We start from the raw sequence: 57,671 nt of genomic DNA, 5'->3' as shown, positions 1-57,671 counted from the left end.
TGACAATAGCAGAGAATAAACTTCTTCTATTACTGTATGGAGCGATCGGCGCACCGCCTCTAATCCGCCTTTACCGTGGAGAGAACTACCAGCTCCACCATGAATAATTAATTTAGGTTGCACCTGTAACTCCATTAATCTCTTGCGCTATTTGCGTCTGTATCGCGGTTGGTTTCATTTTGAGCTTCAGAACGGCGACGACGACAACGTTCTGAGCAGTATTTCACATCGTCCCAACAATCTTGCCACTTTTTACGCCATGTGAAAGGACGTTGACATACCGGACAGATTTTTGTAGGTAGGTCAGATTTAGAACGAACACGTCCCATATAAATACTGTGTAAATGAGAATTTCATTTCTGAGGGAGATGGAAGATAATTATAACCAGTTTGCTATGAAGGCAGGATAAATTCGACGAACAAATATATTGTCAATCTATCCTTAGATTGATTTGCAATATCTATTTTAAAAAGAGAGAGGCTTTAAATCTTACTATCCTTCTCTTTTAGAGACTTGTAAAAAATAAATTATCCCCAACTATTTCTAGATTTGTAGAGGTGCAAGGACTTACATTGGTGTCAACTTAAGGTTAAAGCTTTTAGCGGTTTATCTCATTGCCTGTTGGAGCAGGGGAATGTTTAATGGGAGGCAGTATTTCTAGTTTCTGACTGGAAACGAGATATTAAAGGAGTTTTAGCTTAAGTTTACTGATACCAAAAAAGGACATGAAAGACCCCTGACGACGTTAGGGCAAGGAAGGCTGTTTCATGTCATAAAAGGTGCTGATTTACAAGCGTTTCAAGCAAAAAATCAGGTGAATAAAAAATCTGATTGCACAAGAAAATAGTGATGCCTTCTCCTGTCGGAGACGCTTTGCGTAGCTTGCTTCCCCGTAGGGGTACGGCAAGGCTTTTCTACGAGAGGCTACGCCAATGCTAACGCACTGAAATTAACTCTTTGAGATAGTAATTTTTCGATTACTAACTTCCCCGCGTTTACTGTCTATGTTGTTGACAATATCCTTAATAGATCGAATGAAATAGGCTTGGAGGTTAGAGGGATTAAAAGTGCTTAAACTCATATCGAAACACTTTTAAAACAACCTCTAAATACTAGACGTTGTAAATAACTTGATAGTACATAGCAAGGTACTTTTCAAACAATTTTTAAATACTATATAGTGTCAGTAACTTGATACTAGAATGTTTTTTCCTTTATAAAAGAAAATTTACGTAAAACTACTATTCATCGAATTCTAATAGTGCTATTCTTTGTATGCCACTAAAAAACAAGTTGTAGTGGTACGACCACAAACAAGTTGACCTTACTAATTCTTAGGAAAGTAAAATCATGATTATCAACGATCTTTCTCATGTAGAAACCGTTCTTGAAAATGAGAATGTTCAAGGTGGAATAGCTTTTGCAGATGCTAATTCCAAAGCATTCGCTTTTGGTAAAAACATCGCTATCACCAGCATTGCTACTAGCACCGTTGCTGTCTCCAAGAAATACAGCCTATCTGCTAGTGTCGGTTCATCTAGTTCTTCTGCCGGCTAAATATGCCTTAGTCCTACAGTGTACTACAGTGCATTTTAGATAGAAAAATTGCTGAAAGTTCTCAAAAACTTTCAGCAATACATTCGTTTTTCAAAGAGAGCTTTTTTATGGAACGATTAAGAATTTCCGATCTCAGTTTTTGCGAAGATGAAGCTTCCGATCTTAGTCAAGTACAAGGGGGAGTTGCATCTACTTACGCACGTGGTTATGCTATTGCTAAAAGTAGCAGTTATAAAGTAGACAAAAACAAGGGCACTATTACAGCTAATTTTGATGGTGCTCTTGCTGGCGCTCTTGCTGGCGCTATTACTGATGGTGATAAAGCTATTGCATCTGTCAATACATCTGCAACAGTTTCCTAAAGCTTGCATAACCACATTGTAGGTAACTTTTATGGGCAATGTCCATAAAAGCTTCTTATAAATATTTCTATACCTCTATCTTATACCACATAGTAGTATAAGACAGTAGGTAAAACTGACACTTCAACGTCGCTCACTGACCATGCTTGTTTTTGAGTTCAAAGCTTCTGAAAAGTCAGCCCAGATAACAGCAGTAGATAATGCAATTCTGACTGTAAAAATTCATTAAAAATAGCTGTATTTGGCTATAGATGAATGTTAACAATACAGTTAAAAAAGATTTGCATAAATTATTGAATTGATTGTGCTGTATTTGCAGGTAACTTTCCTTTTACTAATGAACTTAACTCAATGGTAAGACTTACCAGTTGAAAACAAGCATGGTCTTTCGTCTATCTCTTGCTTTAAAACTGTAAAAAGGGTACTCTGGGTTTAAAACCATTAATTTTTATAGCTATTTATTTGTATTTATTTAATGCTTATCTGTCAGGGTGCAAAATCACAAAATCATTTGCATACCTAATGACTTAGGGTTCCCATAAATCAATTTTGTACCGATTTGAGTGGAATACGTAGGTAGGCGAGAAACTCGAAGAAATAAAGTAAGAATTCAGTCCTTCTGAATTCAGGAGCCAGAATACTTAAAGAATTAAGAAAAAATTTGATAAGTAAATGTACTGTTTATGCTGAATTCCTTCTAAATTCTGACTTATGACTCCTGGGTGCTGAATTCTTACGAAATAAAACCTCGTTCTGCCAGAACTTGATCGATTCGATTTGTGATAGTAAGGGTAACTATTACTTGCCCCATTTGCTTACCCTGAAGACTTGGTAGTATCAGCTTACCCGTTTCAGCAAACTCCTGAAAACAAAATATTTTTGAGAGATGCCTTAAAACACAAAGACGCAAAAGCACTCCCTGCGCCTTTGCGTCTCTGGGTAATATATTCCCTACTACACCATCTCAGACGAAGCCTGCACTACCGGTTGCGGCTGTGGCTGGAACATGAACAACGAGTAAACAACGTCTCGGCGGATGTTAACCATCATATCCAAGAACAATTCATACCCCTCGCTCTTATACTCAATGAGCGGGTCTTTTTGCCCATAACCACGTAATCCCACTGATTCGCGCAAGGCATCCATTTGTTGCAGGTGTTCCCGCCACAGAGTATCAATGCGTTGCAAGATAAAGAAACGTTCCGCTTGGCGCATCAGTCCGGGTTGAACTTGGTCAATCTGCGCTTCTTTGAGGTCGTAAGCAATTCGTACCTGTTCGTGGAGGAAGGCTTTAATCTCGCTGACTGTAATATCTTCTAATTGACTAGCTTGTAAATCCGCTAGCAGATAGACGAATTCTTTGACTTTCTCAACCAACTTTTCTAACTCCCACTCTTCCGAGGGCAAGTCTATGTTGATATAAAAGTCAACGATGTCATCCATCGTTTTTTCAGCGTATTTAATCACCTGTTCTTTCAAATCTTGACCTTCTAGCACTCGGCGGCGTTCGGCATAAATAGCACGACGTTGATTATTCATCACCTCGTCATACTCAAATACCTGCTTCCGAATGTCGTAGTAGTAAGTTTCAACTTTTTTCTGTGCGCCTTCCAAACTCCGGGTAAGCATTCCAGATTCGATGGGCATATCTTCTTCCACTTGGAAGGCATTCATTAACCCAGCGACGCGATCGCCACCAAAAATCCGCAGTAGGTTATCCTCTAAACTAAGGAAGAATCTCGTGGTTCCAGGGTCGCCTTGTCTTCCTGCACGTCCGCGCAACTGATTGTCAATCCGGCGCGATTCGTGGCGTTCTGTACCAATGACGTGCAAACCGCCGATACCCACTACCTCTTCATGTTCGCGGGTAGTAAATTGTTCGTATTCCTGTTTGACGCGGTTATAAGCTTCCCGCAATTTCTGAATTACAGGGTCATCAATGGGGGCTTTTTCTGCGGCTACAGCTACCTTGTCTTCAGCTTCCAATTCTGGTAAACTGCGTTCCCCGTACTCACGCACCGCAATTTCTACTGCATCTTTGAGTAGTTTTTCTGTTTCTTTTGTCAATTGAGTCGGGAAAATTTCTGGCGAAGCCCGCCAAGTTTTGACTTTTTTACCAGGGACAAAGCCTTGACCACCACCATGTCCTGTAGGCAATCCAGCTGCTCTTTGCACGCCAAAGGCGTCTTCATCTTCTGGCATGACGATTCGGGGCATGAAGTATTCCCGCAGCTTCAGACGTGCCATGTATTCCGAGTTACCACCCAAAATGATGTCTGTACCTCTACCAGCCATGTTAGTAGCAATGGTAACAGCACCTTTTCGTCCAGCTTGGGCGACAATTTCCGCCTCACGCTCGACGTTTTCCGGTCGGGCGTTGAGTAATTCGTGAGGAATCTTCAAATCCTTCAATAGGCGGCTGAGAAGTTCGGATTTTTCTACACTAGTGGTTCCTACTAATACAGGTCTGCCGAGTTGGTGCATTTCGGCACATTCTCCGGCGATCGCTCCCCACTTACCTGCTTCTGTCTTAAACACCATATCAGACAAATCTTCGCGTCTGCGATCGCGGTTGGTGGGAATTACCGCAACTTCAAGTTTGTAAATTTTTTCAAATTCTGGTTCTTCGGTTTTTGCCGTTCCGGTCATTCCACCGAGTTTTGGATACAGCAAAAACATATTTTGGTAAGTAATTGTCGCTAGAGTTTGAGTTTCTGGCTGAATCTCTACGCGTTCTTTAGCTTCAATGGCCTGGTGTAATCCATCACTCCAACGCCGTCCGGCTAGCACTCGACCAGTAAATTCATCCACAATTACTACTTCACCATTGCGGACGATGTAATTTACATCTTTGAGGAAAAGTTCCTTGGCTTTAATTGCATTGAAAATGAAGTGCGCCCAAGGATCTTCTGGGTCAAATAAATCTGTGACTCCTAAAAGATTTTCCGATTCGGCAAACCCTTCATCTGTCAATAGCACGTTGCGAGCTTTTTCATCCACATCGTAATGCTCGTCTTTTTTGAGTGTGAATGCTATTTCAGCGGCTTGCAGATATTTTTCTGTAGGTCTTTCCACTTGCCCAGAAATAATCAGTGGTGTCCGCGCCTCATCAACTAAAATCGAGTCCACCTCGTCAATTACGCAATAATTAAACGGGCGTTGTACTACATCTGCCATTGATGTCGCCATGTTATCCCGCAGATAGTCGAAGCCGACCTCGCTGTTAGTAACATAAGTGATATCGCAGTCGTAGTTTTTCTGGCGTTCACTAGGAGTCATGCTTGACTGAATTAGCCCCACACTCAGCCCCAAGAAGCGATGCACCTGCCCCATCCATTCAGCGTCCCGACGAGCTAGGTAATCGTTTACGGTGATGACGTGTACACCTTTACCAGTAAGGGCGTTTAAGTAACTTGGCAAGGTGGCGACTAGTGTTTTACCTTCACCAGTTTTCATCTCGGCAATTTGCCCCACGTGCAAAATAATACCACCAAGGAGTTGGACATCAAAATGCCGCAAGCCTAATACTCGCCGTGCTGCTTCCCGAACAACGGCGTAAGCTTCTGGCAATATGTCATCTAGGGTTTCGCCTTTAGCGAGCCGTTGTTTAAATTCGACGGTTTTACCTTTTAACTGATCGTCGGAAAGAACCTTAATTTCTTCCTCTAAAAGGTTAATTTCAGTAACAGAAGGTTGGTATTTTTTAAGCTTACGAGCGTTGGGGTCGCCCAACAAAAGTTTTAGCATGGCAGGTTATAGAACTGAATCAAGGGGGATGGGAATTAAAGGGTCGGCATTGATTATAAACATTTAACCCAGCCCAAACGTCTTAGTCGTGGATGGGTGTGAAATGAGAATTACCTCAAAAGCAGGATAAAAACTAGCCAATCATTTAATAAACTGATTGGTTTGAACTCTTATCTTATATTTACTCTTTCTTCATAGTATCATTTTGCCCCCAGATGGGGCCAGAGAGGGTGTGAGGGAGAAGAGGACAAGGAGCAGGGAGCAGGGAGAAAAGGGGAGAATTTTTTCCCTCTGCCCCTTGCTCCCTTGCCTTCTTTTCACTTCCACTCTGCTGTCAGGCGGCGGAAATTGTAATCATTAGCACTGGGGTGACAGCTGACACAGCTGCCAATCTGGACGGGACGTGATAACTCAACTCCTGGATGCAAAGCTTTGAAATAACGCGAGTTGTTGAGGCGATATGGTGTTTCTTCGTCGTCTAGCTGCACGCGGGAGAAAGTCGAAAGATATTTCCACACCAAAATGCGTTGTGGATCGACTAAAGGCTGGAGTTGTGCACCGTAGTGCTGCGAGTCTTGCAGGATATTTTTCCAAGTTTGGGTAGGTAAAACGGCTGGCGGTATGGCAATGTGACATCTGGAGCAGTTTTCTAAATAAAGTTCTTGCCCCAATTGGTATTGTGCAGGTACTACATCAACAGTGCCAATTTCCGCGGGAGGAGTCGCACTTTGGGCGTTAGTTGCCAAAGCTAGAAGCCAGCCCATAGCTAAACTCCACGTTATAATTACCAGAAGTAAACCGAAAAATTGGCGTTTGAACTCACGTTCGGCGCTTGGTTGTAGCGCTTGGCGTTGGCGTAGCCCGCCGTAGGCATCGCGGATTTTGCGCTTAACAAAAATTGACATTCCTCACATTCCCAAATATTTAAAAGTGGCGCTTGTGCTAATCATAAGACTTACGCAGTATTGACAGTGTTTCAAATTTTGTGTAAGTAGTTTTGTCAGCAACACATCTTTTATATTGACAACAGTAATATAAATATCTATTCAGCACACCACTGACTATGCAAGGAAAAGTATTCTAGTAGTTTTAACCTGACTCACTATAAAAATCAGCCACAATATCTCGGATTTCATTTGCACCAATATCTTCTCGGACAGATTTGGAATAAATCGTTAGTAGCAAAATACTTGTAGGTGACTTAACTTGATAAATCAATCGGTATCCAGCACTCTTACCTTTTTGGATACTACTGTTACGAACTCTCACCTTATAAACAACATACTCCTCACCAATGCCCGCAATTCTATCTCATACAATATTTCCTTATTGTAATTGCTCAATAATTGGTTGAACATCAGAGCGAATATTGCGAAATTTTTTTGAAAGGTCACGCAAGTTTTGTTTATATTCAGGAGTTAAATCGATGAATACCGATAGCTGTTCATTCGGCATCAATTCCCTCCCACATTTGAGATAATGGCAAGCGTTGCCCTGTTTTGGCTTGCTGCAAGGCTCTCCTCAAACTAGCTTTAATCTCCTCAACGGGCGTATCATCAGGGTCAAGCTCTTCTGCTTCTGCTTGTTCTGGAACCAACACAATCACCCGAACCTGATGAGGATAAGTGTTTCCCTGAATCGGCTCATCTAAAATTAGGTTTCCTTGAGAATCAATTTTGCCAGTAACTTCGATCGCTTTCATCTGTTATCCACCTCTTTTGTAAGAGATTTTAACACGCTCAAATTCCGGCAGGTTCAAGAAACTTAAGTTCAGTCAAGTATGACTATTATGAGGTATTTACTACAATGAAAAATATTTTTCTCAGCAAGAAATGCAGTTACCGCTACCTTGGATAGCTGTTTTTTAGATCGTCGAAGTCACTTTGCATTAAGGAATAGAAACCGATCGCAATAATCGCTCAACAACAGTTTTTGAATTGCGCCCTCCTCTAGGAATAAGTCGATGGCACAGAACATAAGGGACAAGAAATTTCACATCATCGGGAATGGCATAATCACGCCCTAATAGAAAAGCTAAGGCTTGAGCAGCCCGTTGTAATGCTAATGTGCCACGGGGACTGACACCAAGGGCGATTTCCTCGTCTTGACGTGTTGCCCGTACCAATTCGAGAATGTATTGTTGCAAGGAAGTTGCTACTTTTACTTGAGAGCAGAGATAACGCAATTCCTGCACTTCTGCCAAGGTAATACAAGGCTGCAAATTAGCAACTTTGACACCATTTTGGAGATTTTGTAGCATCAGGAGTTCTTCTGCCTCAGAAGGATAGCCCAAACTCAGCGACAACATAAACCGATCCATTTGCGCTTCTGGCAGAGGAAAAGTACCTTGATACTCGATAGGGTTTTGAGTAGCAATTACAAAGAAGGGCTGAGGAACTGCACGAGAGACACCATCAACTGTTACCTGATGTTCCTCCATAACTTCCAGTAAAGCTGACTGAGTGCGGGGTGTGGCGCGGTTAATTTCATCAGCCAATAGCACATTAGTAAAGACTGGCCCAGGCAAAAAAGTAAATTCGCCGCTTTTTGGGTTCCAGATATTGGTGCCGGTAATATCAGTTGGCAATAAATCGGGAGTGCATTGTAGTCGTTGAAACTTGCCATCCAGCGAGCGAGCTAAGGATTTAGCAAGCAAGGTTTTACCAACACCAGGAACATCTTCTAAGAGAGCATGACCACCACCTAGCAATGCTACTAGCACTAAGCGTATTGCCTCAGCTTTGCCAACGATGGTAAGAGCCAGATTTTTTGTTAAAGCGTCAATTTTTTCTCTCATGCGTTGTGGTGAATGGGGAGTGGGGAGTGTGTAATGGGGAGTTGGGAGTTAGGAGTTAGGAGTTAGGAGTTATAAGAATTCTTCCCTAATGCCCAATGCCCAATTTTCCTAAATACATTGTTCCCACTCGGAACTCCTAACTCTGCCAATTTTAGATTTTGAATTTTGAATTTTGGATTGAAATAAAAATCTAAAATCTAAAATCCAAAATTGAATGACTCCAAACTCCTAACTCTTAACTCCTAACTTTTAACTTTCCGCTCCAGCACTCAAAACTTCTCTAGCAACAACGCAGTCAAGTTGAATTTGTGTTTTCAGGGCTTCGAGAGAAGGAAATTTTTGTTCGGGGCGCAAAAATTTAACTAGTTGCACAACCAGTTTTTTGCCATACAAATCACCAGACCAATCGAATAAATGTACTTCCGCAGATGAATAAGTACCGTTTACAGTTGGACGATTACCGATATTCATGACGCCCAAGTTTTCACTAGAAACAGTATCAGATGTTTCACCAAGAGTGAAAACACGGACAGCGTAGACTCCTTGGCGGGGCAAAAACTTTTCTTTTGGTAGTTGAAGGTTAGCGGTGGGAAAGCCAATTGTTCTGCCCAATTGTTGACCTTGAACAACATCACCAAGGAGGGTGTAAGGGCGTCCTAATAACAGATTTGCGTTTTTGATGTCTCCCTGCTCAAGGTTTTGGCGGATCAATGAAGTGCTAATACGGGCATCTTGAGTCGGAGTAGTACTGACGCAACTGGTTTGGGTGGACGAATCACCTGTATAAGTTTGTAAGGGAACGATGGTAACGGGAATATTGTGCTTGGCGGCGAGTAATTGCAAATCTTGAGCAGTACCACTGCGCTTTTCGCCAAAACAAAAATCCTGCCCGATGCTAATTCGTTGGCATCGCAGTTGTTGCACGAGAATTTTTTCGACAAATTCTTCGGGGGTCAACGCAGACAATTCTTTGTCAAAGGGTAGTAATACCAGTTGTTCTACCCCAAGCGATCGCAATTGTTGGACTTTTTCATCCAGTGGCGTTAACAATGTCCGGGGTTGCCCTGTAAAGAACTCTTGTGGATGGGGGTCAAAGGTGACAACAGTTGAATAGGTATATTCTTGATTTGTCAGTTGATTTCCCTTTGAGTGCGGACTACTAGCTCCTGACAAGTGACCACCAGTGTGCAAGACTGGTTGAATTACCCTTTGATGACCAAGATGAACGCCATCAAACTTGCCAAGGGCAACAGCAGTCGGCGTTAGTAGCCCAACGCTAGAAAAAGCAACCCGCACAGAACACCCATTTTTAGACAAATTTAGCACGTGGATTCTGAGATTTTAGGTTTATTTTAGCTCTCAGCAGGAAGCTACCCTATGGTAAACCGCCTTCAGGAGGACAGCTTTTGTAGTACCAATTTGTCATTTGTCATTTGTCCTTTGTCATTTGTCCTTTGTCTTTTGTCATTTGTAAATAACCTACGACCAATGACCAATGACCAATGACCAATGACCAGTGTCCTCCTGTTGTCGCCCTAATCCTGTGGTCGGCGTGACAATTCTGGGCAGCGCTGTCTCACCATACAGCCAACAGGGACGCTCTGGCGCTGAAAGCCTCTGATCACCAATCTAATCTAAAATCTCCAATTCCTCCGATCGCAATCTTTAGGTAGAAAACTTGCTAACAGGAAAAGATTCTGATAAGACAACTGAGGTCGGAACCTGAAGTACCAATCCTTCCCGTGCCATAATCGCACCAGGAAATTTTTCAGCGGCTTGTTTGCCTACATTATCCAAAAAGTCGTCATCGTGTGCCGGGTCGTGGTGGTAAATCACCAGAGTTTTGACGTTAGCGGCTTGTGCCACTTTTACAGCTTCTTGCCAAGTAGAATGCCCCCAGCCAATTTTCGGGGATTTTGGCGAGTGGTATTCCTCGTCTGTGTAGGTAGAATCGTAAACCAGAATGTCAGCATTACGAGCTAACCACAACACATTGTCATCGAGTCGATCGGGAAAATGTTCGGTATCAGTGATGTAAGTAGCTGCACCACCACGCCAGTTGACGCGGTATCCTACAGCTTCACCTGGATGATTTAAAGGTGCTGTTTCTACGGTAAGGTCATCAATGTGGATTGGTTGCCCCGGTCGAATGTCGTAGAAATTTAAATTGGCTTGCATAATCTGCAAGGGTACGGGAAAGTTCGGGTGCAACATTTGATCGTTGAGGCGCTGTTCTATGGTAGAACCATCAGGTGCGATCGCGCCGTAAATATGAAAGTCATTCCCCTTTACAAACCCTGGCGTAAAGAAGGGAAAACCTTGCATATGATCCCAGTGAGAGTGGGTAAAAAATATGTGAGCTTCTAGCGGCATTTGGCGCAACAGAGATTGCCCCAAAACATGTAGTCCCGTGCCAGCATCGAAAACTAAGCGTTTATCGCCCGTTTGCATTGATATGCAAGGGGTATTACCGCCGTAACGAACAGTGTGTGGCCCTGGGCTGGGGATGCTGCCGCGAACGCCCCAAAATTGTACGGTAAATTGATTCTCTATCCTCGACATGGGTGTTGCTTACTGGACTGAGCGGGCGATAAATGAAAGAATTGTTACTTATTTTGTCTAAGTTTATGCTGTGTCACTAATTTTGCTAGAGGGAAGATTTCTTGGTAAAACAGCATATCCTGTTTCTGGCTGATTGTGTAAATGTGAATGAAGTAGTCAGTTAAAATTTTCTAGGTTTTGGGTTGAATGTGTATCGGTTATTTCAAGATTGCCCCTACGTTATAGCCTACATTTTTCCGTGATGCATTTGAATAACCCCATTTTTGTCCCGATCGATCAAATGATTCCAGGAAAATTGAATTCCCAATCTGATAATTTATCTAATCCAGTTGCGTAAGTAAGATTGTATTGCAACGGAGTGATACTGATGTAATTTTTACGTACAACTTCCACATCTGTAGGTACATTTTGAGGCAGATTTAGTCCGCTTGGGGGTTCCAGATCCTCAATGACCTCTCCGGTTAACCAGTAGTAGGTTTTTCCACGAGGATCGACTCGTTTATTAAACACATCAATGTAATGCCGTAGGCCTTGACGGGTGAGAGCAACTCCGGCAATTTCTTCCCATTTGACCGCAGGAATGTTGACGTTGAGCAACATTAAATCTGGCAGTGGTTTTTGGGCTAATTGGTCTACGAGAACTGTGGCAAACTTAGCAGCAGCTTGAAAGTCTTTAGATGTGTGACTCATCAGACTCAGCGCTACGCTGGGAATGCCTTCAATTAGACCTTCCATTGCCGCAGAAACAGTGCCAGAATACAGAATTTCCGTTCCCAAATTCGCACCTTGATTAATACCAGAGAGAACCAAATCCGGCGGAGTTTCCAGCAAAGCCCACAGCGCCAATTTGACGCAATCTGAAGGCGTACCATCACAAGCCCAAGCTTTGACAGCAGGATGAAAAATCTCTTCAACAATTTCGGCGCGAATCGGTTGGTGTAAAGTTAACCCGTGTCCAGTTGCCGATCGCTCTCGATCTGGGCAAACTACACTCACATCATGACCAGCCTCTGCTAAATAGTTGGCTAGGGTACGAATCCCCAAAGCAGAAACGCCGTCGTCGTTGCTAATTAGTAATTTCATGGTCATTAGTCATTGGTCATTGGTCATTGGTCATTAGTCATCGATCATTAGTTATTAGTTATTTGTTATTAGCCATTTGTCAATGTCTGAGGTCACAATCAGCAAAAAAATATTTATACTCACGAGAGTGTGTGGCAAAATTTTGCTTGCCTTTAAGACAAGTTGCTCAATCTCTAAGTCTGGTTAAGTGAGATGTTAGCTGGATTTACACGACCGCTATACTAGCCCAATCGTCCATAACTGATAAACAGAGGTTTGGTTTCAACCCTCACCTTTAGCTGATGTTAATGCTATGACTGTAAGTTTATTTATCGACCAGTTCACAGCTTTTGACTATAGACTAATGACTAATGACTAATGACCAATGACTAATAACTAATGACTAGCAATTTAGAAGCTCAACTTTTAGCACTGCGGCAAGAAGGAGAAAAAGCGATCGCAGCCGCCGACACCTTAGAACGTCTGGAGGAACTCAGAGTTAACTATCTGGGTAAAAAAGGGGAACTAGGGGCGCTGTTGCGAAGTATGGGGCAGATGAGCGCAGAGGAACGACCAAAAATTGGAGCGATCGCCAATACAGTCAAAGAATCTCTGCAAACTAGTCTAGACCAGCAACGTGCTGCCTTAGAAGCCGCGCAAATTCAAGCTTTGCTAGAGGCGGAAACTCTGGATGTTACTATGCCGGGAATTTACAGCCCCCAAGGTCGGATTCATCCTCTCAATGGAATTATCGATCGGGCGCTGGATATCTTTGTTGGTATGGGCTATACCGTGGCTCAAGGGCCAGAGATGGAAACAGATTACTATAATTTCGAGGCTCTCAACACCCCGCCAGATCACCCCGCCCGTGATATGCAGGATACTTTCTACCTGCCGGATGGCAATCTTTTACGCACTCATACTTCGTCAGTGCAAATTCGTTACATGGAAAGAGAAGAACCACCGATTCGGGTTGTGGCTCCAGGGCGAGTTTATCGGCGAGATAATGTAGACGCGACTCATTCAGCTGTTTTCCATCAAATCGAACTTTTAGCTATTGACGAGGGACTAACTTTTACAGACCTCAAAGGCACAATTAAAGTATTTTTGCAAGCAATATTTGGCGATTTACCAATTCGTTTCCGCGCCAGTTATTTCCCGTTTACAGAACCATCAGCAGAGGTGGATTTGCAGTGGAATGGTCGCTGGTTAGAGGTGATGGGCTGCGGTATGGTCGATCCAAATGTACTTAAGTCTGTGGGTTACGACCCAGAAGTTTATACAGGGTTTGCAGCTGGTTTTGGTGTAGAACGCTTTGCAATGGTGTTACATCAAATCGATGATATTCGTCGATTGTATGCTAGTGATTTGCGGTTTTTGCAGCAATTTTAAGTAAGCGATCGCTTTAAAAAATCAGGCATTTACTAAATTTGCAGAAGTCAATTTGATGAAAATATAACCACAGATAAATACCCATGAATTATCTGTGGTTTTAAATAATAAATCGGGATTGATGAATTTGGTAAACTATTAATATGTAATTTCTGTTGACCTGATATGACTGCAATCATTGGCAAAGGTCTAACGCTTGAGGAATATTTTAAGTATGACGATGGCACGGATAGCCAATATGAACTGGTGGCAGGTGAGTTAGTTGCAATGCCACCTGAAAGCCCAAAAAATGTCCAGATATCTCTCTTTTTGCTGGTAAATTTCCTCAAGTTCGTCCCAGTTAATCGGTTAAGTAACAAAGTTGAAATTGTTGTTGCTGGTTCTCGTGCGACAACTCGCATTCCTGACTTAGTTGTGCTGACGGATGAACTTGCAACCGCCTTAGAAGGTGCAACGCGATCTACAATAACTTTGGATATGCCTCCTCCAGCACTAGTTGTCGAAGTTGTTTCTCCTGGCAAAGCTAATGAAGATCGAGACTATCGCTACAAACGTTCCGAGTATGCCGCAAGGGGAATTGCTGAATATTGGATTGTCGATCCACAAATGAACAGAGTCACCGTACTGATATTAGTTGACGGATTTTATGAAGAAACTAGATTTACAGGAAACAGTGCGATCGCTTCTACTATTTTCCCAGAATTACAGCTAACTGTAGAGCAAGTACTAAATGTTGGATAAAGCAATGCGGTTAAAAGGTACACAGACGAAGTGATTTGAGAGGTGCGATCACGCAAAGGTATTGAGTGGGATTAGCTTGCAGATAAGAAAAGCATTGAGTCAATTTTGAGTCATATCTCTAATATTGCTTTTACTAAAGATTAAGATTTCAATATCTCTGCAACACTTACTTAGTTGATTATTGAGGGCAATTAGCCTTTTCCCTTTCAGCAAACTGTAGCTCTTTCTGTTTAGAGTTGGATAAAACAGGAGTGACCAATATACGTTTCGTAATCTCTTGACGATCGCCATTAGGTAAAAAACTCACTTTTCTATCTTGTGTTGCAATCTTTCCATAATAATCAGCCTGATCTTGAACATTAAAGTCTTTAGAACTCAGTTTATTTTGTATTTCTGAGCGGCTTTTTGCATTCTGTTGCCAAGCTTCAACCAAGACTTGAATCGCATCATTCGCTAAAGCTGTTCGGAAATTCACTGGCCCTCCCCAATAGCTTTTAGCGTTTTCATCAAACTTAGGCTTGCTGTCTGACTCGACGAAAAACCAGTCAATACCAATGATCAATCTGCAAACGGCCTTTTGTTTTACATCTCCAAGATATGTATTGATAGTAGTCCAAAGAAATAGTGAATTTGCCCCTAAAATTTTCTTGTTGTCGTTTTGTTTTAAGTATTTTTTAATCAGCTCCCTTGCATTTTTTAAACCCGGAGAATCCTGATTTTGCCCATCAGGAAATACAGCTATAGCATCTGCATTTTTGATTTCATCTAATTCTAATTTATTTATAGAGTCTGAATTTAGGTCATAGGGGCCGATTACATTATATTTTCCAAAAGATTTGGTGAACTGTATGGTCAAAGAACCAGTGAATGTTTCATTGTTTGTACTAGATGTGAAAACTGCTATTTTTTTTGTTTTTATCAATTTTGCGTATCCCGCCAAACTTTCACCTTCTACTGCTGTAGAAGACGTAGTACGGAAAAAGATATGTTTAGTTCCATATTCTTGTGAAAGGTAGGTTGACGTACTAGTTGGAGAAACAACAACTAAACCATTTCCTTTTTCTTTATAAACCTTCATAGCTACAGAAGTAATTTCAGAGGTATAATGTCCTACAATAGCAAGAACTTTTTCATTTTTTGCAAGGGCAGTAGCTACATCGATTGCTCGTTGTTGATTATTATTATCGTCTGCTATGAGTACTTCTAAATATGGGCTATCCCTATTAACCTGATCTTGTGCCTGAGCTACTCCTTGTAAAATGTGAAGTCCTTCATCCAGATTAACCGGAACCGGAACTGCAATGGTAAATATATTATTAGAATTATCTCTGTTAGCATTTCTAACTTTAGAGTTATTGAGGTAAATCAAAACCTCTGCATCTTTCAAAGCTTGCAAACTTGCATTTTTTTCATCTTTATTTATTATATTTTTATTAGCTAGAACTTGTTGAGCTTTTTCACGGATTTCTTGAAATTTATGAATAGCAGCTGTGTAATCCTTTGTTTCTGCTGCTTTATTAAACTCTTTTATGCCCTCTGCCTTCAATTGTGCGTATTCGCCAGTTAGCTTAAACTTTTGATTAATCAACAGTTTCTCTCCAGAGCTAATAAAGTTATTGACAGGGTTAGGGCTTGGAGGGGCGCATTGTTTAAAAAAAGACCAACACGGAATCTGCGGTTCTATCAATATAAAAAAAGCTACAAGTAATAAGAATCCGCTCACTCCAACTCCAGCTAATGGAAACAGCCAAGCAGGTATTTTCCGTTTTGGTGGAGGCGACGGATCGACAGTTTCCTGTTTTGGCGAAATTTTTTGAATTCTGCGGAGGATTTCTTCTGCTGACTGGGGACGGTCAGCAGCTTGTTCTTTCATCAAGTCATTAATCAAATCCATAAGCTCAGATTGAGGAAATTCTGATCTCCATTTCCAAAGTCTTAGATCCGATTCAAACTCATCGGGATGCTTACCGGTTAAGAGATAAACAAACGTTCGTCCAAGAGCAAAAAAATCAGACTGACGAACTAGCTCACCTCCTTGCTTAACTTCTTCAGATGTGTAACCTATAGAGTTAATTTTTGTAGAGTGTTGAAAGTTAGCAGCAGTTTCATAAAGTTTAACCGTACCGAAATCGATCAGCACTAACTCATCTTTTGGTACTTTCGCCTTCAGCATAATGTTTGAGGGTTTGATATCCCGGTGGATAAGACCGTTATCATGAATAAGGCCTAAAATCTTTGTTAGCTGCTTTAGCCAATCCAACGCTTGAGATTCATCTGTCAGCTTTCCATTGTGCTTTATTCGTTCTTCTAGATTCATTCCCTCAATGAACTCCATCACCAAACAACGAAGTTCTCGACGTTGCGGTGTATGAATATCAATACTAAAGTAGTGTTTTCCCTTAGGAATACATGGTTCTTCCAACTTCGATAGAACTTGTATTTCCCGATTAAACAATTCTATGAGTTTTGGATTATCGTTTCTAACCAGCGTTTTTAGGACGTTTAGCTCACCGTTATTCTTGAGGTCTTGAATCTCAAATACCTCATAGTTAAGTCCAGGCTGCGAGGAGGGATCTCTAAGCGCTCGGAGCACACGATATTTACCACTTAAAATGAGTGGTGTTCCACATCCATTACAATGTTCAATATCATTTGGATTTTCCCGATTGTCACACAAGTGGTTAATGCAGAAGCTCATAAATGTGAAAGTCTATAAAAAAGGCTATTACCACGCTATATTTTAGTTTGTCACATAGACAACCAAAAAATCCGAAAGTGAGTAGTTTTATATCTCAAAACCCTCTGTATTTACCTATAATTTGACTAAAAAGTTATAACTAGGTTTAAGGGTCTGTAAAGGGAGTGGATAACTTTCTCAACATAAGTTTAAGTAATAGCCATACAGACTCTTAGTGTTTAATCAGGATGAGAGCGATCAAGGCGTTGGATTAATGCCTCTAAGCTTTCCTGAGATTCTTTACCCGTTTGTGCAAGGTAAGCACTTGCTCCTAGTCCAGCTACAGCCGTAAAAGTACCTTCCTTGGTCATACCCGAAAAAACAAACCAACATCCAACTAAGGCGATCGCAATAGATGTGACAACTGCAAAGGAATGAACATTGTAACTATACTTACTTCTCCTGAGCAACTCTTGTCGAATCTCCCTTTCTGTATCTATATCAAACTGACACTGAAGTTGCTCAGAATGAGGTGAACTATCTGGTCTAGAAAGGGAGTTTATATCTCCGTTAGGATTGTTATCCTTACCGTAATCTCGATTGTTTTTCATATAGGCTTTCCTAAGCTAAAAACTGAATTCCACCACAATGTCTCCAAAGGAGTTCTCAACTCGTTAATTAGTTGATAACTTGGAAACCTTTTGCTTAGATAACATCTTCATACATTTAGAGAACGATAAAATATCAGTTTTCGCTCAGTTTCCGCTCAGTTTCCGCTCAGTTTACACCGTTCAGAACTAGTATAAAAGTGACATAAAATTAAATTACCTTCTACCTGTAATTTATGTATGGCTCTAACCATGAGACTATCTGATAAAGGAAAACTTCTAATTGAGCAAGCACGCACACAAAAGGGATGGACAAAAATTGATGTTACCTGGAGGCAAGAAGCTGGAAAGTTGCTGAAACAACAAGGAGTAAAAATTCTTGACCCTTCCGAGTCTACCCTACGGCGATTTCAAGATGGAGCAGGGATCAGACCCGAAATGTTTAAAGCTTTTTGTGGAGCAGTTGGAGTAGATTGGAGCACAACAATCATAACTGACGATATTCCTGAATCCCCAAGTGCAATTCCAAAGTTAGAATCACAATTTATCAATGTCTTACGACCAAATCCTTTTGAAGGTGTTCCTTCAGTTGATGGCTTTTACGGTCGCGTTAACGAATTACGACAGTTGCAGCAATGGCTAGAAGATAAATATCGTTTGCTTATTATTTACGGTATTTGCGGAGTTGGGAAAACTAAATTAATAGCAAAAATTATTACAGAACAAAATGAACTGCATTTTACTCGACAGCTTTGGCAGAAATTTTCCTACACATTGTCCCTTGAGGAATTACTGGTTGATTTAGTTATTCGCCTATCACCTGAAACCAATAGTTTGCCCAAAAGTCAAGAAGAATTGATTTTAAAATTGCTGAAAGAATTGCAGAGAGAACAGACTTTAATTATTTTAGATGAAAAGAATTTGGATAATGAAAGCCGTCTTGCTGAGAGTTATTCTGTAGGATACAAAAGCTACTGCGCTTTGTTTCAGCAATTAAGTATAGAAAATCACCAAAGTTGTATTGTGATAACTACACAAGAAAAGCCTACAGATGTTACTGCTGTAGCACGCAATTCAGTAAAAGCTTTGAACCTTAAAGGACTAGATAGCGAGGCAGGTTGTCAGCTTTTGAAAGCCAATGATCTTATATTTGATAAGCAAAGTGGGAGAGAGTTGATACAGCAATATAGCGGTAATCCTTTGTGGCTCAAGTTAGTGGCCTCTGATATACGCAACGTATTTAAAGGTAATGTGAGAGACTTTCTCTCTGGAAATTCTTTAGTTGCACCAGACTCTATTAAACAAACAATTATCGAGAGACTAATTAAACGCTTGAGTAACGCCCAAAGAGATATTTTGTGCTGTCTAGCAAGCATCTCTACACCAGTCTCTATAGATGCATTGAGACAAGAACTGCCTCATATTTCTTTTTCTGAATTTGTAGAGGCAACAATCACTCTTGAACATAGGTCGCTTTTAGAGAAAGAGTCTGAGGAAGATCACTTTCTGTTTACTTTACAACCGATGGTGATGAAGTTAGTTAAACGAAATTTAATGTAGGAATTGAATTACGATCAATCAAGAAATAAGCGATCGCACCTGTCAAATTGCTTTATTGGTAAGGTTTTCAAAAAGGTGATCGGCGAATGACACTAACCACATTTTTAAGGCTTTATTTAACTATTCCTGAATGACCTTGAATATCTCCCAAAGGTTTAAATCTACCATCTAAGTATTTGGCGAGAAACTCTTCTGCGATCGCACCAGCCCATTAGTGACCATAACTATTGGTAAACTAAAGGCAACGCCAGTTCTGCTGAGTGATTTATTCTATGTTTGCTGAAACCTCCTCGCGCTACGTTACCCGTAACCCTGAAATTTTGAGTGGAGAGCCAATTATTATAGGTACTCGGACATCTGTTCGTGCCATTGTCGGTTTGTGGCGATTGGGGATTATGCCAGAAGAAATCCCGAACCATTTACCACATTTAACCCTGGCACAAGTATTTGATGCCTTGAGTTTTTATCTCGATCATCAAGCCGAGATTAATGAATACATTGAGCGAAATCAAGTACCCAATGAATTAATACATCCATCTGTAAAAGCGATATTGGGGAAATAGTGACGGTTTTTGCTGCGCTTTACAGTGATGAGGACATGTCAGCGTTGGTTGCTAGACTGTTGTGATCGCAAGCAAGGGCAGTTTAGCGGCAATTGTCGCAATGTCCGCAACGCAAGTTAGCTGCTTCTTTATCAAAACCAAAGGCATTTAACAAAAACTGCCAACGACACTGTTTAGTTGTTAGGTATTGCTGCATCTGTTTAGCGGCGTGTAATTGCGTCGGTGGCTGATTTCCGGCTTTTTGCCTAATACTGTAATGGAAAGGATCGAGCCAGTTTAGCTGACCGTTGCTATGGAGTAAAGCTAGCGCCGTTGCACCTTCGGGAAATTGTCGAGTTACTACATTCACTTCTCCCTGTTTTGGTAATTTTTTCACAAGTTGCTGCGCTATTTGTTGCTGCGATCGCATTTGTTGTTGAAAAAACTCCTGTCTTTGCTTATCCCCTGAATCTAACCATCCTGTAGGTTCACTCACCAATGTTAACGCCTCTGCTGGTTTCCCATCCCTTCCAGCGCGGCCAATTTCTTGCACATATTCAGATAGCAGATGCGGCGCGTGAAAATGTGCCACCCAGTGAGAATTATCTTTAGGAAAAATACTATAAAGCTTGTAAGACAGGTATTTTACTTTATTGATATATAAACAAAGTAAAGTATTTTGTAACTAAATTACAAAAATGAAAACTAGAATAACTGTTAGTACCAAACTTTTTAAGAGCAAGAATCAAGAGTCACTTTTTACAAACCAATCTTTAAATTAGATGCCCCGTAAACTGACTATATTTTTATTTTGTAGCGTCTACGGTGTATATACACGATGATATAATATAAAAGTGCTAGGGACAAAATTCGGCTTCATGCCGTGTGATTGTAAGGCTGCGGCTTAACAATCCTATATCCCTGGCATTTTTAATAGGGTTAAAGGGTTTTTCTGGGTATAGTAAACACCATATCTTTGCTGTCTGGTATCATCAGTATCATAGACTAATTTGAAAGCTGGCCAAAGATACTCAAGATATCTCTCTTCACGACGCTCATATAGCCGTTGTAGTGCCCACAAAAAATAATCGACAGCTTGCAGACACGGAGAATGAGGTGGTGTGGTGGCAGTAATGTTAATAGTAGCAATACTGGCTATTCCGCATTGTCGATGAAAGTTAGCCCTAGCAGCCTCTAGCGCTTTTCTCAAAGCAGCAGTTCGGTCAGAAAAACCTCTTGTAGCAAAACAAATATTATACTCGTCGTCTTTATGCAAGCGCTGCTTAAATAATTTTCGTGTTAAATAATCATATAATTCATTATGCTGATAGCGATAATAAGGATCGCTCTGGTTACGAGTCTTCACGTATTCCAGCAAATTGTGCTTATATCTAACTACTGCAAAAAATCTTAAATCATGCTTCTTCAATAAATTAAACACTTCACGTCTAACTTCAGGCGTATCATCTTTAGCGTGAAATCCTATAGCTGTTTTTCGTTGTTGCGGCTGCATTGACGGAACATTTTTGAAGTATGGATCTGCTAGCAATTCAGACCTGAGTTCTTCTAAATTTCTTGCCAAAGACTCCGGTTCAGCCACATCTAGCAATCCAAGGATAAAAAAACGAGAACAACCTTCAGTGCCAACAATAACATTGCCTTTGCCATTAAAAAGTGTTGGATCTCCAGCCTCATCAACAAAATAATGACGAATAGAACGTACTTTTTCTTTTAAGTCAGTCATTCACTTCCACACAAAATTCCAGCAATTTCCTGGACTTACTTTATGATAGCTGTAGCTAAATCCCTATGTGTGAAAAGTCATAGGCTAATTTAGCCACAATTTTTGTAGAGCCTTGAGCGGCTAAAACAACTCTGTAGGCTGCCTGAGAACACGCTTGCCGACAATATTGATTGCCTTGCAAATTATTCATTTCAATTTCGTCGTCGGCTAGCGCTTCCGCAAAGCTCAGTGCTGTCAATTGTTTTCTATTCAGGCTATCTCTAAGTCGTGAAGATTTTTTGGTTAATCCTAAAATTACTTTGAGTCTTTTAGAACGTCCTCCCAAAATTTCTAAATTAATTGCATCTGCACATTCAGCAAAACCATTACGCTTTCCTTGCCATCCAACACCATGAGCAGCAAGTACATTTGTATGTTGCTTGTAATTCTGGATGCCATTGATACGGTCTTGAATCCAGTCATCAGACTTGCCCTGTTTTTTCCATCCTTGAATAGCTCTTGCGCGGCCTCTGCTCAGGGCAACTTCTGGATTGCTTTCCTCTTCAATCCGTTCTTTGAGTGCAGCCAAAGTCCATCGATGAAACTTAACTGAAAGAGTCTGTGCATAATCAATTGCTAATTCAGGAGTGCCGTATGTTGCAGGATGTCTTCCGTTCTTAATAGTTTCAATAATTCCAAGAATTTCAGAAATAATGTACCGAACTTTAGATAACTTGCCTCGTTGAGTTTTTACTCGGACGGGCGAGATGCCCGTCGTAAAAGCTAAATTTTCAAGTAATTCTTGGGTTTTGTCGAGGCGTTTCCAGTCTCGCGGAGATTTATTTGGTGGCTCTCCAGCAGCCTTCCACATATCAGTTAAGCTAACCAGTCCATCGCTTACACGGCGGTGAACCACATGACCTTCGTACTGGAGTTCTTTTGACTTATTTTTGTCCATGATTTTCCTTGGCTAGAGTCATATCAAAATTCGACGCACAGGTATTAATATGTGCGTATCAGCTTTTGGACGGTAGGATAATCGAAATCCTCAGCACTGAGTTTAGGAGACCCGTCTGGCACCAAGCACCGCCCATGAGTTGACAAAGTGGTGAGGGTAAAACCTCACCACTTTGTTTTATGACTTTTTGGATTTGACTATAGCTATTAACTTCTCTACCTTTGAGCCTGAACGCGCGCGTAGTCTTTTTTCGATTTTTTCAATTTGCTCTAAATGAGCAACTATTTCATTTAGGTCGTCTATATCATCAAATCTTTCAGCAACATTTGTATCGATAGGCTGACCAACTGATTGTTGCTGAGAAGATTCTGTACTCATATTGACTCCTTCACTGCTCTGGCATGTTTTTATGTTTGAAGTGGAGATTGTCGTATTTTCTGCATCAGCATGGCTGGTATCTCCAAGCTCTAATTGAGTTGCAGGCGCAGGAGTTGGATGCTGATTCTTGATTCTTGATTGTGCTTTAGCGACATCGGGATTTAAAAAATACAAAAATTCTCCCCTGCCAGTACCGGACGAAGATGCTATTTTTCGATGTGCTATACCTAAATCCCAGTATTTCTTTAGGTGCTTGCTTGCGGTTGTATAATCACAACCAATCCGCTCTGAAAATTGTTTAACCGTTTTCGGAGTTTCATCAAGCAAAGAATAAATTTTTTGAGATGTAGGCGGGAGATCGGGAATATTTTGATAAATTTGACGGATTTGCTCTATGGTAATTAATTTGTTATCCATCAGATTTTCGTCAAGGTTGTCGAAATTATATTCCACAATTCCTTTAGGTAAAGTCCCGTTATTTTCATGATTACTTAAATCTATTATTGGCTTGACCGCTCCAGCAACAAAACCAAGAATTATCTTAGTTGACTCATTTAAAACAAAATAAGTTTTTAGTCCTGGAAAACTTGGATTATCATTGATAGCCTCGACAAAACCAAGGAGATTATCTTCTTTGGCAAGTTCTCCCAGATACTTTCCTACTGTATTTCGATTGAAAAAAATCTTTTCAGCAATTTCCTTGCTGGTAGCCTTGTCTAAGCAATAAACAATGGAAAGAATAAGCAGTTTGACTGGCGATAATCTCAAGATTTTATCTATCAACTGCTTAGTTGAATTATCGACAGATTGCTTTAAGTCAGAGAGTTGACTACGCAGCGCACTGTCGTCTAGACTAGGCTTTAGTCTAGACATATTAAACCTCCTTTAGGGTGAGGGTTTGTGTCGGCTCCATCTCTAAGCGGACTAAGCATTGTGTCTGGCAAAATTCACTCAGCTTACTCCGCTAGATTTGGAAACCTTGGTTATGCAAAAAAGCAGACATTAAGTCTGCTTTTTAAGTTTTACCATAGAAGAAGAGTAGGTGGAAGATTGCAATCGATTTTTTTCTATCAATTAAAGCGATTTATTTAGACTCATGGCAATAAATATCGATTTTTGAGTCGTTGCGTTCTTACTTAATCTTTTTTGAGCGCAAATACTCAAAAGTCCATTTTGACGAAAACTGCTCGAATGGGAACCAGTGACCAGTGTTTTCTTGAACCCAGATAGAGCCATCGTCATCTTTCCGACTACCGATTACAATCCCAAATTCCCTAGCCAAGCCATACCACTGACTAAATGTGTCTGCTACATGAGTTTCTTCCCCAAGAGGCTGATTAGGCTGCCATGCATCATCAATTGCACTAGATAACCATCCTCCTGGTCTTCTTACTGGCCCATGTTGTAGCTGCTCTTTTAGTGCTTCTATCGCAGTTAAGACTATTTCTTCGGTCGAGTCTCGTATTTTAGAAGCAAGAGGACTGGTGAGCTTAATACCCAAGGCAGCTAGTTCATCTCTAATAGTGCTGCTAATCTCCCCTTTTGACCCTTTTGTAGGGATGGTTGTAAAAGTAGACTTTTCTAACTCCAAAGGCTTGGTTGACCGAGAAAGACATTCCTCCAATTCTTTCTTTAATTTGGTGTTCTCTGCCTCTAGTCTCTCCAACCGATGCTCTATTTCAGAAGCTTGAAGGATACGCCCATAAATTGCTTCATGCTGGTCACGTAACCCCCTGTTCTCAGCTTCAACCCTTTTAATTCTTTCTTTCAGGGTTTTAATGATTGCATCTTTGGAAGCATCTGAGCTTCTTTGCTTTGGTGGTATTTCCTTAGTTTTGGAGTTATTTTCCCTAAGATGCTCTATCCGAGCTTTAATCTCAGGTTCTTTATAAAGCCAAGCTTTACTAAGTCCAGAAGCTTTGGCAACGGTATTAAAGTTTATAACTTTTTGCTCTTTGATGAGTTTCTGAATTCCTTGCTCGACCTTCTCGAATGCCTCTTGGCGTTTCCTTTGAGCATTGCCACGTAATCCATCAATATTGCGCTCAACCGTCATTTGCATCCACCTCCAATACGGAAATGATGTTTTCTAGATTAGTTTTGACCTTCTGGTTCATCTCAACTTGGCGCATCCATCCATTAGCTTCCGCTTTTTGAATAATCTGATTAGTCTGTTCCAACTGTTGTTTATGTTCCGCTAAATAATCAGAAGTAGTTCGGAAGTGAGTGCAGGTTAGACACGCATTTGCATGTGGACATCCTTGAGAAATGGTAGGTAGGGCACAAGATCCATTAGGCAACGCCTGAGCATGAATATTTTTCTTGAACCACTGCAAATCAGCTATGTCTGCCTCTATATTATTTGGCTCAACTACAAGACCAGAAATATTGACAATCTTGCCTTGATACTTAGCAATTTCTTCTTTCATCGTCTGGTCGTGGATATGAGCATAAACAGCAGTCATATTTGGAGATTCATGCCCCAGGTAACGTTGAATAATATGTTGCGGCACACCATTATTTATCATTCGCGTTCCAACAGTATGGCGAAATTGATGTGGTAAAAAGTGCCACTGTTCGCCTGAAGCATCACAAATGTTGTGACTTTCAGCTAGCTTATTAAGATAACGAGCAAAAGCCCCTCGGCTCATTAGTTCTGGAGCAGGCTTAAAATCTCCTTTCCATCCTCCTCCCTGGTTTGAACTGAAAACATATTCAAATTTAACGTTTAAGTTTTCCTTGATGTAACGTAGTTGTTCTTGAATTACCCGGACGACTTCTCTGGAGACAGGAATGGTAATTTCTTTCTTCATTTTGAATTGGTAATAGCGCATAAACCAATCCCCAGCTTTATCTTGCAAAAGACAGTCAGGCTTTAAATGCAGTAACTCAGATATCCGCATCCCGCACTCTTGCAACACTAAAACCATTCTCATAACTGGTTCAGGAAGATGCTCTAAATGCTGATTAAGTTGTTGCATCACATCTTCTGGAATATAGCGAGGCAATGATTTAGGTCTTTTAGGGAAATCTTCATCACGAACTAAATACCTGGATACCTCTAGCCATTCATTTTGATAGCTCATCTCTAAAAATCCCCGAATTGCTCCAATGGTCGTGCATCGAGTAGAGGTTGAGAGGTCAGTGCTTGCTAAGTAAGACAAAAAATCAATAATTACCGAACGATCTAATTCTTGTGGTGAAATATTTGGGTAAGATTCAGCAAGAAATCGAGAGAGTCTTTTTATTGACAATAATCTTTCAGAAGCTGATGAAAATGAAAGAGTACTAAGCGTAAATTTAATATATTGCTTAGTTACTTTCATTAACCAAGGTTGAGTGATATTTGAGAAAGTTAATCTGTAACAATAATTGCCTACTCCTGGAGAAATTCCTAAATTTCGGCAATCCCATACATCTTTTTTGTATTCAGTTTCTGGGTTTACAACATACTCTGTCTTGTCAGGATTGTAGGTAAAATGACGACCACAACTTTTGCATATATAAATTTGGTGTCCTTGCTTGCTTTTACGTTTCTTGACAAATTTCTTGCTATCACAGTGATGACAAGCAATCTCTTCTTTCTTAGTCTGTACAATAGTCAGTGGTAATGAACGTTTCGGTTGCAGAGTCATTTCTTTGTCTCAGGTATTCTTGATATGCTTTTTTCAAATCCTCGTTATCGACATGGACATAAGTATCTATAGTGGTTTGAATACTTGCGTGGTTTAGTCGCTTCTGGACATAAGCCATTTCCATGCCTTCACGAACTAATGATGTAGCGTGTGTATGTCTAAGCATGTGGGGATGAGCAGCAATCCCAGTTTTCCTCTTGAGGCGATTGAATAAATCCATAACATTGCTATATGTCATTGGAGAACCAATCCTTCCATCCCAAAGATTTACAAAAACATAGTCACTAAGATCATCACCAAGTATTTCCATGAATTCATCTTGTAAATATTGGCTATAAAGTCCCATCAGTTCCTTCGTGACATCGACATTGTAGGGAGAGTTACCTTTAGCACGAGCGCCATTAGCATTGTCATCTCTGGGAGTAACAATGATTTGATTATCCCAAGATTGAATGTCTTCATGTCTTAGCCCTAGTGCTTGCCCAATTCGCATACCGCTTTCATGTAGTAAGCAAAGCAAAAATTTATCTCTGGTTCGCTTGCAACTATCAATTAGTTGTTCTACCTGCTCAGGTGAAAGTGTTTTTGGATAATGCTTCGGCTCTTTAAGCTTGAGTAAACGAGTTCTTATCGGTTTACCCTTGGTAATGTGGTGCAGGAAGCTTTTGTATTTCCTTCCCGGCATAATTTGTGACCGATAAAGAGGTATATGAGGAACTTTACCAGTTTTCTCGTGGAAATCGTAAAGCATACAGACTGAGGTCAGAATCACATTCACGGTTGATTCCGTGCGCTTTGCGACAACCTCACTGATTGATAAAACTCCTTGAGGATTTGGGCTTCTAAGCCATGCCATGAACTCAGCAAGCTCGATTACGCTAACTTGCATCCAATCCAAATTACAAGCGGTTAGATACTCCCAGTAGAGCTTGAGGTGATGAGCATAAGACCTAATCGTATTTGGCGATCGCTCTATGCTCTCTAAATAACTTATAAACTGCTCAATTGGGCGAATCGGAAAATAGTCGTCACCTAAGACTGCCCAAGTGATTTTATCACTACTGGGGATGCGTACCCTTTGAACTTTCACTATACTTTGTAGACGTTATTTACTTTATGGAAATGCTATTAAATAATAGTCTACAATGATTGGGTATGCCTGTCAATGTTGTTGTTGTTTACTTTAAAGAATTGTTTTTAAAGGCTGTTGTTTACGCACATCTGATTTATTTATCCCCATACCAAACGCACAGGTACACACAACAAAGGGAATTTTGCCACTTAACCAGCTTGCTTCTACTTCACGGCGTTCGGTTGCACCCAATCCCGCATGATAACTAGCTGTGGCGTAACCCATCTCTGCTAACCATTGGGCTAAATCTTCGCTATCTCTCCGAGTGCGAACATAAACTAATCCCGATTGTTGCGGTCTATTTTGAATAAACTTGAATAATTGTTGTTTTCTACCTCGTGGTGTCCAAGCGATACGAACGCTGGGATGCAAATTCGGACGGTAGGGATTCAAGCGGAAAATCTCTGGATGCTGTAATTGTAAAACTGTTTGAATGATTTTTTGGGCTGAGGGGTCAGCAGTAGCAGTAAAAGCAGCAATGCTAATTTTTGTTCCTGGTGGTTTTGATTTGAGCAATGCCGGACGCACCGCCCCTAATCTGCGATAAGCTGGGCGAAAACTATCACCCCACTGCACCAAACAATGAGCTTCATCTAAAATCAAACCATTAATTTGCAATTGCGGGTGGCATAATCTTTCCCACACTGGGACACTGAGCAAAGTTTCGGGCGATAAATAAAGTAATCTTAGCTGTTGGCGTTCTAAAGCTTGCAGAGTTGCACGGCGTTGAGATGAAGATAATTCACTATGCAAAAGTGCTGCTTTTTGGTGGCTTTGTAGTAATTCCTGAACTTGATTTTCCATCAACGCCACCAAGGGCGAAACTACCAAAGTTAATCCTGTTTGTAGCAGTGCGGGAAGTTGAAAACAAATCGACTTACCGCCACCTGTGGGCATAATAATCAGCGCATCTTTTTGTGCCAATAAACTGCTGACAATTTCTCCCTGTGGTGGACGAAAATCTTCATAACCCCAGATTTGTTGAAAAGCAGCGCGGACTTCTTGCCAAGATTTGGTAGTAGACTGATTCATAATCAATGATAGATGCACTCATATCCTTGAATGCTGAATATAGCCTCTCTTATCCTGCTAATGGTTCAGTAATTTCATCATCTTAACTGAATTGTATTGAGGTAGAAAGCGGGTTTTTCCTGCCTCCTGAACTATTTATTAAATCTCCACTGATAATCCTGGATTAAAGTAATTATTTGGTTCATCTGGATAACCACGCGGATTACAAATAACGCGAGTCAAACCTATTTGATAATCTAATTGATTGTGAATGTGCCCATGAATCCATAATAATGCTCCAGACTCCTCAACTAAAGTATCAAGATTTGAAGCATAAGCGGCACTTAAAATATCTTCTTTATATTGAAAAGGTATAGACTTTACACTAGGAGCATGATGACTGATAATTACAGTTTCACCAGACAAGCCAGATAATGTATTTTTTAACCAATTAACTGATTTTTTACAAATTAGCACTGTGTCAATAGTTCTTAACTTTGAGTATTGAGGACTTAATCTAATTTTCTTATAATCGTTCATGACTTGACTAGCTTCTACACCTGCTATACGTGGTTCACCAAACAGTTTAAAATCAGTCCATAAAGTACAACCTAAAAAATTTACACCCTCAATGGTAACTAAATCATTCTCTAGAACATGAACATTAGTTCCTAAGGAATAATCTTTCAGCTTCTCAACAAGCCTTGGATAAGCACTTCCATAGTATTCATGATTACCTAATACATATATAACTGGTTTATTGGGAATGTTTTGAATTGCCCATTTAATTCCTCTTTCTCTTAAATCAATATCTCCAGCTAAAACAACAATATCCGCATTTATATCAGGAGTGTTAAAGGGTTGAAATTCAAGATGCAAATCACTTAATATGTGAATTTTCATGCTAATTCCATAATTATTAAAGTATTTTAAAATATTATATATGCTTGGCTTTTATATACCTGTATCGTATTTGTATTGTATTAAGTTAGTTTTATACGCCTGAATAGAGCGATAAGTACTAAACCAAAAACATAGTTACAGTTTAATTATTAATCTACAAACAAAGATTCTAAATCTCGATAACCACTGGCAACACGAGTAATACTAATTCCGTCTTCCATTGAATAGTAAAATATAATGTAATCATCCACAACAAAACCGCGCAGATTTGGTATAAGCCTTCCATAACTTTTTCCCATATTAGGGAAACTCGCTACTAAACCTCATCTAAGTTGAAACCTAGAGTTTTTGAAAAAATATATTTTGTAGGTTGGGTGGAGTGAAACGCAACCCAACATTACCACCAAATTTTATGTCGGGTTACGCTATTGCTGCACCCAACCTACAAAACTACAGTTCTCAAGGTAGACAAGGTTTAGTTTACATTTGGAGCGAATGTCATCAAAAAGCTTACTAGCTGCTTTTGGGCTACTCCGAGCAATATATTCACAAATTTCATCTAAATCTCGAATTGCTGCATCTGAAAATGAATAATTACTCATTCAGCAGACTCCTCAGCAATCAGACGAATTTTTTCTTGTAATCTAGCAAATACAACTTCGCCGTCAGTTACTTGCCCCTTAGCAATTTGTTCAGTTCCCACAGCAATTTTCTGCTGTAATTCTTCAAGTCGCTGCTGTCTTTCTTGTAACAGTTTAAAGGCTTCATTGATGACATCATCTGCATTAGTAAATCTACCACTTGCAAGCTGTGCTTGAATAAATTGCTCTAGTTCTGGTTTAATTTTGATGTACATATTTTCTAGCTCTATATAATTAATATTCTTATCTAGATTCTAACAGCATTGCTTTCTCAATCGGTAACTAACCATCCCACAAATGCCGTAAGCGTTCAGGCGTAATAGCCTTTCCTGGCGACGACTACCATGTGGTAAACCGCAATTGTATTTTGTAATTGCTACCCATAACCATCGATATTTACCTTCCTTGTACCAAGGTGTTTTGTCAAGGCACAAAAGATGCTCATAGACTTTATCAACGTTATGGGTTTAAAAATTTGACAGAACCGGAAAAAATTATGATGCGTTTAAATGCCAATGCTAATCAAGCTTGAGTAAAGCGGGGGTAAACCAGTGCGTAGGCGTAGCCCGCACTTCGACAAGCTCAGTGACCATCGTAGACATCGCTAACCCGCATTGACAGTTAGATTACAATCTTAGGTATAGTTTCTCTGACTGGAGTTGTTCATCGGGTGATTCAATCCGATTCAATGACAAAGCATACCAGACAAGTATTACTTAGTGCGCTCAAGGTGGTTGTCTTATGCCTGACACTGTTCCTACTATGCACCAGCAATAGTTGGGCGCAAATTACTACTGACAGCAAAATTTCTCCGCTGATTGAGAAGCTGATAGATAACGATGCCCACATCAGAAGCCTTGCAGCAGATGCATTAGTTAATATCGGTTCCCCAGCAGTACCGTCTCTGATTGAAGCTTTGAAAAATCAAGATAGTAATCTTCGCTGGCACGCCGCTTCGGTTTTAGGAGATTTGGGTGCAGAAGCAGCACCAGCAGTTCCAGCTTTAAGTGCGGCATTGCAAGATGAAGATGGACAAGTCCGTTTGTACGCCACCTTAGCTTTAGGAAATATTGGTACAGCAGCTAAAGCAGCAGTTCCATCGTTGATGGCGGCATTACAAGACAAGGAGCAATTCGTTCGTATTTATGTTCCTTCTGCACTCAGAAAAATTGGTGTAGAAGCGAAAGTAGCTGTCCCAGTATTAACTGCTGCCTTAAAAGATCGTAACCCCACTGTCCGTTACAATTCTGCCTACGCTCTGGGTGCAATGGGTACAGATGCAGTATCTTCTGTCCCGAATTTAATTGCCTTGTTGAATGATAGCCAGTTTTACGTGCGTTTAGGTGCTATCAAAGGTTTAGGAGGAATAGCGGCAGGCTTTCAAGACAAAGCAAATGCTTTACCTACCTCCAAGTTGCAGAAAGTCATCTCAGACTTTGAGCAGGTATTGGCAACTATACAAAAATACAAAGATAAATTCACAGAAACGGATATTAGGCTGATACGTCGCCCTCTCAATGCCCTGAAAGCAGAAAAAGAAACTCGCCTCTTTGATAGAGTTCTGGAATCGCTATTTAAGCATAAATTACTCTTGGGAATTGCCGCCTACATTATCTTATTACCTTCTATTTGGTTAATTCTCTTGCGGGTAGCCCCTTTATGGTTGTTGAAAATTAACAACGCCCTCAAACCCTACACAGATTTTTCTCTCCCATTTATCAGCCTTAATGTACCTCTGCGATATGTGCTATTTGTTGGCTGGTTTCATTACCATCCGAGAGTATTAGATGCGTGGGTAGCTAAATATATCAAAGCAGCCCGCGAACAATTTCCCAAAAAGGATACAGTTAGCAGTCGTGCCTGTTACATTCCTATTCCCGTTGTTTTGGATGGTACAACAGTTCCCCAACTGATGAATGAGAATTTGCGTTCAACTTTCGAGAAACAACGTAGTTGTCTAGTAATTGGTGGAGAAGGGGGTATAGGTAAAACCAGTTTAGCGTGTCGAATCGCTGGATGGGCAATGGCTGAGGCTGAAGACCAACAACTCTGCAAACATCTGATGTTACCTGTGCTGTTAGAAGAAGAATTTCGGGTAACTGAAGGAAAGTCGCCGCTTTTAGAAGCCATCAGAGGACAGTTGCAAGCTTTAATTGATGAGCCAGAGCCGATTTGTCAAGAATTACTGTTACGTTTGTTAAGAAAGAAACGCATTCTAGTAATTGTAGACCGATTCTCAGAAATGAATGCCACTACACGAGAAGCAATTGAGCCGGAGTCGCCAGAGTTTCCGGTGAATGCGTTGGTGATTACTTCCCGAATTGAGGAAAAGCTGGGGCGAGTTAATAAGACGATAATTAAACCCTTGCGGATTGAGGCTAATAAACTATCGTCCTTTATGGAAGCTTATCTCATGCAGCGAGGTAAACGCGATCGCTTTACTGACCAGGAATTTTTTGACGCTTGTAACCGTCTTTCTCTGATGGTCGGTCAAAATAATATCACTGTCTTGCTGGCTAAACTTTATGCTGAACAGTTAATCGCCAGTAAAGACGTTACATCTAATATTTCTGCGTTGCCAGAGAATATTCCTAATTTGATGCTGGGTTATATCAATGAACTCAATCGTGATGTTACAGACGAACAATTCGATGACCGCACTGTTCATCAAATCGCCAAAACCATCGCCTGGGAATGCTTGCAGCAAAGTTATCAACCAGGAACCGCCAAGCGTGCAGATGCGGTTGCTGCATTAGCAAATTTGGGTATTGATGACCCGGAAGCACACCTCAATTATTTGGAAAAGCGCCTGCACCTGATTCAAACTATCGGTTCTGCCAAAGATAGAATCCGTTTTTGTCTCGATCCTTTAGCTGAGTATCTTGCAGGTTGGTATCTAATAGAATTGTATGGCAATAACGATGGTAAATGGCGATCGCATTTTTTCAAAAAAGCAGACGATTTAGTTAAAACAGGCGCACCAGATGCCATCAAAGGCTTGTTGTTAGCAGTACGAGATTGCTACTTATCTGAGGTTCAAGGTAGTAAAGAAACAGACTTTGTACCCCAAAAATCGGGTAAACTAGCTGGGTTTACACCTTCAGTCAAAACACCAACTACTACTGTGCAAACACGAATACCATGAACGGCATTTTTCAATTTATTAAAATTTATCTGCATTCCCTCATCAGCCTTAATAATAAATCTTCCATTGCAGATTTTCGATGATTATAATTACTCGCTCGGCACTCACTGCTGTTTACTGTTTGCTAAGAGCGCCGAGCGAGCGTACTATTCGATAGACTATAACTAAATCAAAATTAGTGATTGTTTTGATTTTGGGAATGGAAAGGACAACCACCTGTCGTTAATTTTTGAAGAAAGACATTATTATCAAAATAATGCTCTAAAGACTCAATCTTCAAATCATCAGTGACGCGAGCAATACTAACTCCGACGATTTCGATTGTTTCACCTGTGGGTGCATAGTCCTTATAAGAACCATTAAATGTTCCCCAATGTCGCCACTTAAAGGTAACATTAGGCGGCCCAGAAAGGACTTCTGTTAGTTCCCAAAGAAAGCCATTAGGAAAGGCTGTATGAAAAACTTGAAATGAAGATTCAAAGGTTTCTGTTTCAGAGTCATATTGCTCAGTTTTACCTAAAAACAGGTTATAAGTACCTTCGTTTGCAACATCTTCAGCAGTGAATTGTTGTCCGCCATTGGTACTCATTTTAAACTTATCAGTAACAATCGAAAGCCAGTGTTGAGGATTAGATTTATTAGAAGCTTCCATCTCAAAAGTGCGGACTAAATTTTGAGCGATCGCTTCTAAAGAACCTTCAGGATGCTGAAATTTACTCTCTTGATGGAGAAATTCATTCGTGTAGGAATAATCCGGGCGTTTTCCTTCTCGCCACTGTACTTCTTCGTCATGAGCAATGACTATATCTCTATCTTGTACCCAGAGTGGCAATTCTGTTGTCTTTTCGCTACTCATACAAGTTAACTGACTATAAACATCGTTTTTCAGAATAAAGTTTTATGCATACAAGTCAATCGAAAAATCTAAAAAAGTAAACAATATTCATAATCAACCAAATAAACTTGACCTATTGTACAAATCCGAATATGAGCAAACACGGATGCTTCTTGAGCGAGAAACTTATCCTATCAGATTTAGGTTTGTTCATCCGTTAGTTACACAGAATTCAATTCTGAATTCTGGCTCCTGACCCATGAATTCTGTTTCGTTAAATCAAATCTAATTGCATTGTATTCCCTCCAGAAAAACCGAGGCTGGAGTAAACTGGTTTACCCAATGGCGAGGCATTAAGAACCACCCGCGTGCAAGCGATCGCTTTTAAATATTCAATTGCTCTATTAGTTAAGGATTTGGCAATGCCTTGTCTGCGGTAAGGTTGTTCGACATAAACGCCCCAAATATATCCAAACTTGCGATATTCATCTTTGAAAACATTCGGGTATAAACCTGCAAAAAGTTGACAACTAACAGAACCCACAACTGTATTATCAATCTCTGCAATAAAAGCCTTATAAAATAAATCTCGACGCGCCTCTTCTATAAATTGGAGAGTAATATTCTCCCATTCCAAAAGTATATTACTTTCATTAACACCAATATCCAGCCACATTTGGTAAAAGTGTTTTGCAATCAGTGAATCTTCTTTGATTGTGCCTTCTCTAATAATGATATTTTTTTCTGTCAGCATAATTTATCACAACGGACATACCTTTGTTATGTCTGGCGTTCTTAATTTTTGAATTTTGTTAGCGCAGCGTTAGCGAGTCTGCGAGCGTCATTTTGAATTTTGAATTGATATAACTCCTCCCCAAAGTTGGAGAGGAGTTTGTTAGCATCATTTAAAAACAGACAGTTTCACAGATCCGATCTCAGACTTTCTGTGCAGTTACTTCCTCTGGCTTTTCTTGAGTTTGCAAAGATGCATACAACCTATTCAACGCATTTACATAAGCTTGCGCGGATGCCACGATGATATCTGTGTTGGCTGCATGACCAGAAAACACTTTAGATTCATAACGTAAACGAATCGTCACTTCGCCAATGGCATCAATACCGCCTGTTACTGACTGCACAGAAAACTCAATCAACTGGTTAGGTACATTCACCACACGGTTGATAGCTTTGTAAACTGCATCCACTGGCCCAGTACCGATCGCAGCATCGGTTAATTCTTCGCCGTCTGGGGTACGCAGGGTGACTGTAGCAGTAGGACGGGCGTTGCTACCACAGGAAACTTGCACCAACTCTACCCGGAACAAATCGGGTGCTTGTTGGATTTCATCGTTAACGATCGCTTCCAAATCCCAATCAGATATTTCTTTCTTTTTATCTGCTACTTCTTTGAATCTGACGAAGGCTTTATTTAATTCAGTATCTGACAGTTCAAAGCCCAATTCTTTCAATCGAGTTCGAAAAGCATTTCTCCCTGAATGTTTGCCTAAAACGATTTGATTGTCTGTTAAGCCAATCAATTGGGCATCCATAATTTCGTAAGTTAGCTTGTTCTTTAATACACCATCTTGGTGAATTCCAGACTCATGAGCAAAGGCATTCGCCCCGACAATCGCTTTATTTGGTTGTACCAACATTCCCGTCAAATTAGAAACTAAGCGTGAGGTTTTATAAATTTGTCGGGTGTCGATATTTGTTAGGGATTCTTGAGAATTTTCTGGTCTGCCGAGATAAGGATTAAAATATTGCCGCCGCACGTGCAAGGCCATTACCAACTCTTCTAGTGATGCATTACCGGCGCGTTCGCCAATGCCATTGATCGTACATTCTAGTTGCCGTGCGCCATTTTTTACGGCTTCTAAAAAGTTAGCAACTGCCAAGCCTAAATCATTGTGACCATGTACAGAAATAATCGCTTGGTCGATGTTGGGGACATTTTCGATAATGCCTTTAATTATGGCCCCAAATTCGCTAGGAGTTGTGTAACCTACAGTATCGGGAATGTTAACTGTTGTTGCACCAGCTGCGATCGTTCGCTCTAACACTTGGTACAGAAATTCTGGATCGGAACGAGCCGCATCCATTGGCGAAAATTCTACATCTGTCATGAAGGATTTAGCATAAGCTACCATTTCTTCGGCGATCGCTAATACTTCTGCTCGTGACTTTCGCAATTGATACTCTAAATGAATATCAGAAGTCGAAATGAATGTGTGAATTCTGGCATTAACTGCTGGTTTTAATGCTTCCGCAGCCGCTTCAATATCTGCTTTAATCGCTCTTGCCAAACTACAAATTACCGGGCCATTTTCTGTGCCGACAATTTGAGCAATTTTCTTCACTGCTTCAAAATCTCCAGGACTAGCAAAGGCAAAGCCTGCTTCGATTACATCTACACCTAGACGCGCTAATTGCTTCGCAATAACTAGCTTTTCGTCTATATTCAAAGTCGCTCCCGGACACTGCTCTCCATCTCGCAATGTTGTATCAAAAATGATGATTCGATCTGTTTTGTTTGTCATTTGCCGTTTGTTGTTTAGTGTTTAGTGTTTACTTGTGGCTTAATATATCTTCAACTCTAGTTTTTCTTTTACTCTGATTTTTGTAAATAATTGTTAAAGCTACTAACCTTCAGTTTTCTCTATTTGATCTCTGATATCATTTAAATCTATATATCTATCAGTAGCATTGCGTAGCTCTCTAGCAATCATTCCTTCTGTTGATACTACTGTAATATGTGTATTTTTTGAGCGTAATAGTTCGATTGCTCTTTCAAAATCTCCATCACCACTGAATAATACTACTCGGTCATACTGGTCTACTGTATTAAACATATCTACAACAATTTCAATATCTAAATTCGCTTTTTGTGAGTAACGACCTGACGTATCATCATAATATTCTTTCAGAATTTTAGTTCGTACTGTATATCCTAGACTAATTAGAGCGTCTCTGAAACCTCGCTGGTCTTGTGGATCTTTTAAGCCAGTGTACCAGAAGGCATTAATTAATGTTGTTTCTGATTGCTCATGTTTGAAGTATTCTAAGACTCGTCGCGGGTCAAAAAACCAGCCATTTTTTTGTTGAGCATAGAACATATTGTTTCCATCTACAAAAATAGATAGACGATTCATTGGAGAACCCATACAAATTTACACCTAATAATATATATGAATTTAGATGGAACAATAGATTATAGCAATTTTCAAATGCCTTGTTTGCTAATATCTATAACGTAGTTTTTTATCTATAGCTTTTATCCTACCTCTTTCAAGACATAAAAACGCTTGCAATATTGCAGTTGAGATCCAGGATGTTAACCTGATTCACTTCTAGCACTGCAACAGCCACCCGGCGATCAAAATCTACCCATAAAATTGACCCAGTAACAACATTCATCGCTGCATAACCCTAAAGTTTACTCCTAAAGAGGTATAACATAGGCTTAAGGTAAGATATAAATTAAACCCGATATTTCGCTAAAGCTGTCAGTATCAGGACACGCTTTCTGGAGATTACCAACATTGCGCCAGAGACAGAAGACAGCCTTGGACGTTTATGGTATGACACCCAGTTAGTAACGTACTTGTTGGTTAGGTTAGAGTAAAATCTTGCCAGAACCAAATGCGCTGGTAGAGTATATCCGGCTCCGATCTATGAGACAATCACTACTTGTAACTCATTCAACAGAAAAAGAATAAATTAAGTAGTGGTTGAGTAAGAATTTTTTGGGGGCTGGCTCTGCCAATAAAATTTTGTTGATGAATAGAAGATACTTTACAAATGTATAAGATTATCATTTAAGTCTTATTTCAATGTGCTTACACTAAAATGCGGTCTGAATAAATAAAAGTGTTGGACTAAAATCAATCATTAACACGATATGGCAGAAGAACCCACATCTACCTTAACTAAAAACTATGTCTCTACTGCCAATAGACTGTCAAGTAAACCAACAAAAGTGACTTCAACAGCATCTGCTCGTCACTCTCGCTGGATGGTTCGCTTAGGTCATCTACTGGCAGGTACTTGGGCCATTGGGGGCGCACTATTGAGCGCTTCTGGTGGTGAATCGGTTCAATTGATGGAAAATCAGGTGCTTTCTGGCTTTTTTCAACTGCGCGGGCCGATCGCGCCTCCAGAAGACATCGTAATTTTAGCAATAGACGACCAGTCAATATCAATTCCCGAACAGTACTATAAAACAGATCCAAAACAGTATGCCTACTTAGAAACACTAAAATCTTATCCTTATAAACGGGCTGCATACTCCCAGGTAATTACAAAATTAATCGAAGCAGGTGCCCGCGCTGTAGCATTAGATGTAGTTTTTGATACGGCAAGCAGCTATGGAGTTGCAGACGATCGCCAATTTCAGGCAGTACTGCAAAAATATGGCAATAAAGTTACCTTAGCAGCCGTTTACGAAAACTCTCAGACGCACCAAGGGTCTTTTACGCAACTGACAGATCCACAACAAATGTTTCGTACAAAGTCAGTATCCATTGGTTCAGTTAATTTTCCTTTAGAAGCAGATGGAAAAGTTCATCGATTAGCGAGTGAGTATCCCAAATTATTAGGTGAAGATGATTTATTTACCAAAAAGCGACTCTCTTTTGATGAAGCCGCGCTGAAGGCAGCACAAGTAAATTATCCCCGACCAAAAGGCGATCGCATTTATTTTTGGGGGCCTGCGGGTACATTTGAGCAAAAACCTTTTTGGCACGTACTCGACCCGCAAAACTGGAACAGCTATTTGCAGCAGGGAAAGGTGTTCAAAGACAAAATCGTGCTGATTGGTGCAACAGATCGGTTACATAATGATTATTATCCAGTTGCTGGTAGTAATAGTACTGACCCGATGTCGGGCGTAGAAATTCACGCCAATGCGATCGCAACTTTGATGACAGGAAAAGCGATCGCCCCAGGAATTAATAGTCCACCATTGCAGGGTTTGTTTGTGCTAATGCTAGTTGGCAGTTCAGCCTTGATGATTAGCAGACGCAAACGTAGCATCCATAGATTTTTCTATAGCCTCGCCCTGTCTGGCGCTTGGGGAGGAATTAGTTATGGATTATTTGTCTATGGTCAGTTAATTTTTCCCACTAGCGTACCAGCGATCGCGATCGCCATGACTGGAATTTCCTATTTGGCAACTTCAGTCATCAGAGAAAGCATCAGAAAACGCCAATTAGTAGACATTTTTCAGAAGTATAAAACTTCACCCGTTGTCCAAGAGATTATCAGCCAACAAGATGATTTCCAACACCTAATCCAGCAACGAGATTTAGCCTTATCAGGGAAAGTCTTGGCTAGACGCTACAAAATTGTCAAAGTTCTCGGTTCCGGTGGATTTAGTGAAACCTACATTGCCGAAGATACCCAACGTCCTGGTAATCCGCGATGTGTTGTCAAACAATTAAAACCAGCCAACACCAAACCAGAAGGATTGCAACTTGCCAGACGTTTATTTCACTCAGAGGCACAAACACTAGAAAAATTGGGAAGGCACGCTCAAATTCCTCAACTTTTGGCTTATTTTGAAGAAGATGAAGAATTTTATTTAGTTCAAGAACAGATAATTGGTCATCCTTTAAATCAAGAACTTCCAGCAGGTAGAGCAATTGAAGAAATTGCCGCGATCAAAATTATCAGGGACTTATTGCAAACATTAACATTTGTCCATGAAAACCACGTGATTCATCGGGATATTAAACCCAGTAATATCATCCGGCGACACTCAGACGGAAAACTGGTGTTGATTGACTTTGGAGCCGTTAAGGAAGTTGGCATCAAACAGCTCGATCATCAAGAGTCTACCCCTTTCACCATTGGTATTGGTACTCAGGGTTACGCACCAAGCGAACAATGTTTTGGGCGTCCACAGTACAGTAGTGATATCTATGCAGTTGGCATGGTTGGGATTAAAGCTTTGACTGGTGTAGCACCCCGCGAGCTAGATAGAGACGCAAATGGGGAAATCAAATGGAGCGATGCCTACGGCGATAAACTACACACTCAGGTCAGCCACTCCCTAGCTAAGATTCTCAGTAAAATGGTGTTGAATGACTTCAAAGAGCGATATCAGTCTGCATCAGAAGCTCTTAAGGATCTTGAAGCTCTTAAAGTTCTTGACGATTTGGTAAATTTCCAACAGAGAGACTATATTCCAGAAGATGACTTATTAATGAATACTTTAGACGATTTAGACATACCCACAAAATCTTACTCAGAAGGACAAGAAACTTCTAAATAAAAAAATCTCCAATCACTCTGGAAACTGTTCTTAAGTAGGCAAAGCCAAATCTGATAGTTGTATTGGATACAAAAATTTGAATATTCTATACCAATTTGAAAAAATAATGCGACAAATAGACTACTTGTAGAGACGCGATTCATCGTGTCTTTACGATTCATCGCGTCTTTACTCAAAGATGTGTTGCAATCATTAATTGAACTGGTATTAATTTTTGGAGTTGTCAAAGTATAATCAGGCAGGAAAATAGGAAAATGAGAAGAAGGATTTCCCCCTTCTCTATTTGTGGCTTTTTCACTCAGTCCTGCACATGATTTTAATTTAACGACAGAAATTCTTCTCCTGTCGTGGGATGAATGCCTATTGTTTCATCCAAATCTTCCTTGGAAATGCCCTTGCGAATTGCCACACCAAGGCTTTGAATGATATCTGCTGCATGTTCGCCCACCATGTGAGCGCCCAAAACTTGCCCAGAATCACTATTTAGCACTAACTTTATAGTGGTTGGCTCATCCTGTTCGATCATCTGATACAACAGTGGTTGGAACTCGGTGCAGTAGCATTCTACAGATTCACCAAATTTTTCCCGTGCTTTCGCCTCTGTCATCCCCACACTAGCCGCTTCTGGACGGCAAAAAACAGCAGTGGGCACATAATCATAATTTAGTTTTTGCGCCTTGTTCCCAAAAACTGTATCAGCAAAGACAATACCTTCTGCCTTAGCCACTGGAGTCAATTGCACGCGGCTGGTGCAGTCACCCACAGCAAAAATGTTTTCTTGGCTGGTGCGACTGTATTCATCTACTTTGATTGCACCATGTTCGCCAAGTTCAACATGGGCATTTTCCAAACCAAGATTCTTGGTATTTGGAACGTAACCTGTGGCAACTAAGATGGTATCTGCTGTAATTATTTCTTGGCTCTCACCAGTAATAGTTAACAACAAACCCTCTTCTGAGTATTTGATTTCTTGAACAGTGCTATTGGTGAAAAACTTAATTCCACGTTTAATCAACCCCTGTTGTACAGCAGAGCAAATGCGATCGTCAAACCCCGATAAAATCATCTCGTCTTTTTCAATCACCGTCACCTCACAACCGAAAGCGTGCATCATACTGCAAAATTCCACACCAATGTAGCCGCCGCCAATAATTGCTAAACGTTTTGGCAGATAGGGTAGCTGAAACATCTCGCGGGATGTGATGGCATATTCTATACCTGGGATTTTGGGCTTAAGGGGTTGTCCTCCCACAGCAATTAAAATTTTGTCGGCTGTAACTTTGCGTCCATCAATATTGATAGTATGGGCATCGATGAAAGTAGCATGTTGGGAAATTAATTCAATTCCAGCTTTTTGCAATTGCTGAAAATAGGATTGGTTAACGCTGTCAATATGCTGATGTACTGACTTAATAAATAATGTCCAGTCAAAGTATGTTTGACAGTCACTCCACCCATAACTTTGTGCAATTTGATTTTTGAGGGCGAAGTCAGCAGCGTAGATAATCAGCTTTTTTGGAACGCAGCCGCGATTTACACAGGTGCCACCAATAGCTTCTTGTTCGGCAATGGCGACACGTACACCATAACTAGCTGCTTTTTTAGCTGCTGCCAATCCCCCAGGCCCAGCACCAATGACAAACAAATCGTAATCAAATGTCATAAAAATCTGTTCCTTTTTCACTTTTTGGAATGCAGAGCTATTTCATACCTTATAGTTATTCACACAAAACTTCATCTACTGTCTTTGGGTGGACAATTTGGGATGAAATCAGGCTAATATTTAGCAGATTGCCGCATTATTAATAGTCTTAAATCGAAAAGAATAGCGATCGCCCAATGATTACTAAGTTATATTACACTTTATTGACAAATAAAGTGTAATATTAACCGCCTAAAACTTAGAAGTGCGATCGCTGACGACAAGGTGTAACCCATTGTCTAATTTGGGCAGCAGCATACTAGAAAACAACTGGAAATGCGATATTTGCAGATAATTATGGGCAATCTAGTAAAGTTTGCATCTCCTGTGCATCCCTTGTCATTCCCAATTGCTCAAAACTATTAATAGCCTGAATGGATAGTTGGCAAGCTTTCTGGACACTTCCCCACTTTTTCTCCCAGCGGGCTAGAGAACGTTGATAACGAGCTAGACGGCGTTTATTATTGCTACTTTCGGCAACAGTTAAGCCTTTAATTAATAACTTTTGAGCTTCATCGCGATCGCCTTGGTCGATGGCAATATCAGCAAGCCAATTTTGAGCAGAATTAATCACCCGATGCCAATTTATTTTTTCTGCACTTTTCATCACATCTTGAAACAGCTTCTTGGTTGAAAAATATTCACCTTCTGAATAAAAGATTTCAGCCCGATGATAAAGAACGGGAATAAAATAGCGGATATGCTGTCGCTCGTCTAGATTCGCCTCAATCGCTAATTTTTCTTCTACTGTTAGCCAGTGGCGTGCATCTATATAATTATTCTGTCTGATTCGCAGTCTAGCCATACTTTCGGCTAAGTCAGCTTGAACGCATGAATCTGCATGGTCGCGTAAAACCCATGCCCGCTGCAATATTTCGTCTGCTTGTGTGAGACTTTGAGGCGAACACTCCCGAATTAACAGCCAAGTTTTGCGGATCATGAACTTCACCAAAGATGACCATTCACCACGTAGTTCTGATTGTTCTATCAGCCATTGCAACCAATCAAGGCGATCGTCCCAATAAGCATAGAGATTGGCGTAGTGGTTCAACAGCAACCACAAATCCCTAACTTCTGCATAATGGTCTTGGTTTTTACACCAATAAAGTACTGCCCGTAGATTTCCTTCCTCTTCCTTTAACCTGTCGTAATGTATCCAGTTCTCCCAATCTTCTCCACCGTATCTGTAAGCAAAATTTAGATACCATTTCACCCACCGTTTCCGTGCTTCTTTCTCAAAATCTGGGTAAGCAGATAATTGTGCTAAGGCATACTCACGAGTCAGAGACAGCATTTCGTATCGTTTAGTCTCTGAGTTCAGATTCACTAATGAGAGTTGCTGCAAACGTACCAGGCCATTATTGACAGAATCAGGAGCAGATGTCAGTCCAGCTACTTCAGCCACAGCTGCTTGGATGGGAGAGTCAGGAAAAATCGCCAATGACATTAGTAACTTGTGAGGTGGCTGTCCCTTGATATTTTGCACTGATTCATCAAAGCAAAAACGAGCCACATCGCCTGTAGCGGAGGCTAACTGATCCAATACGAAGTTCAAAGAGTAGCCACTGGAGACTTGACCGAGTGCGTAGACAATAGCGAGGGGGATTCCTCCAGTGCGATCGTAGAGCAAGCTAGAGTCTTCATCTTGGATAGTTATACCTTTTTCTTCAGCTTGTTGCTGAATCAACTGCAAACCATCATTCAGAGGCAAGTTTCGCAGACTGATTGGCAGCAGGGCAATTCGTTCGCGGGTAGTAATTACTACTTTGACGCAAATGGGTAAATTGTATAGAAATTCTATAACCTCATCCCTGTCCTCTATAGTCTCCATATTGTCCACAATTAGAAGCGTTCGCTGTTTAGAAAGACATTGGCGGACACGCTCAAATTGATCGTTGGGAGGAGATTGAATAATTGTAGAGTCGTTTAAGGCATTGGCAATCACCCGAAAAATTTCGCGCAGGTTACGCTGTCCTTGCTGCCGTTGCAAAATCATATCGGGAATCAGTTCTTGTTGTTTGGCTGAAGTGAAAATAATTGCATCAAATTTAGGTGCATCAGAACTATTTTCGTTACTAGCTTCTAAGCACAGGTAAGCAGCTGCTAACACCAGCGCCGTTTTACCTACGCCACCAATGCCATGTACCGTAATCATGTGAGCGCCATGCTCTGGCAAAAGCCTTTCCAGTAGCTTTTTCATATCTGCCTCGCGCCCAATAAATTCTGTGTAGGTTGGTGATGGCAGATTGTGGGAGGCAGCAACACCTTTGCGATATCCATGTCTTTCTAGAATGCAAATAAGGTTGCTTGACCTCACGCTGTTGTCTGGTTCTCCTGTCAAAGTTTCAATATCTCGATAGATATTGCTCAATACCACTCTCACACCAGCCCGAACTCTGTACAAGTCCTGACTTATCTGTGTCAAGCTATACCCACACAACAACCCAAGTAACAGGTCTTTCTTAGCATTTTGTCTGTATCGCTTTTGAATTCTAGATTCCAAGTCAGTCAATAAACGATCTATATCCCAGTCCTGTAAAACCTTTTGATACCAGGTTTCAGACAGATTCCCACCCTCTGGCTCATCTGACATAAACATCGCCCTATTAGTCTTTGATTAAATGTTGTATTACGAACATTTTAACGGACAAAATTTTCAGATATCGTATCAATCTATTTAACATTACAAAGCATTAACACATTGTTAACTTTGCAACTGGCTATTAATAGTAAATCTCCCTATATTAGTATCTAAATTGATTTTTGTCTTTAGTAGGTAGGGAGTTACTCCAGATAATGCCTGCTTCTAATCTTTAAAACTTCTCCAAATTGTTTACTCAACAAAACTATGAAAAATACAACACTCAGGTTCTTAAGTATCTTATTTGGACTAAAACAATCTCGGCGTTATTTCCCAGAAGAAAGACAAGTCTGTGTATTCAATAAACGTCCCATATTATACCGAGACTTTTCGCCCAACTCTGCACAGGAATCAATTGATGAACTACAAGAGCGATTGCAAGCTCAGGGTTTTCTTTCAACTATTAGTGGTAAATTTGACATAGAAACAGAAGAGGCTGTAATAAATTTTCAGAAAGCCAATAATCTTCAGGTGGATGGAATCGTTGGTCCACTGAGTTGGGCTTGCCTTTTCTACTCAAAGCTTTATCGCAATCAAAAAAGTATGTCGCCAAAATTACAGGATGCTATTAAGGAACTGCAAACTATCCTTAATGAAGAAGGATTTTTCAAAAAAGAACCCGACGGGTATTTTAGTAGGGAAACTGAAAGAGGTGTTAAACGTTTTCAAAGAACTTATGGACTGAAAGATGATGGCGTAGTTGGGGCTGCGACTTGGGCTGTATTAATGGGAATGCGACAAAAAATAGATAACAAAAGTTTTCTCCAGTTAGTTTATTTTCTATCGCCCCAATCCTGGTTTTTTTGTAAGCAGTTTTTAATGATCTCTTTCATTATACTGGGTATTTATTGTAGCCCCATACCAGCAGATGAACTGAAATGGAATATAGCCTTAGCAACTGCCTATGGACTCACCTGTATAGTGCCTTTTCTCTTAGAGTGTTTACCGCTGAAGCCCTCGAAGCATTCAAGTTTACCGCTTTTAGAATATGCTCCTTATGTGTTAACTGGTATCTTTTGGAAACCAATTATCGGTTTTTTGGGGACATTGTTTAATTAATATTGAGTGGGTGAATAGATGATGAGCGATCGTTGTGCTTCTAAAAATAGCGATCGCCTACGCTCGGAGGAAAGCGATCGCACTTTTTGAGAAGTACAACACCAATATTGAGTGCAGAATAACATAGTTAAGAAATTGGTGAGGAATGGAACAGATATTCGACTCAATTATCAACCTTCTTCCTCCCAATCCTCAATCTGTAACCCATTCACACGATTGAATTCACTCTTATTGTGGGTAACTAAGATTAAATTATGTGCCTGAGCAATCGATGCAATTTGCAAGTCATAAGGCCCAATAGGCGTACCTAAAGTTGCCAATTCAGCACGAATTCGACCAAAAATTGTGGCGGCTACATCCTCGAAACTCAAAGATACAAAATTATTGAGAAAAGCTAACTGTAAAGCTAAGGTGCGTTGAGGATTCTTGCTTCTTATCGCACCATAAAACAGTTCAGCCTTAACAATTGAACAAACAGCAATATCCTGTGGTGATAAAGACTCTAACCGTCGTCGCACTCCAGATATTGGACGATTTAAATAAACAATGCAAGCATTGGTATCTAATAAATACATCACTCTAATGGCTCCCGCACTTCATAGTCACCTTGGGGATATCTCACCAGAGGATCATCTTGCAGACAACCAGCCGTCTGTTCAAAAAAACCAGGAGGCCACCCCAATTCTTCAGGTGTTTTTACCTGCACTGGTGCTTCAATGTTACCTTTTGCTGCAAACACCTTCAGAGCATCAACAATTACTTCCTCTGGCGAAGCATACTTACCACTTTCAATCTGAGTTTGGATGAATTGCTCTATCTCTGGATTTAAGAACACATTCATAGATTTATTTTTAAGGATGCTTTTCCACAACTATTTTAGTCTGAAGTGAGATGGTAACTGAAAATTAGGTTGTTATTTATATGCTTTGGCTCAAAAGTGCGATCGCACATCGAAGACACCCTACTCTTACCCATAGCTGAAATAGAAAAACGACCATTCAAAAATTAAATCAAACAAAGGCGGGTGCGGGGATTGAACCCGCTAATCCCCACAATGGTGGAGACGTAACCGATAACCTTAATTCTTCGGCCCCAAAAGGCAAGTTGCGAACAAGGATAACCCGCCATGAAGTATGAAGGATAAAGGATGAAAAACTTTACCCTTCAGCAATATCTACAATTCACCCTTAGCAAGCATCTGGATGATCCGAGGTGTACCTGGGTCAAACCCTGCCAAATCCCAAGACAGCGAATCTTCAGGATCTACCAAAGTAATTTGGTAAGGTGTCAAGGTGACATACACCGCCTTGACGTTAGGATTTACCTTTTTGCGGTACTCCTTCAGCGCTTGACTAGGATGCTTATACCCAGCCCAGCTTTCCGAGTCAGTCCAAAAGCAGACTACATCTGCTTTAAACTTATTCTTAATCATCCAGTCATAAGCTACCGATGCATCCGTTCCACCAAAGTTTTGATTGCTAGCTTTGCGAACCGCAGAACTAAAACTATCTTTGGCAGTAATACCTAATTCACGGAATTCCGTAGCAAAGCCGCGAATCATGTAGTTTTTCTCTGCTTTTGCTGTCACCAGTGCCATTGTGGTGGCAATTTCACAGCAAGTCAGTCCCATATCTGCAACCATACTACCCATAGAACCGGAAACGTCTACGGCGTGCATGAAAACTTTACCTGTGGGTTGCACAACATCAAAAGACAGTTCAACCGCCTTTTCTAAGATGTCTACAATCCGAGGAACTGGATTCCAAGTTTTCTTACTGCGTCCTAATGTTCCACCAGATTGATATGTTTTGAGTGCTTTCAAAACATCAATTGGATGGATGCGACCTTTACGCAGATGTTCTTTGTTGTTAAGAACTGCTTCCACTCGCAGCAAGTTGGCAGTTTCGTCAGTTCGCAACACACCTAGTTCGGTTAAAGAACCCAAGTTACGCAGCATTGCACCTATTGGCATTTCCTGAAATAGTAGCTGCCAAGCAAGCTTGTCCATTTTGCCCACAGGTGCAGCCATTTCGTGGGTTAAACGTCCTTGGGAAATAGCTTCATGAGTTTGGGTAGGATTCCGCTTCAGCCACTCATACCACCAAATCTGCGCTAACGCTTCTGAGGGGATATCTGCTGCCAATTCTTCCCAGCCTCTAACTACCCACTCAAATAGTTGACGATGATTTTCTGTAGGCGGTTTGACATGGAACAACCGCAACGCATCCCGGTGGGAGAAGCCTTGACGCTGTTGATATTTCAACAGTTGATAAGCTAAACCCTTGACATCTTCCCGCGATAGCCAAGTTTTACCAGCTTCCCGTACAACTTTGCCAAATCCCCGCAGAGATTTGGTGTAGTTCAACCATTCGTAGAAGTGGCTACCAGTGCGGACAACTTGCGGGAAAATTTCACCAAACGCCTGTTTTGCTTCTGGTGTTTCACCCATTGATAGCAACACTAAAGCTAAGATAGGCGCACTGTTATTGATAGCGCGTCCATCGCTAGCATACAAAATTTCTTCTGCTACACGACCGGGATTTTCGGCAACAGCAAGTCTTACAACTGTCACAAAATCCTCAGTTAATTCCTGTTTGCCAGCGTAGTAAGTGCTTTTTGCTGTGCCAACCAATAAACAACGGCGCAGCATTTTCCAAATACCAGCATCAAACATCCAACCGCCGGAACGTCCCTGAACCATTTCTACTTCTCGTCCGGGGATAGGTTGATTTTGGGGTGTAGTTGTCTTCTTTTTAGTGAAAAAATTGTAATTCATCGTTTCATCTCCCGGCCCTTGCGGGCAAAAATGAAAGGTGGCGGAGCAGGATTTGAACCTGCGACCTCTCGAACCCTAATCGATAACCCTAATTCGTCGGCCTTTGCAGGCAAGGGGTGAACAAGGATGTTTAGCGCTCTACCTCTGAGCTACCCGCCACATGAAAATTCAAAATTCAAAATTCAAAATTCAAAATTCAGGACTAGATTTGGTGTAGTGGAGCGGGATTTGAACCCGCGACCTCCCGCTTGGCAGGCGATAACCCTCAATTCGTCGGCCTTTTCAGGCAAGGTGTGAATAAGGATATTTAGGCGCTCTATCCACTGAGCTACCCACCACATGAAAATTCAAAATTCAAAATTCAGCATTAAATTTGCTGTAACGAAGTAGGATTTTTACCTACACCTCCAGAAGTTTGATCGGGGGTGTTTTAGTTATATGCGATAACCCTCGATACGTCGTCCCTTGCGGGCAAGATGGGCGCTCTGCCATTTGAGCTATTCGCTACTGCTGAAAGCTAACTCCCTCATGAAAGTTGACTTGTATTATTAATGTAGTATATGTATTATCTGTTGTCAAGTGCTTTGGAAAGAAAAGTCTGAGAAGTATAAGCAAGCCATTGGTTAGAATTTCGGGAGCAGATTATCCCAGATGTATGGCGCTTATTTTCTCTGGTAAAAACTTTTGCGCGTAGTTTACCGCACTTCGGCAAGGCTCAGTGACCACCGTAGGCATCGCAGACCAATATTAGATGAGCAAAAAGTTAAAAGCTTATAACACTTACTGAATAGAGCTTTTGCCGAAAATTTTGCCGCCACTTTGCCAAACGATACAAAAAAGTGTCTCAATTTTTGCCAATATAATAATATTATTTCCCAAAATTCACTTGGCAAAAATCGGCATGAGTGAGAAACCCATAGAAGGTAACGGCAAGGCTTTTCTCGTTCTACTTTTGCCCATCTCGTTTTTGATTATTTTCCTAGTTACTACCTGGAGAATTTTACTGGCGGTAATTGTGCTAGTAATTGCCTTCAAGCTTTGGCAGGAATATCAATGGCAACAGTGGACTTATCGAGTTAACCCAATTTTTCATCAATTGGTTCGTGAAAATCAAGGCAGACTGACGCCAATGGACTTGGCAATCAGGGGCAATTTTCCTGGAACGACGGCAAAACGCTACTTGGATAGTAAAGCCTCGGAATTTGGTGCCAGTATAGTCAACTCTGAAGATGCAGGGCAGTCTTATTACTTTATAACTGCTAGCATTCTCGGCAATATTCTTGATAGTAGTGAGCCTGTTAAAGAACTTCCGGCTCAACCAGTTACTAAAACAGCGCGATCGCTATTAGCACCACCACCAACTTCGCAGGAGGAAGAACCAGAAACCGAATCACTTCCACAGCCAACAGATGAGGAAGTTAATCGATCGCTGGAAAAACAGTTAATTTTTGGCTCTCTGATCCAATCTGAACTTGCGAAACGGCTCAATGTTTATTCCAGCACGGTTTATAAACGGCGAAACGATCCAGAGTTTCCTGAATGGAGTCGCAGCAGAGACCCTGATGGTATTGCCTGGTCATTCTCGGAAAAAACTAAAGAGTTTTTCCCAGTGGAGGAAGGATAACAATTCAAAATTCAAAATTCAAAATTCAAAATTAGAATTTTGGAATTTTTGTTTGTAAACCCACAGCTTCGTTGATGGAATTTAATCCGCTTTGTTCTAGCTTGGAAAGTAAACCAGCTAGAATTCGGCGTACCATCATTGGCCCTTCGTAAATCCAGCCTGTATAAACCTGAATCAAGCTAGCACCAGCAGTAATTTTTTCCCAAGCATCTTCTGGGGAAAAAATACCACCAACACCAATAATCGGGATTTGTCCTTGAGTTTGCTGCCAAATAAAACGAATTACCTCAGTGGAGCGATCGCGCAATGGTTCACCGCTAATTCCGCCTGCTTCATCCTGGGGTGATTTGCCTGTTTGGTCGATCGCCTGGGTTTTGAGTCCATCGCGGCGGATGGTGGTGTTAGTGGCGATAATTCCCGCTAGTTGGTAGGTTTTAGCAAGAGTTATGATGTCAGCGATCGCAACCCAATCTAAATCTGGGGCTATCTTGACAAAAATTGGTTTATGTGTAGTATTTTCTTGTTGTAATAAATCTAAGATGGCACTGAGCATAGAAGCATCTTGGAGCGATCGTAACCCTGGTGTATTGGGAGAAGAGACATTAACAACAAAATAGTCTCCCAAATCCTTGAGTAAACGAAAACTATCGAGATAATCCTTTGCGGCTGCTTCTAGGGGAGTTACCTTAGATTTACCTAAATTTATCCCTATAGGTATCGATCGGGTAAACTCATGCTTTTCTTGTGCCAAACGTGCCGCCATTGCTGATGCACCGCTGTTATTAAAGCCCATCCGATTGAGAGCAGCTTTATCCAACGGTAGGCGAAACAAACGGGGACGGGGATTTCCGGGCTGTGCGTGAAAAGTTACAGTTCCTAGTTCTGCAAAGCCGAAACCCAGGTTAGACCAAATGCCAGCAGCTACTCCATCCTTGTCAAAGCCAGCTGCTAATCCTACAGGATTTGGAAAGTTTAGCCCAAACAAATTTTGTTCTAGGCGGGAATCGTACAGACATAAGGACTGCTTTAGGCGTTGGTTTACCCAACTAGCAGGAGGGCTAATATTTCTTTGCGATAGCCAACTAAAACTGCGAATCGTCTGCTGATGTAACCACTCTGAATCGGTTTTTACTACATTGAACAAAAGCGGACGAATAGCAAGTTGATAAATATCCATTTCAATCTTTAATACTACGCGAATTTGGTAGACTGCCGCGTTTCCTCTTTAGCTTGTTGGAGTTCTTCTTTAGCTTGTCGAAGTTCGTCTTTAAATTGCCGTGCTTCCTCTTTAGCTTGTCGGAGTTCTTCTTTGGCTATCCGCATTTGTTCTGCAATATGCCGCATTTCTTCGGCAGAATTTCGCATTTCTTCAGCAACCTGCCGCATTTCTTCGGCAGAATTTCTTATTTCTTCAGCTAACTGTCGCTGCTCTTCTTGTGAGAGCCTTTTTTTTTCAGCAGACTCTCGCTTGTTCTCTTGCCAAAGCCTGCTATTTTCAGCAGACTCTCGCTTTTCCTCTGAGACTTGTCTTTGCTCCTCTTGAGGATTAGACATAGTTTCGCCCATTTCCCTAGCGCTCCATAATTTAACTTTAACTTATACCTTTATAGCTGTAGTCATATAAATTAACACAGTGTTGAGCGCTCAAAGCCTTGACAAAACTGGGTTTTGACTCAGCACAGGCTAAACGCCCTGCTATTGCTAACAGCACTCAGCACTTTACTATACTTACAACTTTTTGCAAACATCTGTGGCAATATTACTCAGAGTACTTTTCTGGGCATCTTATATATTACAAGTTATGTTAACCAATAAATCAGATGGGGCAGCCGCAAAAACCTATAGCCGCCGAACAGCAAATCCTCTCTTTGGGGCGCGTCCTCCAGAGCCTCAGAGAAGAAGATGATGTTGACGTTCTGATTGAAACTACTATTTCTTATCTCAAAGAAGAGTTTGACTACAAACTGATTTGGATTGCTCTTTACGATCGCCTGAATCACATATTATTCGGAAAAGGGGGCATCACACCCGATCGCGACATGAGCTTTTTACGCCAAAGAGTTGTTCTCAATCCTGGGGATTTATTAGAGCAAGTAGTAATTGAACAGCATCCTTTAGGCGTAGCTGATTTGCAAACTGAAATCCGCGCCGCCGAATGGCGAAAAGTTGCCGAAAAATTCCACATCCAAGGAACGATTATTTTACCGATTCGCTACAAAGACCGTTGCTTGGGCTTGGTATTACTGGGTTCAGAACGCTGGGGCTATCTACTGACAGGAGAAACAAAAGCACGTTTGATGATGGTTTTAGGTGAACTAGGGGCAGTGCTTTATCAAAATGAAATGCATAAGCACCAAAAGCAAACCAGGCGAACTGACGAGCCATTATTAGAATTGCTAGAAAATTTACGCAGCCTCAGTAACCTGAATCAAAGACTTGAAACAGCGGTGCAAGCAACTCATAAATTTGTTTCCCCCAGTCGGACAAATGTTTACTGGTTTGAGCGCGAAGGGCGCTACTTTTGGTGTCGAATGAGCAATCAGCTAGTCAAAATGGATCGCAATTCTAGCACTCAGCAAGCAGCGGGAATGACTGTACAGGACTTGAGCGATTTTTATTATGCTTTGGCAGTTAACCAGATAGTCTCCATTGGTGATGCCCGCAGTTCTTTAAAAAGCCATTTTACAGCAAAATTGTTGCAACGTTTGCAGGTGCGATCGCTTCTGGCAGCTCCGATTTTCTGGCAAAAGAACTTAGTCGGTTTTCTGGCGGTGGAAAGCAATGAACCTCGCATCTGGACAGACACAGACAAAAATTTTGTCCAGGGTGTTGCTGGTTTAATCTCTCTAATTACACCTACCGAAAGCATGGAAGGTACAATTAAACAGATTCAAGAGGATGCGCAACTGACTAGCCAAGTTGCTCAAGGTATCTATAGCGAACATGACCTTCAGGTAACTTTACACAATTGTGCTAAAAGAGTTTTAGCTCGATTAGGTGCTACCCGCTTTTTGCTGTTGCAGTACGACGCCGAGCAGAAGAATTATCAATTTACTTACCAAAGTCAGCCCCAAAATCGCCGGCCGTTGACATTTACCCTGCATACTCTCAAAGAATTAGATGGGCAGCTTTTGCAAGGTTCTACTCAAGCGGTGGAAATTGAGAACTTAGATGAAGATTTACGCTTTTTTAACTGGCGACCCTTGTTATTAGAGAATAATGTGCGATCGCTGCTTGTTTGTAAATGTACTCACGAGCATATACCAGCAGCACTTTTGGTGATTACTCATGAAAGCCATCGTTCTTGGACAACTCTAGAAAAAGAATTGCTGTGGGCTGTCAGTCAACAGATTGGTGTAATTATCCGTCAGTGGCAATTACATAACCGCACTACCCAGCAGCAAAAAACTTCCCAGGCCTTTGAGCAATGCTTACGCATCCTGACACAATCCCAGAACAGCATTGAGGTCGAAAAAAAGCATTTAGAACCTACAGCACTCGAACAAATAGCCTCTATTTTGGGCTGTCCCCTAGCGCTAATGCTATCTTGGGCGCCTGGTGAAAGTCGCGCAGAAATTATTCCTGGAGTGATTGACAATAGCCAATTTGGGATTTTTTCTGATGTATCTATTTCTATCCGAGCTGAAGCCTTAATTCAGTGGGCACTTGCTACAGAAAATTATCTGACTTTGAAGGTGGATAATTTACCTCCAGAAACCCGGAAATGGTTGAATGTTCCAGACAAAAGTCAAATTATGGTAATGGCATTACGTACAACTGCTGATTATGAAACCACTGGTGTCGTGTTGCTTGTAGACTATCAAGAGCGTCGCTGGTCAGAACCAAACCTCAGTGCAACAGCAACTCTGATTTCTCAATTAGCTTGGTGGCGTCGTGAAAAGCAAATTACCCGACTTTTAGAATCCACAACCGAAGAATTACGACAACTCAACTGGTACAAACATCGTCGTCTAGAGGAAATTCAAAGAATAACGGCCCATTCTCTGAAACAAATACACGATTTGGGCATTCCTGCAAATGAATTGACTCAGATGCGCTACCAGCTATTGCTACGGCAGTTAGATCATACAGCCACCTCCATGAGTGGAATGCTAAAACTTGAGAACTGGCAGCTACATATTAGTTGGGAAACTATGCCCATAGCCAGTTTACTAAAGCGATCGCTCGAACGGATCGACAATTTACTCAAACAACAAAAGCTGTGGATTGGCGTACATGGTTTGGGACAACCAATTGACGAGCAAGAAGCACCCAAGAATTCTTCATTAGTTAGAGGCGTTCCTCCCTCCAGCGCTCAATCTGCAATGGCGATCGCTGGTGATATTGTCAAAATTGAATTAGTGATCCATGAATTATTGGTTACTGCCTGTAACCGTTCTCAAACCGGTAGCAGAATTGATATTTGGTGCCGCCGTTTAGATGCGTCAAAACCCTTAGATATAAAATATTCTTCCTCTACAACTGGAGCGGCTGAACATCAGACATCGCTAGAACTATCGATCACATATAACGGTGCGATCGAACCACAGTTACTCACGGAACTACATAATAATACACCCAAAGATGTGCTTGCTCCTTCCTACCTCGACCAACCACCAGCTTTACATCTGGCGATCTGCCAAAACCTCATGCAAGAACTAGGAGGAGAGTTGAATTTCTATCAGTTACCAGATAATCGGGTAGTCAGTCGCTTGTTGTTGCCGTTAGCTATTCATGATTCTTAGTGCAGCTTTGCCTAAAATCGCGGCGAATTGAGTGTTGAAATTTAAACGCAGATGCGCTTCACATTCCCCCAGGAAAGAGTAGTACAAATGTGCTGTGGTTAATTACTTTACTTGTACGAGAACTGCTATAACTACAAGCTTTAACAATTTGTCTTTGTCACTGTCAAGGCTAATTAAACGTAAATATAAAATTATATTGGCAATTATCTTAACTATTTTGTATAGATTTACTGAGTCTATCAAGAGTTAAACAGGTAGCTTTTAGTAACTTGAATATCTACGAAAAAACGTGACATTTTTGAAAATAGTGGTTAACATATAACTTGATAAAATGCCAATAAACACTATTGTTAATTTTATTCAGAGAAAAATAATTAGTTGGATAGCTTTTGCCAAAGAAAGTTTGATATTAATTGTTTCTATTGGAAATATTATTAAACTGCAATTTTTTAGCAATTAATTTTTCAGGATTTAATTATTATCTAATTAGCCGAATAGTCTTTAATACCTTGCATAAATGATTAAATGTAAAATAAAACTTTGAAATTACATATTACATTTGCAGATTTAATCTAATTTTTATGTTGCTGTTGTAATACTAATACTAGCTTGAGTATACATTTTTTTAGTTAATAAGATGGAATCAGTGTATCAAATTCTAACTGTCGGTTTATGGATTCTGAGTTTGCAAACAAGAGAATTCTATGGATGCTATAAAATATTTCTAATCATCAATAGGATTAAATATCAACTCTTAAGTTACCGCTTTAAGGAAGACCAATATAGAATTTATATGCTTGGAGGAATCATCAATGAGCTTTAGATACTTCAAGCATTGGTTTAAATTTGGTTCAATCCGAAGCATTATTGTTTTGGCTCTAATATCAATTCCTAACTTATATACTGCATCTGCTCAGATTACTCCAAAAGGGGGAATTGACTGGATTTTAGTCGTAGATACTTCTGCTTCTATGCGTGGTGTAGGTGGAACAAAAAATATTTTTGAACCAGTCAAAAATTCTATTACTGAATTTGTTAATACGGCCAGATTAGGCGACACAGTGACTATTTATAGCTTTGATCGAGATGTCACTCTAAATGCTAATGATATCACTATTAACAGTAACCCAGACAGAGGTAAACTCAAGCAAATAATTAGCTCACTTCAAGCCGAAGGTGTGCGTACTCATACAGGTAAGGCTGTGCAAAAGGCTTTGCAACATTCTGCTCTGTTAAATAAACGTGCTGACGCTCTTGGTCGTACTGTGAGTATCGTATTTCTGACAGATGGATTAGAAGATGTGCGTGGTATTCCCAATCCTGTTTCTATTCCTGGTAATACCCAATTTTTACGTGAACAACAATGCAAGCCCTACATATTTTTCGTATCTTTAGGATTAAAAGAACACGAAAAGCAACTGAATGACTTTGCTAGCAATCCAGCGCTTTGTGGCAAGGGGAAAGTATTGCGAGATCCTGGAGGAGTTCAGCTAAATCAACTGGCTCAAAATATCAGACCAGTGCTGATTACACCCAAGCTTGATGTAAATTTACCTACTACAAATTTGCCGTCAGTATTACCGGGAACAACTACTGAATCACTCAATATTAATGGTATCAGTAATGTTAATGCTAAGGTAAGTTTGCAACTAGAAGACCCTCAGCAAAGTGGTATTCGCTTAATTTCACCCGATCGCACCATCGACTTAGTTGCGGATCAAGCAAAAGTAATTCCTGTGCGTTTACAGATACCACCGGAGGCAAAGGGGGGCGTTAGTAGCTTGCGCTTGGTGTTAATCAGTACAGATCAAGCGATCGCACCAATTAAAATTGACCTACCCATAACAATTAAGTCACAACTACAAATACAACCGACAAAGATAGATTTTGGCTCAATAGAAGCAGGTAAAATCACTGAAACCCAAACTTTTGTAGTTCGCACCAATACATCTGGAGCAGCTAACTTACAACTGCAAGGCAATTTCAAAGACATTTCTATAGCAGAACCTTCAGCAGCCATATCCTTACAACCAGGAGAAACTAAAATTCTTGTGCAGTTGCAGGTTACGGATAGCAGTTTTGCAGGCGATCGCACTTTCACCTTAGTCCTAACCCCAGATAACTCAATTTCTAATCCTGTCAGTGCAGAAGCTCATCTGTATATTTTGATGCCATTATGGCGAAAAATAGTTATTTGGTTGCTCTTACTGCTGTTGGTGTTGTTAATTACCCTGATAGTAGTTTGTTTGATTCAACGCAAAACCCCCTTGGAATTAGTCGAAGATTTCCGCAACCGTAAACGCTTAGAAGGAGCGTTAATAGTGCTAGAACCACTGCCACAATCATCGGAAGACGAAGAGATTAGTCTCACTAACCTACAAAAGGGTAGAGTATACCTGAGCGATTTGATACCAGCTATCGCTGCTACTAATTCTGATGCCGAGTTAGTCACAGTTTGGCGGTTAGGCAAAAAGAATATAGATTTGCGGTGTTTGAAAGGTGTAATTTTTGTCAATACTAAAAATATAAATACAGATGAACTCTTCAACGAGGACATCATCCAGATTGGCAACGTTAAGTTGCAATTTAACTGGATTGAACACCAAAGACCCTCTGAGACAAGCAGTGGGCAAACAAACTTTTGAATAATATCACAGGAAAGTGAATGTTAAGTCCCACGGTTGTGCGTCCCACGGTTGTTTTTCGTCCTACCGTTGTTATCGGGCTAGGAGGAACGGGTTATGAAGTCGTACTTAAACTTAAAAAGCGATTTATAGATGTTTACGGCTCAGTTCCCGAAGTTATTCGTTTTATTTCTATTGATACTAACGTCTAATGTGAATTAAAGAGAATGAGACTGGAAGGTGAGAACATCAATACC

46 protein-coding genes, 2 tRNA genes and 5 pseudogenes (1 of these 53 running past the window's edge) are annotated in these 57,671 nt (G+C 40.7%); 13 read left to right on the top strand and 40 right to left on the bottom strand.

The window, feature by feature from the left end; genetic code table 11:
- A protein-coding gene (locus RM368_RS11285; RefSeq protein ID WP_322694153.1) for an isoaspartyl peptidase/L-asparaginase crosses the window boundary here: on the bottom strand, window positions 1-135 show its 5' portion. Its footprint begins 819 nt before the window's first position; 135 of the gene's 954 nt are visible here — the first part of the coding sequence; it begins with the start codon at window positions 133-135; the stop codon falls past the left edge of the window.
- Window positions 135-329 (bottom strand): DUF2256 domain-containing protein, encoded by a 195-nt coding sequence (locus RM368_RS11280; protein ID WP_289799005.1) that lies wholly within the window; start codon window positions 327-329, stop codon window positions 135-137. The genes RM368_RS11285 and RM368_RS11280 overlap by 1 nt, the downstream gene beginning before the upstream one ends.
- Before the next feature lie 1,022 nt (window positions 330-1,351).
- Between RM368_RS11280 and RM368_RS11275 the strand changes: the two genes are divergently transcribed.
- Together RM368_RS11275 and RM368_RS11270 are read left to right on the top strand one after the other, a co-directional pair.
- A complete protein-coding gene (locus RM368_RS11275; protein ID WP_322683974.1) occupies window positions 1,352-1,558 on the top strand; it encodes a hypothetical protein in 207 nt (68 codons plus the stop codon).
- Window positions 1,559-1,665: 107 nt separating this feature from the next.
- Window positions 1,666-1,920 (top strand): hypothetical protein, encoded by a 255-nt coding sequence (locus tag RM368_RS11270; protein WP_322694152.1) that lies wholly within the window; start codon window positions 1,666-1,668, stop codon window positions 1,918-1,920.
- Window positions 1,921-2,874: 954 nt separating this feature from the next.
- Here the strand turns inward: RM368_RS11270 and secA are convergent.
- The 8 genes and pseudogenes from secA to surE all read right to left on the bottom strand — a co-directional run bounded on the left by secA (window position 2,875) and on the right by surE (window position 12,109).
- On the bottom strand, window positions 2,875-5,667 hold the full coding sequence (gene secA / locus RM368_RS11265; protein ID WP_322694151.1) for a preprotein translocase subunit SecA: 2,793 nt from the start codon (window positions 5,665-5,667) through the stop codon (window positions 2,875-2,877).
- Between the two features lie 317 nt (window positions 5,668-5,984).
- On the bottom strand, window positions 5,985-6,572 hold the full coding sequence (locus RM368_RS11260) for a cytochrome C (protein WP_322694150.1): 588 nt from the start codon (window positions 6,570-6,572) through the stop codon (window positions 5,985-5,987).
- Between the two features lie 184 nt (window positions 6,573-6,756).
- Window positions 6,757-7,122, bottom strand: a pseudogene (locus tag RM368_RS11255) (type II toxin-antitoxin system RelE/ParE family toxin).
- Entirely contained in the window at window positions 7,112-7,369 is a 258-nt protein-coding gene (locus tag RM368_RS11250; RefSeq protein WP_322683978.1) for a hypothetical protein, read from the bottom strand. Before RM368_RS11250 ends, RM368_RS11255 begins: the two are co-directional and overlap by 11 nt.
- A 186-nt stretch (window positions 7,370-7,555) precedes the next feature.
- Window positions 7,556-8,464, bottom strand: coding sequence for a MoxR family ATPase (locus RM368_RS11245; RefSeq protein ID WP_322694149.1), 909 nt, complete (start codon window positions 8,462-8,464; stop codon window positions 7,556-7,558).
- 249 nt (window positions 8,465-8,713) lie between these two features.
- Window positions 8,714-9,790 (bottom strand): bifunctional riboflavin kinase/FAD synthetase, encoded by a 1,077-nt coding sequence (locus RM368_RS11240; RefSeq protein WP_322694148.1) that lies wholly within the window; start codon window positions 9,788-9,790, stop codon window positions 8,714-8,716.
- A 339-nt stretch (window positions 9,791-10,129) separates the two neighbouring features.
- Window positions 10,130-11,026, bottom strand: coding sequence for an MBL fold metallo-hydrolase (locus RM368_RS11235; RefSeq protein ID WP_322694147.1), 897 nt, complete (start codon window positions 11,024-11,026; stop codon window positions 10,130-10,132).
- 276 nt (window positions 11,027-11,302) lie between these two features.
- Entirely contained in the window at window positions 11,303-12,109 is an 807-nt protein-coding gene (gene surE, locus RM368_RS11230; RefSeq protein WP_322694146.1) for a 5'/3'-nucleotidase SurE, read from the bottom strand.
- 378 nt (window positions 12,110-12,487) lie between these two features.
- Between surE and pheS the strand changes: the two genes are divergently transcribed.
- Together pheS and RM368_RS11220 are read left to right on the top strand one after the other, a co-directional pair.
- The gene (pheS, locus tag RM368_RS11225; protein WP_229490194.1) at window positions 12,488-13,480 is read left to right on the top strand and encodes a phenylalanine--tRNA ligase subunit alpha; all 993 of its coding nucleotides are present in this window, start codon (window positions 12,488-12,490) and stop codon (window positions 13,478-13,480) included.
- A 165-nt stretch (window positions 13,481-13,645) separates the two neighbouring features.
- Window positions 13,646-14,221 carry a Uma2 family endonuclease gene (locus tag RM368_RS11220; protein WP_322694145.1) on the top strand — a complete coding sequence of 192 codons (576 nt, stop codon included), beginning with the start codon at window positions 13,646-13,648 and terminating at the stop codon, window positions 14,219-14,221.
- 178 nt (window positions 14,222-14,399) lie between these two features.
- Here the strand turns inward: RM368_RS11220 and RM368_RS11215 are convergent, their stop codons facing one another.
- Both RM368_RS11215 and RM368_RS11210 read right to left on the bottom strand, forming a co-directional pair.
- Window positions 14,400-16,919 carry a bifunctional serine/threonine-protein kinase/ABC transporter substrate-binding protein gene (locus tag RM368_RS11215; protein WP_322694144.1) on the bottom strand — a complete coding sequence of 840 codons (2,520 nt, stop codon included), beginning with the start codon at window positions 16,917-16,919 and terminating at the stop codon, window positions 14,400-14,402.
- A gap of 218 nt (window positions 16,920-17,137) precedes the next feature.
- Window positions 17,138-17,509, bottom strand: coding sequence for a TRADD-N-associated membrane domain-containing protein (locus RM368_RS11210; RefSeq protein WP_322694143.1), 372 nt, complete (start codon window positions 17,507-17,509; stop codon window positions 17,138-17,140).
- Window positions 17,510-17,746: 237 nt separating this feature from the next.
- Here RM368_RS11210 and RM368_RS11205 point away from each other — a divergent pair, with 237 nt between their 5' ends.
- Complete coding sequence (locus RM368_RS11205; protein ID WP_322694142.1) at window positions 17,747-19,066, top strand: NB-ARC domain-containing protein; 1,320 nt, start codon at window positions 17,747-17,749, stop codon at window positions 19,064-19,066.
- A 272-nt stretch (window positions 19,067-19,338) separates the two neighbouring features.
- Window positions 19,339-19,629, top strand: coding sequence for a DUF433 domain-containing protein (locus RM368_RS11200; RefSeq protein ID WP_322694141.1), 291 nt, complete (start codon window positions 19,339-19,341; stop codon window positions 19,627-19,629).
- 82 nt (window positions 19,630-19,711) lie between these two features.
- Here the strand turns inward: RM368_RS11200 and RM368_RS11195 are convergent.
- The 13 genes and pseudogenes from RM368_RS11195 to RM368_RS11140 all read right to left on the bottom strand — a co-directional run.
- Window positions 19,712-20,203, bottom strand: a pseudogene (locus RM368_RS11195) (RecQ family zinc-binding domain-containing protein); the annotation flags it as partial.
- Window positions 20,204-20,521: 318 nt separating this feature from the next.
- Window positions 20,522-21,352, bottom strand: coding sequence for a DUF3800 domain-containing protein (locus RM368_RS11190; RefSeq protein WP_322694140.1), 831 nt, complete (start codon window positions 21,350-21,352; stop codon window positions 20,522-20,524).
- Between the two features lie 55 nt (window positions 21,353-21,407).
- Complete coding sequence (locus tag RM368_RS11185) at window positions 21,408-22,289, bottom strand: KilA-N domain-containing protein (RefSeq protein ID WP_322694139.1); 882 nt, start codon at window positions 22,287-22,289, stop codon at window positions 21,408-21,410.
- 177 nt (window positions 22,290-22,466) lie between these two features.
- Complete coding sequence (locus tag RM368_RS11180) at window positions 22,467-23,540, bottom strand: winged helix-turn-helix domain-containing protein (protein WP_322694138.1); 1,074 nt, start codon at window positions 23,538-23,540, stop codon at window positions 22,467-22,469.
- Window positions 23,541-23,799: 259 nt separating this feature from the next.
- Window positions 23,800-24,723, bottom strand: coding sequence for a DUF6262 family protein (locus tag RM368_RS11175; RefSeq protein ID WP_322694137.1), 924 nt, complete (start codon window positions 24,721-24,723; stop codon window positions 23,800-23,802).
- Complete coding sequence (locus RM368_RS11170; RefSeq protein WP_322694136.1) at window positions 24,713-26,302, bottom strand: site-specific integrase; 1,590 nt, start codon at window positions 26,300-26,302, stop codon at window positions 24,713-24,715. The genes RM368_RS11175 and RM368_RS11170 overlap by 11 nt, the downstream gene beginning before the upstream one ends.
- Window positions 26,253-27,392 (bottom strand): tyrosine-type recombinase/integrase, encoded by a 1,140-nt coding sequence (locus RM368_RS11165; RefSeq protein WP_322694135.1) that lies wholly within the window; start codon window positions 27,390-27,392, stop codon window positions 26,253-26,255. Before RM368_RS11165 ends, RM368_RS11170 begins: the two co-directional genes overlap by 50 nt.
- A 123-nt stretch (window positions 27,393-27,515) precedes the next feature.
- Window positions 27,516-28,466, bottom strand: a pseudogene (locus RM368_RS11160) (RecQ family ATP-dependent DNA helicase); the annotation flags it as partial.
- A gap of 138 nt (window positions 28,467-28,604) precedes the next feature.
- Window positions 28,605-29,348 carry a metallophosphoesterase gene (locus RM368_RS11155; RefSeq protein WP_322694134.1) on the bottom strand — a complete coding sequence of 248 codons (744 nt, stop codon included), beginning with the start codon at window positions 29,346-29,348 and terminating at the stop codon, window positions 28,605-28,607.
- Window positions 29,349-29,773: 425 nt separating this feature from the next.
- Complete coding sequence (locus RM368_RS11150; RefSeq protein WP_322694133.1) at window positions 29,774-29,950, bottom strand: type II toxin-antitoxin system RelE/ParE family toxin; 177 nt, start codon at window positions 29,948-29,950, stop codon at window positions 29,774-29,776.
- A 2-nt stretch (window positions 29,951-29,952) separates the two neighbouring features.
- A pseudogene (locus RM368_RS38740) lies at window positions 29,953-30,036 on the bottom strand (type II toxin-antitoxin system ParD family antitoxin); the annotation flags it as partial.
- 12 nt (window positions 30,037-30,048) lie between these two features.
- Window positions 30,049-30,204: pseudogene (locus RM368_RS38735) on the bottom strand (type II toxin-antitoxin system ParD family antitoxin); the annotation flags it as partial.
- Between the two features lie 39 nt (window positions 30,205-30,243).
- Window positions 30,244-30,423, bottom strand: a complete 180-nt coding sequence (locus RM368_RS11140) for a hypothetical protein (protein ID WP_322694131.1) — start codon at window positions 30,421-30,423, stop codon at window positions 30,244-30,246.
- 254 nt (window positions 30,424-30,677) lie between these two features.
- On the opposite strand from RM368_RS11140, the gene RM368_RS11135 reads away from it, so the two are divergent.
- Window positions 30,678-33,134 (top strand): HEAT repeat domain-containing protein, encoded by a 2,457-nt coding sequence (locus RM368_RS11135; protein WP_322694130.1) that lies wholly within the window; start codon window positions 30,678-30,680, stop codon window positions 33,132-33,134.
- A gap of 175 nt (window positions 33,135-33,309) precedes the next feature.
- Here the strand turns inward: RM368_RS11135 and RM368_RS11130 are convergent, their stop codons facing one another.
- From RM368_RS11130 to RM368_RS11110, 5 genes are all read right to left on the bottom strand, one after another.
- Window positions 33,310-33,990 (bottom strand): ester cyclase, encoded by a 681-nt coding sequence (locus RM368_RS11130; RefSeq protein WP_322694129.1) that lies wholly within the window; start codon window positions 33,988-33,990, stop codon window positions 33,310-33,312.
- A gap of 253 nt (window positions 33,991-34,243) precedes the next feature.
- Window positions 34,244-34,723, bottom strand: coding sequence for a GNAT family N-acetyltransferase (locus tag RM368_RS11125; RefSeq protein ID WP_322694128.1), 480 nt, complete (start codon window positions 34,721-34,723; stop codon window positions 34,244-34,246).
- A 181-nt stretch (window positions 34,724-34,904) separates the two neighbouring features.
- Complete coding sequence (locus RM368_RS11120) at window positions 34,905-36,509, bottom strand: 2-isopropylmalate synthase (protein WP_322694127.1); 1,605 nt, start codon at window positions 36,507-36,509, stop codon at window positions 34,905-34,907.
- 102 nt (window positions 36,510-36,611) lie between these two features.
- The gene (locus RM368_RS11115) at window positions 36,612-37,133 is read right to left on the bottom strand and encodes an NYN domain-containing protein (RefSeq protein ID WP_041565194.1); all 522 of its coding nucleotides are present in this window, start codon (window positions 37,131-37,133) and stop codon (window positions 36,612-36,614) included.
- A gap of 124 nt (window positions 37,134-37,257) precedes the next feature.
- Window positions 37,258-37,386: a hypothetical protein gene (locus RM368_RS11110; RefSeq protein WP_322694126.1), complete on the bottom strand. Its 129-nt coding sequence runs from the start codon at window positions 37,384-37,386 to the stop codon at window positions 37,258-37,260.
- Between the two features lie 484 nt (window positions 37,387-37,870).
- Between RM368_RS11110 and RM368_RS11105 the strand changes: the two genes are divergently transcribed.
- The gene (locus RM368_RS11105; protein ID WP_322694125.1) at window positions 37,871-40,243 is read left to right on the top strand and encodes a CHASE2 domain-containing serine/threonine-protein kinase; all 2,373 of its coding nucleotides are present in this window, start codon (window positions 37,871-37,873) and stop codon (window positions 40,241-40,243) included.
- A 316-nt stretch (window positions 40,244-40,559) separates the two neighbouring features.
- Here RM368_RS11105 and gorA read toward each other — a convergent pair whose 3' ends face one another.
- Together gorA and RM368_RS11095 are read right to left on the bottom strand one after the other, a co-directional pair.
- Window positions 40,560-41,906, bottom strand: coding sequence for a glutathione-disulfide reductase (gene gorA, locus RM368_RS11100; RefSeq protein ID WP_322694124.1), 1,347 nt, complete (start codon window positions 41,904-41,906; stop codon window positions 40,560-40,562).
- A 334-nt stretch (window positions 41,907-42,240) separates the two neighbouring features.
- Window positions 42,241-44,538, bottom strand: coding sequence for an NB-ARC domain-containing protein (locus RM368_RS11095; protein ID WP_322694123.1), 2,298 nt, complete (start codon window positions 44,536-44,538; stop codon window positions 42,241-42,243).
- Window positions 44,539-44,793: 255 nt separating this feature from the next.
- On the opposite strand from RM368_RS11095, the gene RM368_RS11090 reads away from it, so the two are divergent.
- Window positions 44,794-45,645: a peptidoglycan-binding protein gene (locus RM368_RS11090; RefSeq protein ID WP_322694122.1), complete on the top strand. Its 852-nt coding sequence runs from the start codon at window positions 44,794-44,796 to the stop codon at window positions 45,643-45,645.
- Here the strand turns inward: RM368_RS11090 and RM368_RS11085 are convergent.
- The 6 genes from RM368_RS11085 to RM368_RS11060 all read right to left on the bottom strand — a co-directional run bounded on the left by RM368_RS11085 (window position 45,642) and on the right by RM368_RS11060 (window position 48,760).
- Window positions 45,642-45,812, bottom strand: a complete 171-nt coding sequence (locus RM368_RS11085) for a hypothetical protein (protein ID WP_322694121.1) — start codon at window positions 45,810-45,812, stop codon at window positions 45,642-45,644. The genes RM368_RS11090 and RM368_RS11085 overlap by 4 nt on opposite strands.
- Window positions 45,813-45,815: 3 nt before the next feature.
- Window positions 45,816-46,223, bottom strand: coding sequence for a type II toxin-antitoxin system tRNA(fMet)-specific endonuclease VapC (vapC, locus tag RM368_RS11080; protein ID WP_322694120.1), 408 nt, complete (start codon window positions 46,221-46,223; stop codon window positions 45,816-45,818).
- Window positions 46,220-46,486 carry a hypothetical protein gene (locus RM368_RS11075; RefSeq protein WP_322638501.1) on the bottom strand — a complete coding sequence of 89 codons (267 nt, stop codon included), beginning with the start codon at window positions 46,484-46,486 and terminating at the stop codon, window positions 46,220-46,222. The genes vapC and RM368_RS11075 overlap by 4 nt, the downstream gene beginning before the upstream one ends.
- Before the next feature lie 333 nt (window positions 46,487-46,819).
- Window positions 46,820-48,421 (bottom strand): TROVE domain-containing protein, encoded by a 1,602-nt coding sequence (locus RM368_RS11070; RefSeq protein WP_322694119.1) that lies wholly within the window; start codon window positions 48,419-48,421, stop codon window positions 46,820-46,822.
- 37 nt (window positions 48,422-48,458) lie between these two features.
- A tRNA-OTHER gene (locus RM368_RS11065) sits at window positions 48,459-48,580 on the bottom strand.
- A gap of 50 nt (window positions 48,581-48,630) precedes the next feature.
- Window positions 48,631-48,760 (bottom strand) — tRNA-OTHER (locus RM368_RS11060).
- A 562-nt stretch (window positions 48,761-49,322) separates the two neighbouring features.
- Here RM368_RS11060 and RM368_RS11055 point away from each other — a divergent pair.
- Window positions 49,323-50,045: a hypothetical protein gene (locus RM368_RS11055; RefSeq protein WP_322694118.1), complete on the top strand. Its 723-nt coding sequence runs from the start codon at window positions 49,323-49,325 to the stop codon at window positions 50,043-50,045.
- A 31-nt stretch (window positions 50,046-50,076) separates the two neighbouring features.
- Here RM368_RS11055 and RM368_RS11050 read toward each other — a convergent pair whose 3' ends face one another.
- Both RM368_RS11050 and RM368_RS11045 read right to left on the bottom strand, forming a co-directional pair.
- On the bottom strand, window positions 50,077-51,222 hold the full coding sequence (locus tag RM368_RS11050; protein ID WP_322694117.1) for a quinone-dependent dihydroorotate dehydrogenase: 1,146 nt from the start codon (window positions 51,220-51,222) through the stop codon (window positions 50,077-50,079).
- A gap of 14 nt (window positions 51,223-51,236) precedes the next feature.
- Window positions 51,237-51,599, bottom strand: a complete 363-nt coding sequence (locus RM368_RS11045; RefSeq protein ID WP_322694116.1) for a hypothetical protein — start codon at window positions 51,597-51,599, stop codon at window positions 51,237-51,239.
- Window positions 51,600-51,865: 266 nt separating this feature from the next.
- Here RM368_RS11045 and RM368_RS11040 point away from each other — a divergent pair, with 266 nt between their 5' ends.
- The 3 genes from RM368_RS11040 to RM368_RS11030 all read left to right on the top strand — a co-directional run bounded on the left by RM368_RS11040 (window position 51,866) and on the right by RM368_RS11030 (window position 57,626).
- Complete coding sequence (locus RM368_RS11040) at window positions 51,866-54,790, top strand: GAF domain-containing protein (protein ID WP_322694115.1); 2,925 nt, start codon at window positions 51,866-51,868, stop codon at window positions 54,788-54,790.
- 812 nt (window positions 54,791-55,602) lie between these two features.
- Window positions 55,603-57,435: a vWA domain-containing protein gene (locus RM368_RS11035; RefSeq protein WP_322694114.1), complete on the top strand. Its 1,833-nt coding sequence runs from the start codon at window positions 55,603-55,605 to the stop codon at window positions 57,433-57,435.
- Window positions 57,436-57,455: 20 nt separating this feature from the next.
- Window positions 57,456-57,626 (top strand): tubulin-like doman-containing protein, encoded by a 171-nt coding sequence (locus RM368_RS11030; protein WP_322694113.1) that lies wholly within the window; start codon window positions 57,456-57,458, stop codon window positions 57,624-57,626.
- Window positions 57,627-57,671: the final 45 nt, after the last annotated feature.

Origin of the sequence: Nostoc sp. DedSLP03 (assembly GCF_034530815.1) — a bacterium.
Taxonomy (GTDB): Bacteria; Cyanobacteriota; Cyanobacteriia; order Cyanobacteriales; family Nostocaceae; genus Nostoc.
Note: the sequence above shows the minus strand (reverse complement) of the source record. Positions and strands in the feature narration are given on the sequence as shown.

Coding starts and splice junctions, on each gene's coding strand:
- RM368_RS11280 (WP_289799005.1), bottom strand. CDS start 329: ATGGGACGTGTTCGTTCTAAATCTGACCTACCTACAAAAATCTGTCCG.
- RM368_RS11275 (WP_322683974.1), top strand. CDS start 1,352: ATGATTATCAACGATCTTTCTCATGTAGAAACCGTTCTTGAAAATGAG.
- RM368_RS11270 (WP_322694152.1), top strand. CDS start 1,666: ATGGAACGATTAAGAATTTCCGATCTCAGTTTTTGCGAAGATGAAGCT.
- secA (WP_322694151.1), bottom strand. CDS start 5,667: ATGCTAAAACTTTTGTTGGGCGACCCCAACGCTCGTAAGCTTAAAAAA.
- RM368_RS11260 (WP_322694150.1), bottom strand. CDS start 6,572: ATGTCAATTTTTGTTAAGCGCAAAATCCGCGATGCCTACGGCGGGCTA.
- RM368_RS11250 (WP_322683978.1), bottom strand. CDS start 7,369: ATGAAAGCGATCGAAGTTACTGGCAAAATTGATTCTCAAGGAAACCTA.
- RM368_RS11245 (WP_322694149.1), bottom strand. CDS start 8,464: ATGAGAGAAAAAATTGACGCTTTAACAAAAAATCTGGCTCTTACCATC.
- RM368_RS11235 (WP_322694147.1), bottom strand. CDS start 11,026: ATGTCGAGGATAGAGAATCAATTTACCGTACAATTTTGGGGCGTTCGC.
- surE (WP_322694146.1), bottom strand. CDS start 12,109: ATGAAATTACTAATTAGCAACGACGACGGCGTTTCTGCTTTGGGGATT.
- pheS (WP_229490194.1), top strand. CDS start 12,488: ATGACTAGCAATTTAGAAGCTCAACTTTTAGCACTGCGGCAAGAAGGA.
- RM368_RS11220 (WP_322694145.1), top strand. CDS start 13,646: ATGACTGCAATCATTGGCAAAGGTCTAACGCTTGAGGAATATTTTAAG.
- RM368_RS11215 (WP_322694144.1), bottom strand. CDS start 16,919: ATGAGCTTCTGCATTAACCACTTGTGTGACAATCGGGAAAATCCAAAT.
- RM368_RS11210 (WP_322694143.1), bottom strand. CDS start 17,509: ATGAAAAACAATCGAGATTACGGTAAGGATAACAATCCTAACGGAGAT.
- RM368_RS11205 (WP_322694142.1), top strand. CDS start 17,747: ATGGCTCTAACCATGAGACTATCTGATAAAGGAAAACTTCTAATTGAG.
- RM368_RS11200 (WP_322694141.1), top strand. CDS start 19,339: ATGTTTGCTGAAACCTCCTCGCGCTACGTTACCCGTAACCCTGAAATT.
- RM368_RS11190 (WP_322694140.1), bottom strand. CDS start 21,352: ATGACTGACTTAAAAGAAAAAGTACGTTCTATTCGTCATTATTTTGTT.
- RM368_RS11185 (WP_322694139.1), bottom strand. CDS start 22,289: ATGGACAAAAATAAGTCAAAAGAACTCCAGTACGAAGGTCATGTGGTT.
- RM368_RS11180 (WP_322694138.1), bottom strand. CDS start 23,540: ATGTCTAGACTAAAGCCTAGTCTAGACGACAGTGCGCTGCGTAGTCAA.
- RM368_RS11175 (WP_322694137.1), bottom strand. CDS start 24,723: ATGACGGTTGAGCGCAATATTGATGGATTACGTGGCAATGCTCAAAGG.
- RM368_RS11170 (WP_322694136.1), bottom strand. CDS start 26,302: ATGACTCTGCAACCGAAACGTTCATTACCACTGACTATTGTACAGACT.
- RM368_RS11155 (WP_322694134.1), bottom strand. CDS start 29,348: ATGAAAATTCACATATTAAGTGATTTGCATCTTGAATTTCAACCCTTT.
- RM368_RS11150 (WP_322694133.1), bottom strand. CDS start 29,950: ATGAGTAATTATTCATTTTCAGATGCAGCAATTCGAGATTTAGATGAA.
- RM368_RS11135 (WP_322694130.1), top strand. CDS start 30,678: ATGACAAAGCATACCAGACAAGTATTACTTAGTGCGCTCAAGGTGGTT.
- RM368_RS11130 (WP_322694129.1), bottom strand. CDS start 33,990: ATGAGTAGCGAAAAGACAACAGAATTGCCACTCTGGGTACAAGATAGA.
- RM368_RS11125 (WP_322694128.1), bottom strand. CDS start 34,723: ATGCTGACAGAAAAAAATATCATTATTAGAGAAGGCACAATCAAAGAA.
- RM368_RS11120 (WP_322694127.1), bottom strand. CDS start 36,509: ATGACAAACAAAACAGATCGAATCATCATTTTTGATACAACATTGCGA.
- RM368_RS11115 (WP_041565194.1), bottom strand. CDS start 37,133: ATGGGTTCTCCAATGAATCGTCTATCTATTTTTGTAGATGGAAACAAT.
- RM368_RS11110 (WP_322694126.1), bottom strand. CDS start 37,386: ATGAATGTTGTTACTGGGTCAATTTTATGGGTAGATTTTGATCGCCGG.
- RM368_RS11105 (WP_322694125.1), top strand. CDS start 37,871: ATGGCAGAAGAACCCACATCTACCTTAACTAAAAACTATGTCTCTACT.
- gorA (WP_322694124.1), bottom strand. CDS start 41,906: ATGACATTTGATTACGATTTGTTTGTCATTGGTGCTGGGCCTGGGGGA.
- RM368_RS11095 (WP_322694123.1), bottom strand. CDS start 44,538: ATGTCAGATGAGCCAGAGGGTGGGAATCTGTCTGAAACCTGGTATCAA.
- RM368_RS11090 (WP_322694122.1), top strand. CDS start 44,794: ATGAAAAATACAACACTCAGGTTCTTAAGTATCTTATTTGGACTAAAA.
- RM368_RS11075 (WP_322638501.1), bottom strand. CDS start 46,486: ATGAATGTGTTCTTAAATCCAGAGATAGAGCAATTCATCCAAACTCAG.
- RM368_RS11070 (WP_322694119.1), bottom strand. CDS start 48,421: ATGAATTACAATTTTTTCACTAAAAAGAAGACAACTACACCCCAAAAT.
- RM368_RS11055 (WP_322694118.1), top strand. CDS start 49,323: ATGAGTGAGAAACCCATAGAAGGTAACGGCAAGGCTTTTCTCGTTCTA.
- RM368_RS11050 (WP_322694117.1), bottom strand. CDS start 51,222: ATGGATATTTATCAACTTGCTATTCGTCCGCTTTTGTTCAATGTAGTA.
- RM368_RS11045 (WP_322694116.1), bottom strand. CDS start 51,599: ATGTCTAATCCTCAAGAGGAGCAAAGACAAGTCTCAGAGGAAAAGCGA.
- RM368_RS11040 (WP_322694115.1), top strand. CDS start 51,866: ATGGGGCAGCCGCAAAAACCTATAGCCGCCGAACAGCAAATCCTCTCT.
- RM368_RS11035 (WP_322694114.1), top strand. CDS start 55,603: ATGAGCTTTAGATACTTCAAGCATTGGTTTAAATTTGGTTCAATCCGA.
- RM368_RS11030 (WP_322694113.1), top strand. CDS start 57,456: ATGTTAAGTCCCACGGTTGTGCGTCCCACGGTTGTTTTTCGTCCTACC.